We start from the raw sequence: 54,108 nt of genomic DNA, 5'->3' as shown, positions 1-54,108 counted from the left end.
CCAAGACCTCCAAGGCGCGCAACGTGCTGGAGGCCGAGCCCAAGACCCTGGGTCGGCTGATCGGCGCCGTGCAGAAGGCGACCCGAGCGGTGACCGAGGCCTTGAAGCCCGACGGCGTGGTGGTCACCCAGTTCAACGGCGCTCCGGCCGGCCAGACCGTGTTCCACCTGCACTTCCACGTCATTCCCCGCTACGACGGCGAAGCCTTGGGCCGGCACGGCGGCGGCATGGCCGACGCCGAGGACCTGAAGGCCCTGGCCGCGAAGATCAGCGCGGCGCTCTGAAGCTTCAGGTTGCCGGGCCCCGCGAACCTCGCCATACGGGGGCGGGGGCTGCATGAAACTTCATCCGATCACCTGGATTCTGCTTGGTTCGGCCAGCGTGCAGTTGGCCGTGCTGGCGCTTCACGTCCTTGGCATTGCCCAGGCGGCTGGCGAGGCGTCGCAACTGGCGACCTCGGCCGGCTACGAACCGGAGATCCTCCAGGCTTGGCTCGGCCGATCGCTGGGCGAGGTGTTGCAGCGCCTCGGCGCGATCGTGGTCAATGCCGGCCTGGCCGCCTGGGTCGAGTTCCTGGCCCGCACCCACCGAGATTTACGCGCGGCGAACGCGCTGGGAGACGCTTGATGCCCGACGCCCTGGACGCTCCCGCCGATCACGCCTCCGCGTTCTTTCGCCGCCTGCATCCGGTGACCCGCATCGTCGCGGCCGCCGGCGTCGTCAGCCTTTGCGGCGACCTGATGCAGTTGATCGGCATCGTCTCGGCGTTCCAGCAGGGAGCGGCCACCCAGCCGCTCGGCGGCGCCATCGCGTCGGCCCTGACCAGCTTCGGATACACCATCGGCTATGTCGGCGCGGCGGCGACGGTGGAGTACCTGTTCCGTATCTGGCGCGAAGTGAAGGCGATCCGCGAGCGCGGCTGAGTCGTCTGGAGGCGACGTTCCAACCGATTGCCGTCAGCCTATGCTCGGGCCCTTCAGTCGGGGGGGGGGGCGTAGGCGGCAGCCTCCCGCGTTCTGAGCGAACCGGCGGGCAATTCCAGCGCTCACGCCGCCATGGCCGGGAAGGCAAGGCCGATGGAGGCTCGACCGCGCAGACAGTCCAGGTCGCGGCGGCCGAACGCCACCCTTAAGGCTGCAGCTTGATCAGCGCGGTCGAGATCGACACCAGCACCGCCATGCCGCCCAGCAGCGCCCAGCCCTGGAGGCGGATCTTCTCGCTGAGGTCGGCGCGGATGCGGGCGTCGGTCAGGGCGAGTTCACTACGGACTGAGGCGATCTCGATCTTCAGATCGTTCTTCAGCTCGGCCTTCACGGCTTGCAGGTCGCTCTTGACCGCCGCCAGTTCCGAGCGCGTCGCCAGATCGCTGATATCTGGAAGCATGGTCGTCTGCTGCACCAGTTCCACGATCGCTTCGGCCGTGCGTTCGTCGACACCTGCCTCACTCAGGCGCCTGGATGCGCTCAGGGTGTCGAAGGTGATCGCAGTCATGCACTCACGTTGGCCGTTTGTTCCCGATTTGCCTGCCTCTTTCCCGTGAGGGAGTCGCGCGCCCGAACCTTTCTTGGCCCAGTGCTTTCCCCCAAAGGCCCAGCCTTGGCGGCCGTCGAAGGATAGAGAATGACCGATCCCCTGGCCCGGCGCGGGCTCTATCGTCTCGTCTACGCCAGCCGGGCGACCGATCCGGCGGCCATCGACGAGACCTTGCGGGCGGTGGTCGCAAAATCCATCCAGCACAATCGCCTCGACGACATCACCGGCTTCCTGGCGGCCGGGGAGGGACGGTTCCTGCAGGTGCTGGAAGGGCCGGGCCAGACGGTCGCCCAGGCCTATGAACGGATCGGCGCGGATCCACGCCACGACGAGATCGTGCTGATCGCCGACGGCCTGGCCGAGCGACGGCTGTTCAGCGACTGGAACATGGGCCAGCGGCGGCTGGCGGCCGAGGACGCCTCGGCCCTGTCCGAGGTGGGGCTCGAGCACTTCACGCCGGCAGGCCTGGACGAGGAGCGGGCGATCCGCCTGCTGTCGCTGCTGGGCGCGCGCCACCTGCGTTAGACAAGAAAAAAGGCCCGGATCACTCCGGGCCTTCTCCATTTTCAGCAGGCCTTGAGCCTTACTCGGCCAGGGCCGGTTCTTCGGCGTCGTCCGACTTGCCGGACTTGCCTTCCGAGGCGCTTTCGATCTCGAAGCCGATCTTGCCGTTCTCGAGCACCACCTTGACGTGGCCCCCGCGGGTCAGGCGGCCGAACAGGATGTCGTCGGCCAGCGGCTTCTTGATGTGCTCCTGGATGACCCGGGCCAGCGGACGGGCGCCATAGAGCTCGTCGAAGCCGTTCTTGGCCAGCCAGTCGGCCGCGTCGTCGGCCAGTTCGATCGTGATGTTGCGGTCGGCGAGTTGCGCCTCCAGCTGCATGACGAACTTCTGGACGACCTGGCGGATGATCTCCGGCGTCAGCGGCTTGAAGGCCACGACGGCGTCCAGGCGGTTGCGGAACTCCGGCGTGAACAGGCGCTTGAGCGCGGCGTCCTCTTCACCCTCGACCTTCGACCGGCCGAAGCCGATCGAGTTGCGCTGGGCGTCGGACGCGCCCGCATTGGTGGTCATGATCAGGACCACGTTGCGGAAGTCGACCTTCTTGCCGTTGCTGTCGGTCAGGGTGCCGTTGTCCATCACCTGCAGCAGGATGTTGTAGACATCCCCGTGCGCCTTCTCGATCTCGTCGAGCAGGACGACGGCGTGCGGGTGCTGGTCGACCGCGTCGGTCAGCTGACCGCCCTGGTCGAAGCCGACATAGCCGGGAGGGGCGCCGATCAGGCGGCTCACGGTATGGCGCTCCATGTATTCCGACATGTCGAAGCGCAGCATCTCGATGCCCAGGGTCTGGGCCAGCTGCTTGGCCGCCTCGGTCTTGCCCACGCCCGTCGGGCCGCTGAACAGATACGAGCCGATCGGCTTGTTCGGTTCGCGCAGGCCGGCGCGGGCCAGCTTCATGGCGGCCGACAGCTGGGTCAGGGCCTCTTCCTGGCCGAACACGGCGCGCTTCAGGTCGTTCTCGAGTTCCTTGAGGGCCTCGGTGTCCGACTTGCTGACCGACTTCGGCGGGATGCGGGCGATCTTGGCGACGACCGCCTCGATCTCCTTGACGCCGATGGTCTTCTTGCGGCGGCTTTCCGGCAGCAGCATCTGGCCCGCGCCCGCCTCGTCGATCACGTCGATCGCCTTGTCGGGCAGCTTGCGGTCGGTGATGTATTTGGCCGACAGCTCCACCGCGACCTTCAGGGCCTCGGCGGTGTATTTCAGCTTGTGGAAGTCCTCGTAGTAGGTCTTCAGGCCCTTGAGGATCTTGATGGTGTCTTCCACCGTCGGCTCGTTCACGTCGATCTTCTGGAAGCGGCGGACCAGGGCCCGGTCCTTCTCGAAGTGCTGGCGGAACTCCTTGTAGGTGGTCGAGCCCATGCAGCGCAGGCTGCCCGAGGCCAGGGCGGGCTTCAGCAGGTTGGAGGCGTCCATCGCCCCGCCGCTGGTCGCGCCGGCGCCGATGACGGTGTGGATCTCGTCGATGAACAGCACCGCGTTCGGGTGGTTCTCGAGTTCCTTGACCACCTGCTTGACGCGTTCCTCGAAGTCGCCGCGATAGCGGGTGCCGGCCAGCAGCGCGCCCATGTCGAGCGAATAGATGGTGGCTTCCGCCAGGACTTCGGGGACCTGGTGGGTGATGATCTTGCGCGCGAGGCCCTCGGCGATGGCGGTCTTGCCGACGCCCGGGTCGCCCACGAGCAGGGGGTTGTTCTTGGTCCGGCGGCACAGGATCTGGATCGCGCGTTCCACTTCGTTCGCGCGGCCGATCAGCGGGTCGACCTTGCCCTGGCGGGCCTTTTCATTGAGGTCGACGCAATAGGCCTCGAGGGCCTCGCCGCCGGTCTTGGTGTTGGGCTTTTCCTGATCTTCCTCGACCGCGGTCGCGCCCTTGGCGGCCTTGGGCTCCGAAGCGCCGGCCTTCTTGGCGATGCCGTGGGCGATGAAGTTCACCGCGTCGTACCGCGTCATGTCCTGCTCCTGCAGGAAGTAGGCGGCGTGGCTCTCGCGCTCGGAGAAGATGGCGACCAGGACGTTGGCGCCGGTCACTTCCTCGCGGCCGGACGACTGGACGTGGATAACGGCGCGCTGGATGACGCGCTGGAAGCCCGCCGTGGGCTTGGCGTCTTCCTCGTCGTCGACCACCAGCGAGGAGAGTTCGACGTCGAGATAGTTGACCAGGCTCTTCTTGAGGGCCGTCAGGTCTACGTCGCAGGCGCGCATGACGCCGGCGGCGTCGTCGTCGTCGGTCAGCGACAACAGCAGGTGTTCGAGGGTCGCGTACTCATGCTTTCGCTGATTGGCGTACGCGACGGCGCGATGCAGGGATTCTTCGAGAGGACGCGAAAAAGAGGGCAAGGGGAGGCTCCTCAATCCTTTTCCATGGTGCACTGCAGCGGGTGCTGATGTCTGCGGGCTGAGTCGATCACCTGGGCGACTTTGGTCTCGGCGACTTCGTAGGTGAAAACACCACAGACGCCGACGCCGTTCTGGTGAACGTGCAACATGATCCGTGTCGCGTCTTCGCGCGACTTGTTGAAGAACCGTTCGAGCACGTAAACGACGAACTCCATGGGGGTGTAGTCGTCGTTCAGGATCAGTACGCGATAAAGCGAGGGCTTCTGCGTCTTCGGCTTCACTTCCGTGACGACCGAAGAGCCCGCACCTGTATTTCCGCCTTGCTTTCGCTCGGCCATCGACCGCTTTCTCCCGGCGGGAAGCAAATCACCCGCCTTCATGAATTAGATATGGAAAAGCGGCGGCTTTGGAAGAGGCCGCCGCCCGACTGCGCCGCTTTAGCACAGGGGCGCCATCGAAATCGGCTTCACGTTTGGGAGAGCGGCGAAGGTGGCCAGTGCGTTCCCGCGGCGAGGCTGCGAAATGGTGTGCGGCCTGGTGTCGCGCAAGGGGGCGTGTCCGCTTCGCGGCCCCCTCAGTCGGCTTTGCCGACAGCTCCCCCACAGGGGGAGCATCTTGGCGCTCTAGATCCTCCCCCGTTGGGGGAGGTGGCCCGAAGGGCCGGAGGGGGCCTCGAAGCGGCTAGCCCGTCACCGTGTAGATCATGATCCCCGTGGCCACCGACAGGTTCAGGCTGTCGGCGCGGCCGCGCATGGGGATCTTGACGTTGACGTCGCAGGCGGCGGCCAGTTCGGGCGGCAGGCCCTGCTGCTCGTTGCCCATCAGGATCAGCGACGGCTTCACGTAGTCGGCGCTCTTGTGGTCGACGGTGGCGGTCAGCAGGGTGCCGACCACGCTGCCCGGCCATTCCTCGCGCCAGGCCAGGAACTCCTGCACGCTGGCCTTGGCGATCTTGACGGCGAAGACCGAGCCCATGGTCGCCCGTACGCCTTCGACCGAATAGGGATCGACGCAGTCGCCGACCAGGATCACCCCGCCGGCGCCGGCCGCGTCGGCCGTGCGGATGATGGTGCCCAGATTGCCCGGGTCGCGGACGGCCTGGAGGGCCACCCAGCAGTCGGCGCTCTGCGGCACGATGGCCGACAGCGGCGTGTAGACCTGCCGGAACACGCCGACCACGGCTTGAGGATTGTCGCGGCGTGACACCTTTTCCAGGATTTCGCGATTGACCTCGATCACCTCGCCGCCGGCCGCGGCGCAGGCCTTGGCGGCCTTCTGCAGCATCGGATGATCGGCAGCGTCGGGGCCGTACATCAGGATCTTGGGCGCGTGGCCGCAGTCGATCGCCTCGATGACGATCTTCAGGCCCTCGGCCAGGAACAGGCCGCTGTCCTCGCGCTCCTTGCGCATGTGCAGGGCGCGGACGGCCTTCACCGTGGCGTTGGTCAGGGAGGTGACGGTCTTGACGCTCATGTCTCAGGCCTCCGACGACCAGCGGGCGAAGAACGACAGGCCGATCTGGCGGTCGCCCTTGTCTTCCACGAGGGACAGCTCGCCCCAGTCGATGACGCCGGCCCGGCCGTCCAGCGCCTGGGCCAGCAGGCCCGACATGGCGGCCCCCGAAACGCGGGCGGCATAGGCGTTCATCAGCAGGAAGTCGGCGTCTTCGGCCAGCAGCGCCGCGCAGTCTGCGGCGAGCGCCGGCAGGTCCTCGAACAGGCGCCAGACCTCGCCGTCGGGGCCGCGGCCAAACTTCGGCGGGTCGAGAATGATCCCGTCATAGACGTTGCCGCGGCGCACCTCGCGGGCGACGAAGCGGCGGGCGTCCTCGACGATCCAGCGGATCGGCTTGTCGGCGAGGCCGGCGAAGGCGGCGTTCTCGCGCGCGAAGCCGACCGACTTCTTGGAGGCGTCGACGTGGGTGACGTGGGCCCCGGCGGCGGCGCAGACCAGGCTGGCCACGCCCGTATAGCCGAACAGGTTCAGGATCTTGGGCTGGCGGCCGCGGGCCTTGATGAAGGCGCGCACGCGCTCGTCCTGCCAGGCCCAGTTGGCGGCCTGCTCGGGGAAGAAGGCCAGGTGGCGGAACGGCGTGAACTGACCGTGGAATTTCGCCTCGCCCCAGGCCAGGTCGAACTTTTCGATCGGCTTGCCGCGAAAGCGCCAGCGGCCGGCCTCGTCTTCGTCGGACGGGTCGAACACGGCGTCGGCCTCGTCCCAGGCGCTGGCCGGCAGGCGCGGCTCCCAGAAGCACTGCGGCTCGGGGCGGACGACGGTGTAGCGGCCGTAGCGCTCCAGCTTCTTGCCGCGCCCGCTGTCGAGCAGGGCGTAGTCGGCCCAGCCGGTGGTGCGCATGACGAGGGGAGAGGCGGCGATGGTCGGGTGCATGGCCACGCCATACGCGCTCAGGCCAAGCGTCGTCCAGCCCGAGGCGCATGCGGGGTCTTGTCCCAGTGATGCGGCCGCCGCACGAACTGCCACAACGCATGGCATCCGGCCCAGCCTTGCAACAGCCAGATCAGCGGCAGGCCCAGCAGGTCCAGCGCCTTGGCCCTGCCGCCGGCGCGCCGCCGTCCGACCGCCGCGGCGATGGCCGAACCCATCCAGGCGTAACCGAAAAGCACCAGGCCCGGCTCGTCGAGCACGGCATGGCCGTCCGCCGCCAGGTCCAGCAGGATCATCAGCACGGCGCCGGCGAAGATCGGCGCGTGTAGGTGCGTGGAGACCAGCGACAGGAAGAGGGTCAGGAACAGCGCCAGGGCCACGCGGGGGCGCCGCGCGGCCGGGCCGCGCAGGTGCACGAGCAAAGTGGCCAGGTGCCCCTTGATCCAGCGCGCCCGTTGCGGCCGCCATACCTTCCAGGTGGTCGGGGCGGTTTCCAGCGTCGGGCGGTCGATGACGTCGAGCGTGTAGCCGGCCGCCGCGAGGCGAAAGCCGACGTCGGCGTCCTCGGTGACGTTGAAGGCGTCCCATCCGCCGATCGCCCGCAGGGGCGCGGTCCTGAAGTGATTGCTGGTGCCGCCCAGCGGGAAGGCCAGCCGCCAGCGCGCCAGGGCCGGCAGCAGCACCTCGAAGTGGGCGGCGTACTCCTGCTGGAATTGTCTTGGCAGCAGGCCGGATATGGCCGGGATCTCGATCCTGAGCGGCGCCTGCAGGCAGGCAAGATGCGCCGGACCCGCGGCGAAGCGGGCGGCGGCCTCGCGAAGTTGGCCCGGATCGGGAGCGTCCTCGGCGTCGTAGATGACCAGGATCTCGCCGCGGGCCCGCTCCAGGGCGTGGTTGCAGGCCCGCGGCTTGGTCTTTGGGCCGCCCGGCGGCGCGACCAGCACCTGGACGAAGGCCGGCAGGTCGAGGGCGTGAAAGGCTGCGATGGTCTCGGCGTCGTCGGCCTCAAGTACGATCAGGGCCTGCAGGCGATCGCGGGGGTAGTCCAGGCGATCGAGGCTGGCGACCAGTTCGGCCGCGACGGAGGCCTCCTTGTAGAGCGGCGCCAGCACCGTATAGGCGGGGAGGGCGTGGTCGGGCAGGGGCGGGGCCTTGACTGTCCGGCGGGGCGTGCAGGCGGCCGCCAGCCGCAGCGTGGCCAGCAGGGCGAAGAGGGCCAGGCCCGTCCATTTCAGGACGTCGAGCGTCTGGCTGGGCGCGAGCGCCAGGGCGACGGCCAGGCCCAGACCGATCGTGGCCGCTGCGACGCTTTGGACCGGGCTCAGCCGCCGATGCGCGCCGTCGGCGACGGGAAGCGGCGAGAGCTGTGGCGGATCGAGCAGGATCGCGTGATCCAGCCCATCGACGTGCAGCCGCCGTTCCTCACGCGCCATGTCGTCCCCCAGCTTAGCCTTACCGGCGGGAGCGACTCGATAAATTCAACCATAAAGTGTCAAATGGAAAAATGCGCGTTCTACGTAAAACAGTGTTCCGCTTGTCGGCTCTGGGTGATTCCCGTTTAGTGTCAGGCTGGGGAAGAGGGAGGAAGTACCGTATCGTGACCGTCGCGTTGAAGAAGCCGCCCAGGTCCGCCCGCAAGCCCAAGGGCGATGGCCACATGCGCCGGGGCGAGATCCTGGCCGCCGCCGAGAAGATCTTCATCGCCGAGGGCTACGCCGGCGCGACGATCCGCAAGATCGCCGACGCCGTGGGCGTGTCCTCGACCGCGCTCTACATGCACTTCCGCGACAAGGACCAGATCCTGCTCGAGATCGGCAAGGAAGCCATCGAGAAGCTGCTGTCGATCAACGTCGCCCTGTCGCAGGAGCCGATCGACGCGGTCGAGAAGGTCCGGCGGATGCTGGACGCCTACATGCGCTTCGCCTTCGAGAACCCCAACACCTACCAGCTGGTGTTCTGCGGCTCGAACGAGGTGATCTCGGTCGAGAAGCAGCAGGCGGTGTCGGATCTCGGCGACCGCTGTTTCGACGAGTTCAGTGGTCCGATCCGCGAGATCGCCGCCGCCGGCCGGCTGAAGACCGGCACCGCCGAAAGCGCCGCCCAGGTGTTGTGGGCCGCTTGCCACGGCATCGTCTCGCTGGTCATCACCAAGCCCAGCCGCAACTGGGCGCCGGCCGAGGAGCTGATGCAGGTCACGCTGGACGGGGTGATGCACGGGCTGATCGCCGACAGGTAGCAGCCCGCGCCGATGGGCGACAAACGGTCGCACCTGCCGAATTTCCCCGCAGCGCCAGGAGCTTAGCCGCTGCGTGAAAATACAACACTGTTCTATGGCGCGGCGGTGGTAGCGGGTTAACCCTTGGGCCCTAGAGCCCCGCCGCATGAGCAGACTTCATGTTGTGTGTGTGGGCCTTGCGGCCCTGGCCTGGGCGAACGGCGCGAATGCTGAGGAGGCGTCGCTGCTGGATGCGGTCAAGGCCGGCAAGCCGCTGCTTGAGATCCGCGCCCGCTACGAGCGCTACGACCAGACCAAGACCGCCACTCTGCGCAACAACGCCGAAGGCACGACGGTGCGCACGCGCTTTGGCTGGGAGACCGGCGCCTGGCATGACGTGAAGGGCCTGATCGAGTTCGACGACGTGCGCCGCATCGGCCCCGAGCACTTCGCCATCACCACGCCGGGCGTCTCCACGCCGCTGAACGGCGCCGACAAGGCCCGCTTCCCGGCGATCAACGACCCGAACGTCACCGAGGTGAACCGCGCCCAGCTGCAATGGATGCCGTCCAAGACCCTGCAACTGACCGCCGGCCGCCAGAAGATCCAGTTCGATGACCAGCGCTTCGTGGCCGCCGCCGCCTGGCGCCAGGACGAGCAGACCTATGACGGCCTGCGCGCCGACCTGTCGCTGAGCCGCTTCAAGGGGACCTATGTCTATGTCACCCGCGTCAACCGCGCCCTGGGCGAGCGGCGCGACTGGGACAGCGACAGCCACTTCGTCAACGCCAGCTGGACCTTCTCGGAGGCCCTGAAGGCCACGGGCTTCGTCTACGCCCTCGACTTCTCGGACTCGCCGCTCAACACCTCGATCACCAAGGGCGTGCGGGCCGTCGGCAAGGCCAAGGCCGGCGCCTACACCCTGAACTATTCGGGCGGCTTCGCTCGCCAGAGCGACTATCACCGCGCCACCGCCGACTACGAGCTCGACTATCTGGGCGGCGAGTTCGCAGCCACGCGCGGCATCTACACGGCCCAGATCGGCTACCACATGCTGGAAGGCGACGGCACGCGGGGCTTCGGCGCGCCGCTGGGCGCGGCCCACGGCTTCTATGGCTGGGCCGACGCCTGGTCGTCGCTGGGCGGCAACAAGAGCTTCTCCGACGGCCTCGACGACCTGAACTTCACGGTCACGCTGAAGCCGAAGATCAAGGTGCGCAACTTCGCCAGCCCCGAGCTCCTGGTCCGCTATCACGACTTCGACGACGACCGCACGGGCACCGACCTTGGTCACGAATGGAACGCCCAGCTGACGGCGACCATCGCCCCGAAGCTGTCGGCGCAGCTGAAGTACGCCGGCTTCGATCGGGTGGCGAGCGTGCCGACCGGTACCCCGGCGCCGCCCGCGTCGCGCAAGAAGGTGTGGTTCACCCTCGAATACAAGCTCTGAGATCGTCCGTAAGGAGAGGAGGGCGCCCGGTTTGCGGGCGCCGCCCAAGTCTTGGGCGCCGTGCTGCTGCGCAAAAATGGGCGCCGCACCTGCGAAACGACCGATAACGGCGGTTTGTCGATTGCCGTCCCCCGGCGGTCGATGCGTCCCTGACTACGACACGCGGGGCAACGACGTTCCGCGACGGGCCGCAAGGCCCTGACGCCGACGACGGGGTCGGCGACTGTTTTGGACAACGACGTCCGGAGGGGGCTCACGCCCTCGCCGGGCGTTTTTTTTTGGCCTTAAGGGGAAGAGGCATGAACACGAAGAGGGCCGGGCTCACGCTCGGCGCTGGGCTCGCGGCGCTGCTGTGGGCATCGGGAACGCACGCTCAGACGACAACGCAGACCGCGCCGGCGGCCGCTGAGCCGGAGGCCTTGGCCGAGCCGGCCGAACCGCCGCCGCCGCCCGCGCCGCCGCCGACCTTCAGCGACCAGATGCTGGCCGGCAAGCCGATCTTCGAGGTCCGGGCGCGCTACGAGACGGTCGACCAGGCCAATCTGCGCGAACGGGCCAACGCCTACACGGTGCGCACCCGGCTCGGCTGGGAGACCGGCGACTTCCACGGCCTCAAGGGCCTGATCGAGTTCGAGGACGTCCGCCAGATCGGCCCCGAGCACTACGCCGTCAACGTGCCCGGCGCGGCCACGCCGCCGCTGAACGGGGCCGACAAGGCCCGCTATCCGATCGTCAACGACCCCGACGTCACCGAGGTCAACCGCGCCCAGGTGACCTGGACGCCGAGCGCCGCGCTGCAGGTCACGGCCGGTCGCCAGCGCATCGTGCTCGACGACCAGCGCTTCGTCGGCGGCGTGGCGTGGCGCCAGGACGAGCAGACCTTCGACGGCGTTCGCGCCGACTTCGCGGCCGGCCGGGTGAAGGGGACCTACGCCTACCTCACCCACATCAATCGCATCCTGGGCGAACTTCGCGACTGGGACAGCGACAGCCATCTCCTGAACGTCACCTGGTCGCCGGCCGAGGCGCTGCGCCTGCAGGGCTTCGTCTACGCGCTGGATTTCGGCAATTCGCCGATCAACTCGTCGATCACCAAGGGCGCCAAGGCCTCGGGCAAGACCTGGGTGGGTCTCTACCAGGTGGCCTATGGCGGCACGTTCGCCCGCCAGAGCGACTGGCACGGCAATACGGCGAGCTACGACCTCGACTACTGGGCCGGCGAGGTGGCGGGGACCTTCGACATCTACACCGCCCGCCTGGCCTACGAGCAGCTGGAAGGCGACGGAACGCGGGGCTTCACCACGCCGCTGGGCACGGTCCACGCCTTCAACGGCTGGTCGGACTCGTGGGTCTCTCCGGGCGGCAACAAGAGCTTCGCCGACGGCCTGAAGGACCTGAACGTGGGCCTCAACGTCAAGCCGCGCTTCAGGAAGACCTACTTCTTCAACAGCGACCTGCTGGTCCGCTACCACGACTTCGACGACCAGCGCACCGGCGCCGACCTCGGCCACGAGTGGGAAGTCCAGCTGACCGCGGCGATCACGCCCAAGCTGAGCCTGCTGGTGAAGTACGCCGACTTCCAGCGCGAGACGACCGTGCCGGCCGGGACCCTGGCCCCGCCGGCCTCGCGGACCAAGGCCTGGTTCTCCCTCGAATACAAGCTGTGAGCCCGATCATGACCAAGACCGACAAGACCGCTCTCCAGCAGGGCGTTTCCCGCCGCGGCGCCCTGATCGGCGCCGCCGCCACCATGGCCGCCGTCAAGGCCGCGTTCCCGGCCGGGGCCCATGCGGCCGGCGCGGGCCCCGAGACCGCCAAGGCGCGCCTGGGCTTCATCGCCCTGACGGACTCATCGCCGCTGATCATCGCCAAGGAGCGCGGCTTCTTCGCCAAGCACGGCCTGCCCGACATCGAGGTGGTCAAGCAGGCCTCGTGGGCCGCCACGCGCGACAACCTGGTTCTGGGCTCGGGCGGGGGCGGCATCGACGGGGCGCACATCCTCTCGCCCATGCCGCTGCAGTTCACCCTCGGCGTCCAGACCGGCGGCAAGCCGCTGCCGATGTACGTGCTGGCCAGGCTCAACACCAACGGCCAGGCGATCTCGGTCGGCAACGACCTGAAGGCGGTGAAGGTGGGCCTGAGCGCCGCCGGGGCCAAGGCCAAGTTCGCCCAGCTGAAGGCTTCGGGAAACATCGCCAAGGTGGCCATGACCTTCCGCGGCGGCACCCACGACCTGTGGGTCCGCTACTGGCTGGCGGCCGCCGGCATCAATCCCGACGTCGACGTCTCGACCATCGTCATCCCGCCGCCGCAGATGGTGGCCAACCTCAAGGCCGGCACCCAGGACGCCTTCTGCGTGGGCGAGCCGTGGAACGGCCAGACCGTCAACCAGAAGATCGGCTACACCGCCACGACCACCAGCGAGCTCTGGATGAACCATCCGGAAAAGGCGCTGGGCATGCGGGCCGACTGGGTCGACCGCTATCCGCGCGCCGCCCAGGCCCTGACCGCCGCCGTGCTGGAGGCCCAGATGTGGTGCGACAAGCCGGCCAACAAGGCGGCCATGTGCTCGATCGTCTCGGGGCGGCAATACATCAACGTGCCGATGGGCGACATCCTGCCCCGCCAGCAGGGCGTCATCGACTACGGCGACGGCCGCAAGGTCTCAGGCTCGCCCCACGTCATGAAGTTCTGGGCCGACAACGCCAGCTTCCCCTTCAAGTCGCACGACCTGTGGTTCGTCACCGAGAACATCCGCTGGGGCGTGATCGGGCAGGGGGTCAACAAGCAGGCCCTCGTCAACAAGGTCAACCGCGCCGACATCTGGCGCGCCGCCGCCAAGTCCATCGGCCAGAGCGGCCCGGCCGGCGACAGCCGCGGCCCCGAGCGGTTCTTCGACGGCAAGGTGTTCGATCCGGCCAATCCGGGCGCGTACCTCGCCAGCCAGCCCATCAAGAAGCTCGTCTGAGGAAGGGATCCCGATGACCTATCCCAAGCCCGACTTCGCCGAGGCCGCGCCTTTCGCGGCCCCGATGAAGGCCCCGGTTGCGGTCGCCTCGCCGGCAACGGCGTCGGCGACGGCGGCCGCGCCGGTCGCTCCGAAGATCCCCGGAGCGGCCGGCATCGGTCGCAAGGCGGGGGCGCTCGCCGCCGCCGTCGTCCCGCCGGTCCTGACCCTACTGGTGGTGATGGCGCTGTGGCAGGGGCTTTGCGGCGACTCCTACGAGGGCCTGCCGTCGCCCTCGCGGATCTGGCTGGAGTCCAAGGAGCTGATCGTCGATCCGTTCTACGACCGGGGCGGGGTCGACAAGGGCCTGTTCTGGCACGTGCTGACCAGCCTGAAACGCGTGGCCTTCGGCTTCTCGATCTCGGCGGTGGTCGGCATCGGCCTGGGCGTGCTGATCGGCGCCAACCGCTGGGCCCACCGGGGGCTGGATCCGATCTTTCAGGTCCTGCGCACCGTGCCGCCGCTGGCCTGGCTGCCGATCTCGCTGGCGGCCTTCCACGAGGCCAATCCCTCGGCCCTGTTCGTGATCTTCGTCACCTCGATCTGGCCGATCATCATCAACACCGCCGTGGGCGTGCGAAACATCCCCGAGGACTATCGCAACGTCGCCCGGGTGCTGCGGCTGTCGCCAATCGAATACTTCTTCAAGATCCTGCTGCCCTCGACCACGCCCTACATCTTCACGGGGCTGCGCATCGGGGTGGGCATGAGCTGGCTGGCCATCGTCGCCTCCGAGATGCTGCTGGGCGGCGTCGGCGTCGGCTTCTTCATCTGGGATCAATACAACGCCTCGCGCATCTCCGACATCGTCGTGGCCCTGGCGTGGGTGGGCCTGACGGGCTTTGCCCTCGACCGTATCGTCGCCCTCCTGGGCCGCATCGTCTCGCGCGGCGGCGCGGTCAGCTAAGAAGGACAAGCATCATGGGCAAGGCCTATCTCTCCATCGAAAACCTGGGCGTCACCTTCGGGCACGGCGCCGGCGCCTCCGAAGTCCTGCGCGGCGTCGAGCTGCAGGTGGCCAAGGGCGAGTTCGTCTCGATCATCGGCCATTCGGGCTGCGGCAAGTCCACCCTGCTGAACGTGGTGGCGGGCCTCGTGCCGGCCACGACTGGCGCGGTGATCCTCGACCGCGAGGCCGTCAGCGCGCCGGGACCCGAACGGGCGGTGGTGTTCCAGAACCACTCGCTGCTGCCGTGGCTGTCGGTGCGCGAAAACGTGCAGCTGGCGGTCGACAAGGTGTTCGCCGGCCAGAAATCCGCCGCCGAGCGTCGCGACTGGACGCTGCACAACCTCGACCTTGTCAAGATGTCCCACGCCATCGACAAGCGGCCGTCCGAGATCTCCGGCGGCATGAAGCAGCGGGTCGGCATCGCCCGGGCGCTGGCCATGCAGCCCAAGGTGCTGCTGCTGGACGAGCCGTTCGGGGCGCTGGACGCCCTGACCCGCGCCCACCTGCAGGACAGCGTCATGGAGATCCAGGCCAGCCTCAACAACACCGTCCTGATGGTCACCCACGACGTCGACGAGGCGGTGCTGCTGTCGGACCGCATCGTGATGATGACCAACGGTCCGCGCGCAACGATCGGCGAGGTGCGCCCTGTCGACCTGGCCAGGCCGCGTGATCGCCTGGCCGTGGCCGAGGACGCCGTTTACGTCCACGCCCGCGCGGCGGTGATCGAGTTCCTTTACGCGCGGCGGGCGGCCTAGGGCCTATTGGCATTCACGGTTTGGGCGTGGTTTTCGTCTCGGATCTTGCGTGTCGATCGCCCCTTAGGCCGGCAACTGCTGGCGCAGGTCGGCCAGGGTGCCCTCGATGTGCTCGGCCAGCAGCGTCTCCACCCGCGTCGCGTCGCCGGCCTTCCAGGCGTCGAGGATGGCGCGGTGCTCGCGGCTGGCGCGCTCGTCGCGGCCGAAGGGCTCCAGGTGGATGCGCACATAGCGCTCCGACAGGATCTGCAGCCGCTCGACCAGTTGGCTGGTGATGTGGCCGCCGGGCCGGACCAGGGCCATGTGGAAAGCGCGGTTGCAGGTCACGGGGTCGCCCTGCGGCTTGCCCAGTTCGGCCTCCAGCGCCGCCAGCGCCGTCTCGGCCCGCAGGTGGTCGTCGGGAACCGCGTTCAGGGCGGCGTTGGCCGCCGCGCCGGGCTCCAGCTTCAGGCGCAGGGCGAAGACCTCGCTGGCCTCCTGCGTCGAGGCCTGGCGCACCACATAGCCCTTGTTGGGATAGGAGCTCAGCAGGCCGTCCTGCTCCAGCCGGCCCAGCGCCTCGCGCAGCGGGATCTTCGACACCCCGAGCTCGGCGGCGATGGTGTCCTGCCGCACCGCTGTTCCCGGCGGCATGTCGCCCGTGAGGATCCTGCGTCTTACGATCTCGTAGGTCTGATCGGACAGGGTGCGGACGACGATACTCATGCGCTGTGAACTGAGCCCCAATTCGGCGCCCCCGCGCCGAGACGGCCCGTATACCAGAATATGCCGGGCCTCGGATTAAACCTCGGACATATCGAGGCGCGAGGAAAGCCGGCTAGGATGTATCCGCGCGATCGATCCCGAGGCTGACGCATTCGGCGGCGACATCGGCCGTCCGGCAGCCGGCGAATCCGGCGATCCTGCGCGCTTCGACATCGACCGGCCGGCCGGGACAAGACGAGGAACACCGCATGACCCTGGGCGTGGGCGGATCGACCATGGCCGCCGAGCTGGCCGGCCTTTCGCTGCGGGCGGGCCGTCCGCCGGCCATCGGCGCGGCCGAGTATGCGGCGCGCCTGGAGAAGGCGAGGGGGCTGACACGGGCCCTGGGCGCCGACGCCTTGCTGATCGGGGCCGGCGCCTCGCTGCGCTACTTCACCGGCGTGCCGTGGGGCGCGACCGAGCGTCTCGTCGCCCTGCTGCTGCCGGTGTCTGGCGCGCCGGTGATGATCTGTCCGGGTTTCGAGCTGGGATCGCTGCAGGCCGACCTGAAGATCGAGGTCGAGATCCGCCTGTGGCAGGAGCACGAGAGCCCCGCCGCCCTGGTCGGCCGGTCGCTCGCGCAGTTGGGCGTCGACGTCCTGGCGCTCGATCCGGCCGCGCCGTTCTCGCTGTTCTCGGCCCTGCGCGACGCGTCGCCATCGCTGTCGGTGAAGGACGCCGGGGCGGTGGTCGACGGCTGCAGGGGCGTGAAGTCGCAGGCCGAACTGGCCCTGCTGCGCTACGCCAAGGCCATCACCCTGGACGTCCACCGCCGGGCCGGCGCGGTGCTGTCGCCGGGCGTCCGCGCCAGCGAGGTCAAGCGCTTCATCGACGAGGCCCATCGCGCGGCCAGCGGCGGCGGCTCGACCTTCTGCGCGGTGCAGTTCGGCGAGGCCACGGCCTATCCGCATGGCCTGCCGGGGGACCAGGAACTGGCCGAGGGCGACCTCGTGCTGATCGACACCGGCTGCCAGGTCGAGGGCTACCAGGCCGACATCACCCGCACCTACGTGTTCGGAACGCCGTCGGACGAGCACCGCCGGATCTGGGAGATCGAGCACGCGGCCCAAGCCGCCGCCTTCGACGCCGTGCGTCCGGGCCTGCCGTGCGAGACCATCGACGCCGTGGCCCGCCAGGTGCTCGAACGCCATGGCCTGGGCCCCGACTACGCCCTGCCGGGCCTGCCGCACCGCACCGGCCACGGCATCGGCCTGTCGATCCACGAAGGCCCGTACCTCGTGCGCGGCGACGCCACGCCTCTGGCGCCGGGCATGTGCTTTTCCAACGAGCCGATGATCGTGATCCCCGGCCGCTTCGGCGTGCGCCTTGAGGACCACATGCATGTGACAGAAACCGGCGCGGCCTGGTTCACCCCGCCGTCGCCCTCGATCGACGACCCGTTCGGGCTGAAGGGGTAGGGCAGAGATCCTCCCCCCGAAGGGGGAGGTGGCCCGAAGGGCCGGAGGGGGAAGTATCTGATGAGGTCAGTTCATCCGCCGATGCCGCAGTTTCTTCCCCCTCAGTCGCTCCGCGACAGCTCCCCCTTCAGGGGGAGCATCCTGCTATCTCAAACCTTCTCCGGATAGACCGGCGCGATATCCACCGGGATGTCCTTGAGCGTGGCGATGACGCCGCGGGCGTCGTCGTCGAGGTGGGCGTAGCGGTCGAAGAAGGCGACCATGCCGGCATAGTCGCCGTCGCCTTGCAGCTTGACGATGTCGGCCACCAGGTCGCGCATGCCGGCCGCCATCTTGGCGTCGTCGACGCGGAAACGCTTGAGGGCCGGATCATAGACGAAGGCGCCCTTGGCCTTGAGGTAGCCGTACTGCAGAGCCGCGCCCCGGCCGTGGGCCTCCTCGTCGCCCCAGCGGGCGGCGCGGAAGATGCCGGCCAGGTAGGTGGCGAACAGCTGCGGGCGCTCGGCGGCCGGGATCTCGCCCTTGTCCATCATGAACAGGATGTTCCAGGCGCCCATGACGTCGGCCTTGGCCTCCTCGGCGGTGCCGCCGATGTCCTTGAGTTCGGCCGAGACGGTGGTGGCGCGGCCGTCGACGACGATCGAGCCCGGGCCCAGGCTGTGCGACAGCTCGTGGAACAGGGTCTCCAGCGTCATGTATTTCTGGCTGACCAGGGCGGCCTGGTCGGCGACCAGAACGCGGTTGGCGATCGGCTGCAGGATGCCCTCGTACTTGGCGGCCAGAACGTTGGACAGGATCACCTTCTTGGCGCCCTTGGCCTCGCGCACCCGCTCGTCGTTGGGCAGGTTGAAGGCCACGGTCTGCGGGCCGTGCAGATTGTCGCCGCCGCCGCGGATCTGCTCGGCCACGGCGATGGGAGAGGCCCCGCCGCGCTTGAAGTTCTTGTAGTTGTCGGCCACCGGCAGGTTGGCCTCCATGTCGCGCAGGTAGGCCTTGTATTTGTCGAGGGCGCTGCTTTCGGTCGGGTTCTTGAGGGTGACGAAGGCCTCGAAGGCGGCCTTCTGGCCCATCAGCTCGTCGGTGTAGGTCTCGTACGGGCCGATCGCCACCTCGATGGGCGTGCCCTCCAGGTCCATCCAGGCCATCTCGGACTGGAAGTAGTCGTTGGTCCGGAACGACTGGGCGCGAAGGGTCAGGAATTTCTTGAGGCTGGCGTTGGTGGTGATCCTGGCGGCCTCGTCCAGCAGGGCGGCGGCCTTGGTCAGCTCGGGCTTGTAGGCGACCGAGAACGGCACGGCGACCAGCTTGTCGCCCTCGCGGCGGACCACCGTGTAGGTGTCCATCAGCGTAGCCTTCTGGTCGGGATGGGCGGCCAGGTAGGCTTCCAGCTGCGCCTTGGTCAGGCCGGCCGGATAGAAGCCGTGGCCGGGGCCGTCCGGCCCGCCCTGGGCGACCATCTGCTTGGCGTAGATCGCCGTCATCTGGTCGGCGGCCTGGATCAGCAGGTTCACCACCTTGCGCTCCTCGGGGCTGAGGAAGGCGGTGTCCGTCTTCATGCGGATGGTCGCGTAGTTCTCCGGCGGCGCGGCCTGGGCGTTGGCGGCCATGGGGGCGGCCAAGGGAGCAGAAAGTGCGGCGGCCGAGACGCCGAGCGCCAGGGCGAGGGGAAGAAGCACGCGCATGTAGAAGGCCTTGCGGATGAAGCGAGGCCTTCGCTTACACCCGCCATGGGGCGAAGACGAGGCGCAGCTAGAAGCGCCGCCTTTTCAGCGAGGCGAACGCGTCCAGCATCACGGCGGCCAGGTGGCTTTGGTTGCGGGCGAAGGTCGGATCCTCGGCCTGACCCGACAGCTGCATGCCGTCGGGACGGGTGACGCTCCAGGTGTAGCGGCCGGCGGCGATGTCGAGCTCGACCTGGCAGTCGGAGGCGGGCGGGGCGGCGGTCAGCATGGAAAATCTCCTGGCCGGGAAGGCGTGATCGACACCCTACGGACGGCGTGCGGCGCCCTGATGGACCCCATGTGGAGATTTCGTGCAGACGGTCAGGCCGTCGGCAGCGACAGGGTGAAGCGCGCCCCGTCCGGGTCGGCGACATAGGCCACCTCGCCGCCGTGGGCGCGGGCCAGGGAACGGGCGATCGAGAGGCCAAGGCCGGTTCCGCCTTCGGCCCGGCGGGTGGTGAAGAACGGTTCGAACAGTCGCGCGGCGTCCGCTTTGGGCACGCCCGGTCCGTCGTCGGCGACCACCAGCACGACGGCCTCGCCACGGTCGTGACCGCTGATCGCCACCTTGCCGGCGCCGGCCTGGCGGCTGTTCTCGACCAGCACGGTCAGCACCGTCTCGATCATCGCCAGCGGGGCGGCGACGGGCGGCAGGTCGGCGGGCAGGTCGCTGGCGACCGCGAAGGCGGGCGTCGACAGGGCCGCCGCGACGGTCTTGGCGGCGGCGGCGGGCGCGGCGACGACCCCGGCCTCGGGCGCGGCCATATCGGCGCGGGCCAGCTCCAGCAGCCGCCCGACCAGGGTCGAGAGCCGGGCGTTGTCGGCGGCGATGTTGGCCAGGAACCGTTCGCGCTCGGCCTGGCTCATGGTGGGATAGTGGTCCTGCAGAAGCTCGATGGCGCCGCGCACTCCGGCCAGCGGCGTCTTGAACTCGTGGCTCAGTGCGGCGGCGAAGTCGCGCAGATAGCGCGAGCGCTTGTCGATCGCCTCGGACATGGCCCGGAAGTCGTCGTACAGGGCCTGGATCTCGACGGCGGCCGTGCGCGGCGTCTCGGGCGGCTCGCCCCGGCCGGTGGCCATGGCCCGGGTGGCCGCGCTCAGCTGTTCGATCGGCCGGGTCACCCCGCGCGAGACCAGGCCCGCCAGGCCGAACAGCACCACCAGAATGACGCCGGCGCCCAGCAGCAGCTTGCCGCGGTCCTCGTGCAGCCCCTTGAACAGCCCGCGCGGCGAACGCGACAGCAGCAGCACGCCCACCGTCCTGCCGCCGACCTCGACGGGACGGGCATGGTGCAGGCGCACGGCCGAGGCCCGGCTGAACAGTTCCCAGATCGAGCGCTGGCGGTACTGGCCGTTGCGGCGAAGCACGGTTTCGGGCCGACCCGCGAGGGCTTCGCGCACCTCGGGCAGGGCCGACAGGTCGCCGCCCGCGCCCAGCCCCCGCACCACGCGCCCTTGCGCGTCGGTCAGGACGATGGCGGCCAGGGTGCTGCGGGTGGTGTCGGCGAAGATGTGGTCCAGGCGGCCGGCGGCGAGGACCGCGTCCGCCTGCGGGGGCGTCGCGCTCGGCGTGGGGGAAGGCCGCTCGGGCAGGATCCGCGCGGCCGACAGGTCGATGCTCGGCCGCTCGGGGCGGTAGTAGTAGGGATCTTCAGGATCGGGGCGTGGCGCGGGGGCGGGCGGGGGCGCGCCGGGCCACAGCGCCGCGGCCGTAGCCGCCAGGGCCGCGCCCTGGGCGGCCAGCTCGGCCTCGGTCTGGCGCACCAGGGTGTTCTCGTAGCTGCGCAGGAACACGCCGCCGATCGCCGGCATGCAGGCGGCGAACAGCAGCACCGCCAGCAGGATGCTGCGCAGCCGCAGCGCCGGCCAGCGCCGCTTGACCGCATCCTTCCAGGCGCCCAGCGTGGCGATCACGCCCCGGCGCTCTCGCTCGTGCCCTGGCACGGACCCAGGCGATATCCGACCCCGGGACGGGTCTCGATCAGGTCGACGCCGCCCAGCTTGGCGAACTTGGCCCGCAGGTTGCGCACGTGGCTGTCGATGGTGCGGTCGGTCAGGGCGAAGCCGGGGCCGCGCAGCCGGTCGATGATGGCGTCGCGGCTGAACACCCGGCGCGGGGCGCTGGCGAGGGTCCACAGAATGCCGAACTCGGTGACGGTCAGCGTCGCCTCGTCGCCGGCCCAGGCCGCCCGCCAGGCGTCGGCCTCAAGGCTTAGGCGGCCGTGGCTGACCAGCTTGGGCTCCTCGGTCGGCGCGGCGGCGCTGGCGCGGCGCAGGATCGCGCTGACCCTGGCCGTGACCTCGCGCGGGCTGAACGGCTTGACCACGTAGTCGTCGGCGCCCAGCTCGATGCCCAGCACCCGGTCGATCTCGTCGTCGCGCGACGACAGCAAGAGCACCGGAAGTTGGCCCTCGGCGCGGATCCTGCGGCAGACGTCCAGGCCGTTCAGGCGCGGCATGTTGATGTCCAGCACCACCAGGGCCGGCTTGTGGGCGGCGATCGCATCCAGCGCCGCCTCGCCGTCGGCGGCCTCGACCGTGGCGTAGCCGGCCTTGCCCAGGGCGAAGGCCAGCAGCTCGCGGATGTGCGGCTCGTCGTCGACGATCAGGATCGGCTGAGTCATGGCGCTGATGTTCCGCGTGCGACGTCGGAGGTCAACGGCGGCAATAGGCGTTGTGCGTGCAGAGCCTGCGGCCCGCGTCGTGCAGATCCGGTGCAGGCGTAAAAAAGGGCGGCGCGAGATCGCGCCGCCCGAAAGTCGGAGGGGAATTCAGAGAGAGAAAAAACGGTCGGTCGCGGTCAGGCGGCCTTTTCGCCTTCGATCACGGCGGTGTCGCTGCCGCCGGCGTTGATCGGGATGCTGCGGGGCTTGAGGGCTTCGGGCAGCTCGCGCTTGAGCGCGATGGTCAGCAGGCCGTCGGCCAGGGCCGCGTCGGTCACCACCACGTAGTCGGCCAGCTGGAAGCGGCGGTCGAAATTGCGCTCGGCGAGGCCGCGATGCAGGTAGCGCTTGGTCTCGTCATTGGCCGCCTTGCGGCCCGAGACGGTCAGCAGGCCTTCCTTGGCCTCGATCGACAGCTCTTCCGGCTTGAAGCCGGCGACGGCGATCTCGATGCGGTAGGAATTCTCGTCGGTGCGCTCGATGTTGTAGGGCGGATAGCCGGAAGCGGCTTCGGTCTTGGCGGCGGCGTCGAGTTGCGCGGCCAGGCGGTCGAAGCCGACGAGCGAGCGGTACAGGGGCGACAGGTCGATAGTACGCATAAGTGTAGAACCTTCTCTTCAAGCAAGGTTGCAGTCAGTATTCGAACCTTCGACGACCCGATTTCGGCCTCGTCTGTGATCCGGAGGGCCCGGCTGTCCAGCGCCTTCGGTTGAATAGTTGGGAGGTCGTTTTTCGACTTCAAGGGGTGCGGCGTTTTTGAATGCAGCCGTCGTCGGTCATGGCCTGGGCAAGCCAGGCGGGCGAGGGGGCGGACGGGCCGGAATCGCTTGATCGACCGCCACCCAAGGTTAAGGTCCGTCACCTCGACGACGACGGAGACACACCCATGCCCGCCCGCCGCCACCTGCTGATCCTGGCCGCCGCCGCGGCCCTCGTTCCCGCCACCGGCGCCCTGGCCGCCGACGCCGCGCTGAAGGCGGCCGTGGCCTCGCCGGACCGCACGCCGGCCAGCGTCGCCCGCGACGGCGCCCGCCATCCCTACGAGAGCCTGGCGTTCTGGGGGCTCAAGCCCGGCCAGACCGTCATCGAGGTCTCGCCCGGCGGCGGCTACTGGACCGAGATCCTCGCGCCCTACGCCAAGGCCACCAAGGGAACCTATGTCGCCGGCGTGGCCGACCTGGCCAATCCCAAGCTGTCGGAAGGCGCCCGCAAGGGCCGCGCGGCCTTCGAGGCCCGCTTCGCCGACGAAGCCAAGTACGGCAAGGTCAAGTTCGTCGACTTCGGACCCGTCGCCGCGCCGCTGGGCGCGCCGGGCTCGGCCGACGTGGTGCTGACCGCCCGCAACGTCCACAACTGGACCGGCCGCCCGGGCGAGGTCGACAAGATCTTCGCCGACTTCTTCGCCGTGCTGAAGCCGGGCGGCGTGCTGGCCATCGAGGAGCACCGCGCCGAGCCGGCCGACGAGAAGAGTCCCGGCGCGGGCGGCTACATGGCCACCTCGACTGTCGTGGCCATCGCCGAGAAGGCCGGCTTCAAGCTCGACGCCAAGTCCGAGGTCAACGCCAACCCCAAGGACACCAAGGACCACCCCTTCGGCGTCTGGACCCTGCCGCCCACCCGCCAGTCGGCGCCGTCGGGCCAGCCGGCAGATCCCAACTTCGACCGCGCCAAGTATGACGCCATCGGCGAGAGCGACCGCATGACCCTGCGCTTCAAGAAGCCGGCGTGAGGTCGCTTCGGGGGGAGCGCCGCGGGCGTCTTTTGGTCAAGGTCGCGGTCTAGGCTGGGATCCATGCGTACAGGGGGATCTATGGACCCAGCGTTTTCGTGGTCGCGTCGCGGCCTGCTGCTCGCCGCCGGCGCGGCTGGCGCGAGTGGGCTGGTCGGTTGCGGCCGCAAGAAGGACGAGCCCGCCGCCAAGGCCGAGGCGCCCAAGCCTGCCGCCGCCAAGGGCGGGGCTGCGACCCTGGCCGGCGCCGTGGCCGGCGACTGGCGCACCAGCGCCGACAAGGCCCGCGACGCCTGGCGTCATCCGGTGCAAAGCCTTGAGTTCTGGGAGATCCGGCCCGGCCAGACCGTGGTCGAGTTCTGGCCCGGCGCGGGCTGGTACTCCGACATCCTGGCGCCGTTCCTGGCCTCGACCGGCGGCAAGCTCTACGAGGCGGTGCTGGAGGCCGATCCGGCCGACCCGGCCGCCGCCGAGATCGTCGCCGCCTACCGCCGCAAGCTGGAGGCCAAGCCGAAGCTCTACGGCAAGGTCGACATCACCACCTTCGGCCGCGGCAGCGGCCCCGTGGCGCCGGCTGGAACCGCCGATCGCGTGCTGTTCCTGCGCAACCTGCACAACTGGATGGCCGGCGGCATCGCCGAGAAGGCCTTCAAGGACGCCCTGGCGGCGCTGAAGCCCGGCGGCATCCTCGGCGTCGAGGAGCACCGGGGCGAGCCCGGCCGGGTGCAGGACGTGCTGGCCGCCGACGGCTATGTGCAGCAGGCCTATGTCGAGCAGTTGGCCAAGGAGGCCGGCTTCGTCCTGGCGGGATCCAGCGAGATCAACGCCAATCCCAAGGACACCAAGGATCACCCGTTCGGGGTCTGGACGCTGCCGCCGACCCGCCTGTCGGCGCCGCGCGGCGAACCCGCCGAGCCCGACTTCGATCACGCCAAGTACGACGCCATAGGGGAGAGCGACCGCATGACCCTCAAGTTCGTGAAGCCGAAATGAGCGCCCGCATCGCAAGGCGCGCGCTGGTCGCCGCGGCCCTGGCCCTGGTCGCCGGTTCGGCGGCCATTGCACAGGGCTCCAAGACCGCCCCGGCCGACAAGGTGTTCGCCTATCTGGAGAACTTCCTGAAGGTGCCTGCGCAGGAACGCGCGCGCACTCGGGTCGCCTATGCGCTCAGCCGTGACGGCAAGCCCGCCGCCGGCCTGAAGGCGACCCTGATCGAGACGAGCGGCGCGCGTACGCCGCTGCCGATCGGCGCCGACGGCCGTTTCGAACGCCTGCCGACGCTGGCCCAGCTTCAGGGCGGGGCCAAGATCGAGTTCGAGGCGCCCGCCGACGCCAAGTTCGGCTCGACCCTGGTCATCGAGCCGGTCCTGAAGCCCGCCGCCGAGTACGAGGTCATCGAGCTGAAGACCGTGCTCGACTCGACCAACGGCGTCATCGGCAAGGCTGCCGGACCGATGGCCATGCTGGCGCCGAAGATGACGGGCTTCGGCTTTCCCGGCGCGACCGGCGGCGTCGTGGTCGGGGCCGACGGCAAGTCGCAATCCCTGCCGCTGTCGGGCAAGACGCCGATCCTGCGCCTTGCCGACTTCAAGGGCGCGACCCGCGTCAAGTTGTCTGGAGCCCCTTCGCGCGTAGGCTTCATCCAGAGCAAAAAATAGCGTGGAGAGCGTCTGAACGGTGTTTACTTGCGGCCCGGCTCCGGCCAGGGTGCCCACCAAGTTTTCACGCGCAGAACGCTCAAGCGCAGAAAAGAGGGAGACAGCGTTTATGGCCACGTTGCAGGAAATCACCGACAAGATCAAAACCGCCGTTGGCGACGACAGCGGCCTGGGCAAGAGCCTGAAGTTCGACCTGAAGGGCGAAGGCGTCATCCTCATCGACGGTGGTTCGGTGTCGAACGACGACGGCCCGGCCGACCTGACCATGACCCTGTCGAAGGAAGACTTCCTGGCCATCGGCGCCGGCTCGCTCGACCCGACCATGGCCGTCATGACCGGCAAGCTGAAGCTGTCGGACATGGGCGCGGCGATGGCGCTGCAGTCCAAGATGGCGGCGCTGTTCTCGAAGCTCCGCTAAGCCATGGGGGAACCTGCGCCGCTGGTCTCGATACCCGAGGCGCCGGTTCCCGACCACGGCCAGGCCGAATGGTTTTCCGGCGCGGATGGGGCGACCCTCCGCGCCGCTCTGTTTTCGCCTGCAGGAAAAGCGCGCGGCTCGGTGGTCGTCAGCCCGGGCCGCAGCGAACCGATCGAGAAATACTACGAGGTCGTCTCCGACCTCCTGGCGCGGGGCTTCGTCGTCCTGGTGCACGACTGGCGAGGGCAGGGGCTTTCGCACCGCATGCTACCTGACCGCCTGAAGGGCCACGCGGCCGGCTTCCACGACTTCGTCGGCGACTACCAGGCGCTGCTGGCGGCCTTCGATACGCGCCTGCCCAAGCCCTGGATCGCCCTGGGACATTCGATGGGCGGCTGCCTGACCAGCCTCGTCCTGGCCCATGGCGAGACCCGTTTCTCCGCCTGCGTGCTGTCGGCGCCGATGCTGGGCCTGAACACCGGCGGCAAGCCCGCCGCCATGGCCCGCGCCCTGGCCTGGCTGGCCGCGCGGACACCGTTGCGCGGCGGCTACGTGCTGGGCGATGTCGGCGACCCGTTCAAGCATGTCTTCCCGCAGGACGCCCTGACCCACGACGCGGCCCGCTACGCCCGCCACCAGGCCCAGATCCGCGCCTGTCCCGACATCGCGCTGGGCGGCATCACCTGGGGCTGGACCGATTTCGCCTTTTCCGCCTGCGAGTGGCTGGTGCGCAGCAGGGGCGTCGAGGCGATCACCATTCCGGTGACCATCGTCGGGGCGGGCGTCGACACCCGCGTCCTGACCTCTGCCCAGAAGGCTGTCGCCGCCCGCATCCCCAAGGGCCGCTATGTCGAGATCGAGGACGCCTTCCACGAGATCCTGATCGAGACCGACGATCGCCGCGCACGTTTCTGGGCGGCTTTTGATGAGACGGTCTCGAGCCTCTAGATCCTCCCCCTCTGGGGGAGGTGGCCCGGAGGGCCGGAGGGGGACGTTTTCAGCTTTCGAGGCGGCAGCGGGCTCATCAGCCACACCCCCCTCCGTCGGCTTCGCCGACACCTCCCCCAGAGGGGGAGGATCTTTGGCTCTTATTTCGCAGACCGCTTCAGCGCCACCAGCGCCTCGTCGAGCACGCGCTGGTCGCCGGCGATGGCCATCTGGCCGCCGTGCTGGCCGATCGGCGCGCCGCGCCAGTCGGTGACGACGCCGCCGGCGCCTTCGATCAGGGGGATGGCGGCCTCGACGTCCCAGCTCTTGAGGCCAGCCTCGATGACCATGTCCATCGTGCCGCCCGCGACCATGGCGTAGGCGTAGGCGTCGCAGCCCAGGCGGGCCAGCTTGGCGGCCGCGCGCACCTGGCGCCAGGCGCCCAGTTCGGCGCCGTCGAAACAGGCTTCCGGATCGGTGGTGGCGATGATGGCGTCGGTCAGAAGGGCGCAGGGGCGCACGCGCAGGGCCTTTTCGCCGCCGCGCGACAGCAGGCGCGAACCCAGGGCGGCCGAGCCGACATAGAGCTCGCCGATATAGGGCTGGCCGATCGAGCCCAGGACGGGACGGCCCTGGTGGCGCAGGCCGATCAGGGTGGTCCACAGCGGCAGGCCCGAGATGAAGGCGCGGGTGCCGTCGACGGGATCCAGCACCCAGACGAACTCGGCGTCAGGGCGATCCTCGCCGTACTCCTCGCCGATCACGCCGTGCTCGGGAAAGCGTTCGGCGATCAGCTTGCGGATGGCCGCCTCGGCGCCGCGGTCGGCCTCGGTGACAGGGTCGAACGCCGCGTGGGTGTCGCGTGGCAGGTTCTTGCCGGCCGCCTTGTCCTCCAGCCCGTGGTCGGACCGGAACAGCGGCAGAATGGCCCCCGCGGAGGCGCTGTTGAGCTCGACGATGAAGGCGTCGAGGGCGGCGAGGCGATCGGCGGAGAGCGTCATGGGGGCAGGCTTTAGCCCGCCTTGGCCCACGACGCTACTCCACGAAAGCAGCTCAGGCTTCGAGCTGCTCGACGCCGTTCAGCGACTTGGCCAGGTCCAGCAGCCGGCGGCGCGGACGCTCGCCCAGCAGGTAGTAGGCCCGGATCAGGTCGATCGTCTCCTTGCGGGCGAACATCTCGCCGCCCTCGGAGTCGTTGCTGGCCGTCGGCGCGGTGTCGCGGGCGACCGCCGACAGGCCGTCGTAGAAGTAGCCGACCGGCACTTCCAGCGCCTCGGACAGCTGCCACAGGCGAGCGGCCGAGATGCGGTTGGCGCCGCATTCGTACTTCTGGATCTGCTGGAAGCGCACGCCGACGGCGCCGGCCAGTTGCTGCTGGGTCAGGCCGAGCAGCCGGCGACGGCGGCGAAGGCGCTTGCCCAGGTGAGTGTCGATGTCGTTGCCCATGATGTGGACCCTTGACCCCCGATGGCTTTCCCCCGTCCCGAAACGGAACGGTCTGCCTTGACAGCCGCAAGTCGCGCGCCAAGCGAAGCTCGCTCGCCCGATGAGATCTGGAGGCTCCGGCGCCACAGTTCCGCCGCCGGCCAAGTCGAGCTAGTAAGGGCCGATGTCCGACGCTCGTGTTTCCCCCACCCAAGACTTCCTCTGGCGCCTCGAGGCGTTCGGCTACGACCTGTTCATGGGCCTGTTCCGCCTCTTGGGCGTGGACGGAGCCTCGGCTTTGGGCGGGTGGTTCGGGCGCACCTTCGGGCCGCTGAGCGGGGCCCACAAGGTGGCCGACCGCAATCTTCGCCTGGCTTTCCCGGAAAAGGACGCCGCCTGGCGCGCCGACATGCTGCGCAGGCAGTGGGACGGCCTGGGCCGCACGTTCGGCGAGTTCCCGCTGATGGACAAGCTCCTGTCCTCGCCCGGCCGGGTGGAGGTCGTGAATGCCGAGCGCCTGGCCCAGATCGCCCGCGACATGGAGCCGGTGGTGTTCGTTTCGGGCCACCTGTCGAACTGGGAAGTGATGCCGGCGGCGATCGTCTTTTCCGGCGTCACCTGCCAGATGACCTATCGCGCGGCCAACAACCCCTACATCGATGAGCGCATCAAGAAGAGCCGCTTCCGCTACGGCGTGCGGCTGTTCGCGCCCAAGGGCGGCGACGGCGCGCGCGAACTGCTCGACGCCATGAAGCGCGGCGAGTCGGTGGCGCTGATGAACGACCAGAAGTTCAACGGCGGCGTGGCGGCCCCGTTCTTCGGCCACGACTCGCGCACCGCGCCGGGGCCAACGCGCCTGGCCATCCGCTTCGGCACGGTGCTGCAGCCGATGTCGGTGCAGCGCACCAAGGGCGCGCATTTCCGCGCCGTGGTCCATGATCCGATCGTCCCGCCCAGCACCGGCGATCGCAGCGCCGACATCGAGGCCGGCGTGCGCATGGTCAACGCCTTCATGGAAGACCGCATCCGCGAGCGCCCGGAGGAGTGGTTCTGGGTCCACCGCCGCTGGCCCAACGAGGTCTATGCGGCGCTGCTGGCGGGCGAGATCAGCACGAACTGAGGCGCGCCCTGCGTCTTCCTCGCCCTTCGACGAGCTCAGGGTGAGGAAGAGGGCGGGCGTGACAGTCGAAACCTCATCCTGAGCCTGTCGAAGGACGAGGTTTCGCGCCCCTAAAGCTCGATCGCGCCCTTGTCGGTGCCGCGACGGAACGGGCCGCCATAGTGCGGGTCCTGGCGGCGGCGGCGGCAGGGGCCGAAATAGTCGCCGCTGCGGATGAACGGCCGCGGCTTGAAGATCACCATGTCGATGCGGTCGAGCAGCGAGCGGGCCGTGACCGGCTTGACGACGATCTCGGTGACGCCGGCGTCGCGGGCCTCGAACACCCGGTGCCGTTCGGCGAAGCCCGTCAGCATGATGATCGGCAGGAACGGGTCGGGGCTGTCGGGCGAATTGCGCACCAGCTGGGTGAACTGCACCCCGTCCAGCGGCGACATCTTGAAGTCGACGATGGCGATGTCGATCTGGCGATCCTTCAGGATCTGCAGGCCCTCGGCGCCGTCGATCGCCTCATGCACATGGCGCACGCCGACCCCTTTCAGGATCGTGCTGACGATCGCCCGCATGTGGTGGTTATCGTCCACCAGGAGGAAACGGAGCTTGTCGAGCACCGCGGACATGCGGGATTACGCCTCATACGCGAGTTTCAAAAGCGGGGCTGGGGATAACCATAACCGAGCGGGCCTGTCGATAGGGGGTGTCCCGAAATGGTCAAGTTTGATCGCGTCACTGTCGCATTCCTGCGTCAACGACCCACAGGCTGGGATCGAGATTGCGGTCGCGCCACTTGAGGCGCCAGCACAGGTGCGGGCCCGTGGCGCGGCCCTCCTTGCCGACCGCGCCGATGACCTGGCCCTGGGCCAGGCGCTGGCCGGCGGCCACGTCGACGCGCGAGAGGTGCAGGTAGGCGCTGACCAGGCCCTGGCCGTGGTCGATGAGCACGAGGCCGCCCTCGAAGTGCAGGCCGGTCTCGGCGAAGGCGACGACGCCGGCGGCGGGGGCGATCACTGGCGTTCCCACCGGCGCGGCCAGGTCGACGCCGTAGTGCGGGCGCTTGGGTTCGCCGTTGAGGATCCGCTGGCCGCCGAACCGCGACGAGCGCCGCGTCGCCTTCACCGGCCAGATGAAGCCCGTGCGGAAGAAGTCGCCGTCGACGCGGCTGGAAAAGCCCGCGGCCTTGCGCGCGCCCTCGGCGGCGATGCGGGCCAGGAGGACTGGGTCTTCCGGAGAGACCTGCGACGGCGGCAGGCCGTCGATGCGCTGGATGTCGAAGGTTCCCGGCGCGATCGCCACGCGGTGGCTGGCCGAGCCGTCCGGCGTCTGGACGGTGATCTCGACGCTGGGCGGCGCGTCGCGGTCGAAGCCGACCACGAACCAGCCGTCGGTCGAGGCCTGGGTGGTGGGGACGCCGTCGACCAGCACCTCGGCGCGTGGCGCAGTGCGGCCCAGCGCATAGCCGCCCTGTTCGAGGCGGCCGTTGAGGACCAGCCCCGGCGCCGCGGCGGCGGCGGGGAAGGCGAGGGGAGCGACGCCGCCGACGAAGGCGGCGAGAAGCGCCCGTCTATTCGGAGGCCAGGGATTCAGGCCTTGGTCTCCTGCCAGCGCTTCAGCGCTTCCTTCGGCGTGGCGTAGGCTTCCTGCAGCTCGGGGCTCCAGTAGCGCAGGGCCTCCAGCGGGATCTTCGCGCCGGTGACGGCGCAGACCACGTACTGGCCGGGCTGGAGCACGGCGAAGTCGCCGTCGCCATAGTGCAGGACGGCCAGGCCGGATTTTCCGAGGTCGCGATCGTAAGCGTTCATGGGGACTCTTCTACGCCAATCGGTGCGTCTAGAACAGGTCGCCCTGTGAGGACGGGGGCGAGGGCGGCGGCGCGGGTTTCGGGCGCGGCGCGGGCTTTGGCGCAGCCGCCGCGATCGGCGCGGGCGGGGGAGGCGGCGGCGTGGCGCCTTCGCCGTCGATCACCGCGTCGCGCTCGCCGTGCTTGAACTTCAGGTTCACGCGCTCGCCGGCGGCCAGGTCGGCGGCCGAGCGGGCCAGGGTCCCGTCCATTTTGCGCACGAGGGCGAAGCCCAGCTCCAGCGGACGTTCCGGGTTCAGCGACTGGCGCAGCTTGTCCAGGCCCGCCAGGCGGTCGGCCTCGCGGTCCAGGCGGCGCCTGGCCACGGCGTTGAGGCGATCCCACAGGGCCGGCAGGCGGGCGTGCTGGGCGGCGCGCTCGGGCGCGCGGCGCGCGGCCAGGTCCAGGCGGCGGGAGAGGTCGGACAGGCGCTCGCCCTTGGCCTGGCGCTGGCGGGCCAGGGCCTCGGGCGACAGGCGGGCGGTGATCTTCAAGAGGTCCTGGGCGTGGACCGAGGTGTTGCGTTCCAGGGCCGCGTCCAGGCGGCCGGCGGCGATGTCGAACCGCTGCTGGGCCAGGGCCAGCAGGTCGTTGGGCCGGGGCAGGCCGCGTGCGGCCGCCTGAAGCCGCGTGCGACGCTCCTCGACCACCCGGCCCGCGCAGCGCGACAGGCGGCGGTCGTAGTCGGAGACCAGGCCCCGCAGTTCGGCAAGCACCGGCGTCGCCATCTCGGCGGCCGCCGTCGGGGTGGGCGCGCGGCGGTCGGAGACGAAGTCGATCAGGGTGGTGTCGGTCTCGTGGCCGACGGCCGAGATCAGCGGGATCGTCCCTTCGGCCACCGTGCGGGCCAGGGCCTCATCGTTGAAGGCCCACAGGTCCTCGACCGAGCCGCCGCCGCGGGCGACGATCAGGATGTCGGGGCGCGGGACCGGGCCGCCGGGCTGCAGGGCGTTGAAGCCGCGGATGGCGCCGGCCACCTGACCGGCTGCAGCGTCGCCCTGCACCACGACCGGCCAGACGATGACGCGGCAAGGCCAGCGGTCGCGGATGCGGTGCAGGATGTCTCGGATCACCGCGCCCGTGGGGCTGGTGATGACCCCGACCACGGCCGGCATCGAGGGCAGGGGCCGCTTGCGCTCGGGCGCGAACAGGCCCTCGCCGGCGAGCTTGGCCTTCAGGCGTTCAAGCTGCGCAAGAAGCGCGCCGACACCGGCCGCTTCCATGCTGTCGATGACGATCTGGTAGCGCGAGCCGGCCGGATAGGTGGTGATCTTGCCGGTGACGATGACCTCGAGCCCGTGCTCGGGCCGCACGCCCAGGCCGCGGACATTGCCCTTCCAGACCACGCCGTCGATGGCGGCCTTGTCGTCCTTGATGGTCAGGTAGACGTGGCCGTTGGAGTGGTGGGTGACCTTCGACAGCTCGCCGCGCAGCCGCACGAAGCCGTAGCGGTCTTCCAGCGTGCGCTTCAGCGCGAAGGCCAGTTCCGAGACGGAGTAGGCGGGCGCGTTGGAATCGGGGGCGAGGTCGGTCATCGCTGCCAACATAAAGCCCTCCCCGCGGAACGGGGAGGGCTGCATGGCGAGAGCGCCTTTTCGACGCCTCTCTTCTTATCGGTGGCTGGCGCTAGATGTAGCGGCGCAGCGAACGGGCGAGCTCGGTGGCGCCGCCCTTCTTCTTGGTCGACTGCTGCGGCTGGTAGGCCACCCGGGCGTGCTCGACGCAGTAGGGGCCTTCCGAGGAGCGGCGGCCGCAGAAGGTGAAGCTGTCCGACGACGGGTCGCCGATCGGCCACTTGCACATGTGGGCGCCGAGGGTCAGCACGGTGGCCGAGCCGGGGGCTTCGTTGCGCAGGATCGGAACCGACGGCTGCTGGTGGGCCGAGACCGGAACCGGGGCCGGGGCGACCGGCTCGGCGGCGACCACGCGGCGCGGCGCGGCCGGGATCGTCGAGGCGGCGGCCGGACGGGCCGGGCGCGGCGCCTTGAAGGCCGGACGGGCCGGTTGCGACGGCGCGGCGCGACCCGACAGGCCCAGGCGATGGACCTTGCCGATCACGGCGTTGCGGGTGACCCCGCCCAGTTGTTTGGCGATCTGGCTGGCCGAGAGGCCGTCCAGCCAAAGCTTCTTCAGGGTGGTGACCCGTTCGTCAGTCCAGCTCATGGCCCATCTCCGCCTAAAATCCGGGCCATGACGAGAAACCCCACCTCGCCATCGCCCTACATCTGGTGTACAGACCGCCCCGCCGGCGGCTGACCTACCAGATAGTGTAAAGAATGCGTTAAAGCGCACAATAGGCGCCATGTGGTCTGTCCACAGAAACTATATATTGATTCTCGGAGCGGGACGCTTGCGTCCGACCCTCGCCGGGCGCACATGGCAAAGGAATTTCCAGGATCGGGCCAATGAGAGACATGGCAGACAGCGTCGTTCCGCCGCAGCCGCGCGACTATCACGGCTGGAACTGGAGCGGGTTCCTCACCCTCTATCAGCGCGAGATCCGCCGCTTCTGGAAGGTGGGCATGCAGACCGTGGCCGCCCCGGTGGTGACCACGCTGCTCTACATGCTGGTGTTCGTGGTCGCGGTCGGGTCTGACCGTCCTGCGGTCGAGGGCGTGACCTTCGGCCATTTCGTGGCGCCGGGCCTGATCATGATGGCCGTGCTCAACAACGCCTTCGCCAATTCGTCCTCGTCGCTGATCCAGGCCAAGATGATGGGCCTGACGTCGGACTTCCTGACGCCGCCCCTGACCCCGCTGGAGCAGGTGGCCGCCTTCGGCCTGGGGGCTGCGACCCGGGGCGTGGTGGTCGGCGCGGTGACCGCCGCCGTCATCGGCGTGCTGCCGGGCGCGGGGCTGCAGGTCTCGCACCTGTGGGCGATCATCTACTTCGCGGTCGGGGCGGCGATCATCCTGGGCCTGGCCGGCGTGCTGGCGGGCCTGTGGTCGGAGAAGTTCGACCAGCTGGCGGCGGTGACCAACTTCGCCATCATGCCGATGACCTTCCTGTCGGGCACCTTCTACCTCGTGGACAAGCTGCCCGAGCCGTTCCGCACGGCCAGCCACTTCAACCCGTTCTTTTACCTGATCGACGGCTTCCGCTACGGCTTCATCGGCCACGCCGACGGCAGCATCGCCATCGGCGTCGTGGTCACGGCCGTGCTGGCCACGGGTCTGTTCCTGTGGTGCTGGGCGCTGTTCCGCAGCGGATACCGGCTGAAGAGCTGAGAGTTGTAGGGCGTCTACCGCCCCACGCCCTTGACCAGCACCTCGACGTCCTTGGTCGGGCCGTCGTTGATGACGGCGATGTGGGTGTCGTTGATGAAGCGCAGCTGGCCGTCCACCTCCACGCGGGCCGACACCGAGTAGCGGTGGTTCGGCAGGATCTGGGCCGGGTCGTAGGCCAGCTTGAAGGCCACCGGCGGGGCGCGCGTGCCGTCGATCACGTCCTCGGCCAGCACCTTGGCGGGCGCGTCGGCCAGGCTGACATCCTGCAGGCGCACGATCGTCTTCGTGTTGGGCGGCAGCATGATGCGCTCGCGCCAGACCACGGTTCCGGTGACGGCGGCGGGGCCGGCGGCCAGGTCCGCGGTTTGCGGCGTCGAGGCGCAGCCGGGCAGGGCGGCCAGGGCCAGCAGGGCGAGGGAAACGGCGGCCTTCATCGTGAATCCTCCATGCATCTCCCCCATGCCCAGGCTTAGGTCGGATCGTCCCTGGATGGCAAGTTAGCGGTCCCGCGCCGCCAGGGTGTGTCCGCCACGCCCCGCAGGGCGAAAATTCATAGTGATTTCATTGACAGGGCAGGGCTTCGCGTCGACAACGTCGGGCCTTCCAGTCCCCGCGCGAAAGCCCGGGGGCTTCTTGCCTTTTTGGGAGGCCGAATTGAGCACTGCGTCGTCGTCCAATTCCTCGCAACACCACATCATGGGCGTCTACAACCGCGCCCCGCTGGCGTTCGAACGAGGCCGAGGCGCGCGCCTGTTCTCGACGACCGGGCAAGAGTACCTGGACTGCGTGGCGGGCATCGCCACCTGCGGCCTGGGCCACGCCCACCCGGTGCTGGTCGACGCCCTGAAGACCCAGGGCGAAAAGCTCTGGCACGTCTCCAACATCTACACGATCCCCGAGCAGGAAGTGCTGGCCGACAAGCTGTGCGCGGCCACCTTCGCCGACGTGGTGTTCTTCACCAACTCGGGCACCGAGGCGATCGAGTGCGCCCTGAAGGCCGCCCGCCGCTATCACGCGGTCGCCGGCAATCCGGAGCGCATCGACATCATCGGCTTCGACGGCTCGTTCCACGGCCGTTCGTACGCGGCGGTCAACGCCTCGGGCAACGCCGGCTATCTCGACGGCTTCGGCCCGCGCCTGCCGGGCTTCGTCCAGCTGCCGTTCGGCGACCTGGAAGCCCTGAAGGCGGCCATCGGCCCGACCACGGCGGGCGTCATCATCGAGCCGGTGCAGGGCGAAGGCGGGGCGCGCGCCCTGACCGAGGCCCAGCTGGTCGAGCTGCGCCAGATCACCCGCGAGGCCGGCGTCCTGCTGATCTTCGACGAAGTGCAGAGCGGCATGGGCCGGACCGGCAAGCTGTTCGCCCACGAGTGGGCGGAAGGCGCCGAGCCCGACATCATGTGCGTGGCCAAGGCCCTGGGCGGCGGCTTCCCCGTCGGCGCGTGCCTTGCCACCCACGAGGGCGCCAAGGGCATGACCCCGGGAACCCACGGCTCGACCTACGGCGGCAACCCGCTGGCCATGGCGGTCGGCACGGCGGCCTTCGACGCGATCAACACGCCCGAGCTGCTCGACAACGTGAAGACCGTCGCCGGCTACTTCACCCAGCAGCTGAACGGCCTGAAGGACCGCTTCCCGGACGTCGTGCTCGACATCCGCGGCAAGGGCCTGCTGATCGGCATCAAGCTGGCCTCGAACAATCGCGAGTTCATGGCGCTCGCCCGCGACCAGCATCTGCTGGTGGCCGGCGGCGGCGACAACTGCGTGCGCCTGCTGCCGCCGCTGAACCTGACGATCGGCGAGGCCCAGGAAGCCGTGGCCAAGCTCGAAAAGACCTGCGAGGTCGTCCGCGCCCAAGCGGCGGCCTGATCGCAATCTGGACCGACGTCCTCGCCCTTCGACAAGCTCAGGGTGAGGACGTCTACTGAAGCTCATTCGCCCTCATCCTGAGCCCGTCGAAGGACGAGGGCGGCATTTCGGAAAGGTGGCCTGAGATGACCGCCCCCCGTCACTTCATCGACCTCTGGAAGCTCGACGGCGCCACGCTGCGCCTGATCCTCGAGGACGCCAAGGCCCGCAAGACCGCCCGCAAGGGCTGGCCGCAGGGCCGTATCGACGCCGACGCGCCCGCCAAGGACCGCGTGCTGTCGATGATCTTCCAGAAGAACTCGACCCGCACCCGCTTCTCGTTTGACGCGGCCATGCGCCAGCTGGGCGGCGACGCGATCATTTCCACGGCCTCGGATATGCAGCTGGGTCGCGGCGAGACCATCGAGGACACCGCCAAGGTGCTGTCGCGCATGGTCGACGCGGTGATGATCCGCGCCAACGTCCATGCCGACGTCGAGCGCTTCGCGCAGGTCTCGACGGTGCCGGTGATCAACGGCCTGACCGACAAGAGCCACCCCTGCCAGATCATGGCCGACCTGCTGACGATCGAAGAGCATCGCGGCGACGTGGGCGGCAAGACCATCGCCTGGGTGGGCGACGGCAACAACGTCTGCTCCAGCTTCATCCACGCCGCCCCGCTGCTGGGCTTCAAGCTGAAGATCGCCTGCCCGGCGGTCTATCACGCCGACCTGCACGACCTGGCCCGCGCCGCCGGCCTGAACGGCGACGTGACCATGAGCGAGGACCCCAAGGAAGCCGTGCGCGGCGCCGACGTGGTCGTGGCCGACACCTGGGTCTCGATGGGCGACACCGACCACGACGAGCGTCTGAAGGCCTTCGAGCCCTACCAGGTCGACGACGCCCTGATGGATCTGGCCAAGCCCGACGGCGTGTTCCTGCACTGCCTGCCCGCGCACCGCGGCGAGGAAGTCACCGACGCCGTCCTCGACGGCCCGCGCTCGCTGGTCTGGGACGAGGCCGAGAACCGCATCCACGCCCAGAAGTCGGTCCTGGCCTGGTGCTTCGGGGCGATCGGCTGACCATGGCCCGCATCGAGCTCGACAAGGACGTCCGCGAGGCCGCCCTGCGCAAGCTGACGCTCTACATGCGCGACGAGCTCGATCGCCCGGTCAGCGGCCTGGAGGCGGGCTTCCTGCTCGACTTCATCGGCGAGACCCTGGGCCCGGCGTTCTTCAACCAGGGCGTCCGCGATGCGCAGACCCTGATCCTGCAGAAGCTGGACGACGTGGTCTACGAGATCGAGAAGCCGATCGGTTGATCCGCTGACGCGGACCCCCTCAGTCGCTCCGCGACAGCTCCCCCAAAGGGGGAGCATCTTCGTCAATCAGATCCTCCCCCTTTGGGGGAGGTGGCCCGAAGGGCCGGAGGGGGCTAGCGCCGCTTGCCCCGCCGCACGCCCTTGGGCAGTCCGCCGCGCGGCTTGACCGCCGCCTGCCGCCGCGCGCCCAGGCGCGGGCGCGGCAGCTTCGGATCCGCCGGCAGCGGGTCGGTCAGCATCTCGAACAGCAGGCCGCCGGTCACCGGCGTGGCCTCGCGCAGGCGCACCTCGACCGACAGGCCCAGGGGCCAACGCTTGCCGGTGCGCTCGCCGACCAGCGAGTGCAGCTTCTCGTCGTGGACGAAGAACTCGTCGCCGAGGTTGGAGATCGGCACCAGGCCGTCGGCCCCCGTTTCGTCCAGCTTGATGAACAGGCCAAAGCGGGTGACGCCGGTGATGCGGCCGCTGAAGGTCGCGCCCACCCGGTCGGCCAGGAACGAGGCGATGTAGCGGTCGGTGGCGTCGCGCTCGGCGGCCATGGCGCGGCGCTCGGCGTGGGTGATGACCTCGGCGGTGTCCTTGATCCGCGCGATGTCCTGGTCGGTCAGACCATCGTCGCCAAGGCCCAGCGCCCGGATCAGGCCGCGGTGCACGATCAGGTCGGCATAGCGCCGGATCGGGCTGGTGAAGTGGGCGTACTTGGCCAGGTTCAGGCCGAAGTGGCCGATGTTGTCGCTGGAATAGTGGGCCTGCATCTGGGTGCGCAGGACCACCTCGTTGATGATCGCCGCGTGCGGGCTCTCGCGCGTGTCTTCCAGCAGCTGGTTGAACCGCTTGGTCTGCGGGGCCTCGCCCTTGTTCCAGCGGATCTCCAGGGTCTGGAGGAATTCGGCGAGGTTCTGCACCTTCTCCAGGCTGGGCGTGTCGTGCACGCGGTAGATCAGCGGCGAGCGCTTGGCTTCCAGGCTCTCGGCGGCCGAGACGTTGGCCTGGATCATCATCTCCTCGATCAGCTTGTGGGCCTCGAGGCTGGCGCGTCGGGTGATCGAGGCGATCTCGCCGTCCTTGGTGATGACGATGCGGCGTTCGTCGCTTTCGATGGCCAGGGGCGAGCGCTGCTCGCGGCCCTTGCCCATCAGGCGGAAGGCCTCCCACAGCGGCGTCAGGATGCCGTCCAGCAGGGGCGGGGCCTTGTCCGGGTCCTGGCCGGCCGGCGGCGGCGCGCCATCGATGGCGGCCTGGGCCTGCTCGTACGACAGCTTGGCGGCCGAGCGCATCAGGCCGCGCACGAAGCGATGGCTCTTCTTGTGGCCCGACTTGTCGAACACCATCCGCACGGCCAGCGTCGCGCGGTTCTCGCCTTCACGTAAGGAACACAGGCCGTTCGACAGGGTCTCGGGCAGCATCGGCTCCACCCGGTCGGGGAAATAGACGCTGTTGCCCTTGTCGCGGGCGTCGCGGTCCAGGGCCGAGCCGGGGCGCACATAGGCCGCCACGTCGGCGATGGCCACCCAGACCACCCAGCCGCCCTTGTTGCCCTCGCTGTCGTCGGGATGGGCGTAGACGGCGTCGTCGTGGTCGCGGGCGTCCACCGGATCGATGGTCACGAACGGCAGCTCGCGCAGGTCCTCGCGGCCCTCCAGCGTCGGCTCCTTGGCCGCCTTGGCCTCTGCTTCCGCCTCGTCGGAGAATCCGGTCGGGATGCCGTGGCTGTGGATCGCGATCAGCGAGGCGGCGCGGGGGTCTTCCTCGTTGCCGACCGTCTCCAGCACGCGGCACGGCTTGGGCCCGTAGCGGCCGGCGTGGCCGCTCTGCTGGACGACCACCAGGTCGCCGTCCTTCAGGTCGCCGACGCCCGGCTGGGAGACGTCGAGGACGAAGCTTTCCTTGGACTTGCGGTCGACCGGCTCGACGCGGATCTCGCGGCGCTGCTTGCGCACCACGCCCAGCACCTTGTGGGCGCTCTGGCCCAGGCGCTTGATAAGTCGGGCCTCGTACTCGCCGCTTTCCAGCTTTTCGAAGCGCACCAGCAGGCGGTCGCCCAGTCCGGGCGCGCCGGCGGCGGCCTCGTTGCGATCGGGGGCCAGGCGCACCAGGGCTACGTCTTCGTCGGCCTTGGTCAGCTTGACGAAGAGGTCGCCGTCGGCGTCGCGCTCGATCACGTCGGCCACGCCGACCGGGGGCAGTGCGCCGGCCTCGGCGAAGCCGCGGCGGCCGCGCTTGCCCAGCTGACCCTGGGCTTCCATCTCGCGGATCATCTCGCGCAGGGCGCGGCGATCGGCGCCCTTCAGACCGAAGTGGCGGGCGATGTCGGCCTTGGCGGCCTCGCCGGCGTCGCGCAGGAACGCCAGCAGCGTCTCCTTGTCGGGCAGGCCGGCGGGCGGACGAGCCTTCGAAGCCATCTTCGGGCGCGAGGTCTTGGGAGAAGCGGTCTTGGGGAGGCGAGGTTTGGCCATTGCTCCCCTCTAAGCCGTTTCAGGGCCGAGGGGAACGGGGCGGACCTTAGTAGAGGTCTTCGATCCGCTGCGGCGTCTGCTGGGCGGGCGGAACCTCGGGCTTCTTTTCGGCCGGAGGCGGCGTCACCGGCGCGACCGGCGCCTGGACCACCGGCGGCGTTTCGGGGGCGACCTCCTCGGGGGCTTCCTCGGCCGGCTTGACCGGCGGGGGAGGGGGCGGCGGGGCGACCTCGACCGGGGCCGGGGTCGCATCCTTGACCGGCACGCCCGACACCTCGGCCAGCGGCGCGGTCGAGACCGCGTCCGCCGGCTTGCCGGTGTCCAGGGCGCCGCGCAGGCCCAGCACGAAGCCCACGACGCTGATCGCCGACAGCAGGACCACCACCAGCGGCAGCGGCATGGGACGTTCGAGCGTGGTCATCGCGCTAGTCTACTCCCCCCGGTCGCCCGCCGTCACGCCTCGGTCTTGGCCTTGGCCGGCGCCTTCTTGGCGGCCGGCTTCTTGGCCGCCGTGGTCTTGGCGGCGGCCTTCTTCGGCTTGGCCTCGGCGGCTTCGCCTTCCGCTTTCGCGGCTTTTGCCTTGGCCGGAGCCTTCTTCGGCGCGGCGGCCTTCTTGGCCGGCTTCTTGCCGCCGCCCTTGGCGACGCGCTCGGCCAGCAGGGTCACCGCTTCGGCCAGGGTCAGGGCCGCGGGATCCGCGCCCTTGGGCACGTTGGCGTTGGTGTCGCCGTGTTTGATGTACGGACCAAAGCGGCCCGACAGCACGCGCACCGGCTTGCCGTCCTCGGGGTGATTGCCCAGCTCCGCCAGCGCCGCGGCGGCCGCGCGCTGCGGACGCCCGCCGCCGGCCCGCTTGTCGGCCAGGATGGCGACGGCGCGGTTGAGGCCGACGTCGAACACCTCGTCGGCGTTTTCCAGGTTGGCGTAGGTGCCGTCGTGCAGCACGAACGGTCCGAAGCGCCCCAGGCCCGCCGTGATCGGCTTGCCGTCGTCGGGGTGCATGCCGACCTCGCGGGGCAGGGACAGCAGGCGCAGGGCCTTCTCCAGGTCCAGCGCGGCCGGGGTCCAGCCCTTGGGCAGGGACGAGCGCTTGGGCTTCTCGCCCTCGGCCGCCACCTCTTCCACATAGGGGCCAAAGCGGCCATTCTTCAGCCACACGGCGCGGCCGGTGGCGGGGTTGATCCCCAGTTCCTTGTCGGCGCTCTCGGCCTCGCCGTCGCCCTCGGCCACGCCCAGCTGGCGGGTGTAGCGGCACTCCGGATAGTTCGAGCAGCCGATGAAGGCGCCGAACTTGCCGGTCTTCAGCGACAGCATGCCAGAGCCGCAGGTCGGGCACAGGCGCGGGTTCGTACCATCGCCTTTGTCGGGGAAGATGTGCGGGCCCAGCGCGTCGTTCAGCGCGTCGAGCACGTTGGTGGTGCGCAGTTCGGCGATCTCGCCGACGGCGGCGTGGAAGTCCTTCCAGAACTCGCGCAGGAATTCCTTCCAGTCGAGCTTGCCGTCGGAAACGAGGTCGAGGCGCTCTTCCAGGGCCGCGGTGAAGTCGTACTCGACGTAGCGGCGGAAGAACTGCTCGAGGAAGGCGGTGACCAGGCGGCCCTTGTCTTCGGGGATGAAGCGCTGCTTCTCCATCCGCACGTACTCGCGGTCGCGCAGCACGCCCAGCACCGAGGCGTAGGTCGACGGCCGGCCGATGCCCAGCTCTTCCATCTTCTTGACGAGGCTGGCTTCCGAATAGCGCGGCGGCGGTTCGGTGAAGTGCTGGTCGGCCCGGGCCTCGATGACCTTGGCGGCGGCGCCCTCGACGATGGCCGGCAGGCGGGCGCTGTCTTCGCCCTCCTCGTCGTCACGGCCTTCCTCGTAGACGGCCAGATAGCCGGGGAACAGCACCACTTGGCCGGTGGCGCGCAGGCCGGTGCGGCCGTCGTGGCTTTCCAGGTCGACGGTGGTGCGCTCGATGCGGGCGCTTTCCATCTGCGAGGCGATGGTGCGCTTCCAGATCAGCTCGTACAGGCGGCCCAGGTCCGGATCCAGGCGCAGCGAGCCGGGGTTGCGGCGCATGCTGGTCGGGCGGATGGCTTCGTGGGCCTCCTGGGCGTTCTTGGCCTTCGACTTGTAGATGCGCGGGGCGTCCGGCACGTAGTCCTTGCCGTAGACGGCGCCGATCACCTCGCGGGCGTCGGCGATGCCTTCCGGCGCGATCGAGACGCCGTCGGTACGCATGTAGGTGATGAGACCCACGGTCTCGCCGCCGATGTCGATGCCTTCGTACAGCTTCTGGGCGGCCTGCATGGTGCGCTGGGCGCTGAAGCCCAGCTTGCGGGCGGCTTCCTGCTGCAGGGTCGAGGTGGTGAAGGGCGGGGCGGGCGAGCGCTTGCCGGGTTTCTTCTCGACGGCCTCGACCTTGAAGGTCGCGGACTGCACGGCGGCCTTGGCGGCCAGGGCCGAGGTTTCGTTGCCGAGGTCGAACTTGGTGAGCTTCTTGCCGTCGTGCTTGACCAGGCGCGCCAGGAACGGATCGCTGCCGGCCGAGACGTCGGCGTCGACGGTCCAGTATTCCTGGGTCTTGAAGCGCTCGATCTCGATCTCGCGGTCGACGACCAGGCGCAGGGCCACCGACTGCACGCGGCCGGCCGAGCGCGAACCGGGCAGCTTGCGCCACAGCACGGGCGACAGGGTGAAGCCCACCAGATAGTCGAGGGCGCGGCGGGCCAGGTAGGCCTCGACCAGCTCCATGTCGAGGTCGCGCGGCGCGCGCATGGCCTCGGTCACGGCGGCCTTGGTGATGGCGTTGAAGGTGACGCGCTGGATCTGCTTGTCCTTCAGCGCCTTCTTCTTGTTCAGCACCTCGAGCACGTGCCAGCTGATCGCTTCCCCTTCGCGATCCGGGTCGGTGGCGAGGATCAGGCGGTCGGCCCCCTTCAGCGCATCGACGATGTCGGAGATGCGTTTGGACGACTTGGCGTCGACCTCCCAGCTCATGGCGAAGTCGTTGTCGGGCTCCACCGATCCGTCCTTCGACGGCAGGTCGCGGATATGCCCGTAGGAGGCCAGAACCGTGTAGTCGGACCCGAGGTACTTGTTGATGGTCTTGGCCTTGGCCGGGCTCTCGACGACGACGACGTTCATTACGACTCTGGGCTAGGGGAGGTGGATCGCCTTCCGGGCGAACCAGGGGGCGAGCGCCGGAAAGTGGGGGCGAGCCTATGACAATGTCAACGGCGGCTGTGCGAACCTTCGCAATTGCCGAGCATTCGCCTGTCGACCTCTCTCTTTAGAGAGAGTGGTGTCGAACGTCAGGCCGTTCCGGATTTGCGTGGGCGGCCGCCCTTGGCGCCATTGGCCCGCGCCGCCGTGCTCTTGGCGGCCGATGTGGCCCGTCCGGCGATCCTGGCCATGTGCGCCTTGGTTCCGAAAATCCCGGCGGCCAGCCCCGGGATCGACAGGTCGACGTCCAGGCCCTGCCAATGCAGCCCGTATCCGCCAGGGCTGACGAGGACCATTGCGAGTTCCTCTTCGGTGGCGGTTTCGAGGCCCTGGCCGAGGCGCGCGGGAAAGGCGAATGCAGCGCCGCTGGTCAGTTCGACCTCGATGCGGCCGCTCACGCGATCATATCGCGCCGATCGTGCCCGGGGCTCGGTCTTGGTTTGCTTTTCGCCAAGGGCCAGTGCGGCGTCCATCTCGACATCGGTAAGATCAGCCATGGATATCCCTCCATCGCGCCAGCAGGGCGTCACGGTGTTCGACGACGATCGCCATGGCGCGGCGAATCTCCGCACGCGTCATGGCTTGGGCTCTGACGAGTTCGGGTGCGTCGCCATGTCCGACCAGATCGATTTTGGCCTCGCCGTCTCCGAACACGTGGACGTGCGCCGGCTCATGATCGTTGGTGAAGATCACCACCCGCAGCCCCTGCGTTCGAAGGACGGTTATCATTTTAACCCAACTCGATGGGTTTTTGAAGCCGCTGCTGAGGCCTCAGGTGGAGCGAAGGCGCATAGCGCCGGCGCCTCGGCCGCCTGGGACGTCAGCGCCAGCTGTTGATAGCGTTCGGTCTGGGTTCCTTGTGGAAGATAGGTGACCACCCGGGTCGGACCGTCGCCCTCGCGCACGACCAGTTTGTAGGGCGTGGCGGCGTCGCCACCGCGGCCCTCGCGGCGCTCGACGATGACCATGCCGTTGCGCAGTCCGGCGCGATAGGCGCCGCTGTCCTCGCGCAGATCGGCGACGGTCATGGTTCCCTTGTCGTCGGTTTGGGGCTCGAAGCCGCGATCGAAGATCGGAGCGCTTACATCGGTCACCGTGGCGCAGGGCAGGAAGGCGTCGGCGGGCAGGCGGATCGGCTGGCCCCGGTCGATGTGGGCCTCGATGTCGGCCGTGACGTCCAGCCCGTGAACCTTGGCGGTTTCGACGAAGGCGCGGACCATCGTGGCCTTGGGGTCGCGGTCGCGCGCCCGGGCCTGGTCACGCAGCACGGCGTCCAGGCTTGATCCGGCTCGCCGCAACTGCATGTCCCAGATCGCCGCCAGCAGGGCGCCGCGCTGATAGGCCAGCTTGTCGGCGTACGGGTCGGTCCAGAACTTGCCGGCCGCCTCGTCGCCAGGCATGGCGATGGCGGGCGACGTCGCGTAGTCCCGAAGGGTTTCGTTCCAGGCGGCGACGAAGGCCTGGGGCGTGAACTGGCGCTCGCGCGCCATCAGCCGGCGGGCGTAGAAGTCGGTGAAGCCCTCGCTGAACCAATAGCCGCGCGGGCCCAACGTCTTGCCCAGGCGGCCGGGATTCCAGGCATGGAAGATTTCGTGGGCCAGCAGCACCCGCATGTCGTCCAGGGTCATGTTCGCCGTCGCGGTCATGGCGAAGGCCTGATGCTTGCCCGTGCCGTGGAACGACGCGCCGCTTTGGGGAGCGAGGCTCTGGGCGGTGACCAGGAACGGCCGCTTCTGGTCGTCGCCGAAGAAGCCGCGTTCGGCCCGCAGGATCGCTTCCAGGGCGCCGCTCAGCTCAGCATCGGTGAAGGCGTAGGCCCCGCGGATGGCCAACCGCACCGGGCCGGCGCGGATGATGCGCAGGTCGCGGCCGCCGATCAGCACGCTCTGGCGCGCGTCCTCGGCCCAACCGGCGTCCTCAAGATTGCTGGCCAGCTTGAAGTCCTTGGGCCAGCCCTTTCCCCACCTGAAGGAGGTCGCGCCGTCCTCGCGTCCGTCCACCGTGATCAGCGCGCTCACCCCGTCGACATAGAACCACGAGGGCCGGATCCAGGGCTCGCTGGGATAGCTGTCGGACTGGGCGGGTTCGCCCTTCAGGGTGTTGTTGACCCTGTAGCGCAGCACCAGCCTGCGCCCGGGCCTGGACCGCACGATCCGCGCCTTGGGCGTGTCCCCGGCGACGGAATCCGCGCCCTCGACCGTCAGGTCGGACAGGTTGCGCCAGACGCCGCTGCGGCCCATCCAGTTGTCGGGCAGGGACAGCTTGGTCTCGCCGTCGGCGTCGGCCTTGAAGGCGGCGGTGATCTCCAGCGCCGTCAGGTCGCCGTCCTTCATCACCGGCGAGACGACATAAGCGACGGGATCCGGGGCGACGGGCTCGGGCTTGGGGGCGGCCCATGCGGGCGCGGCCAGCAAGGCCAGGATCAGCGCCGTCGCGACGCTCAGGGTCTTGGAAGTCAACGCAACGCCCCCTCAGACGCCGGCAACCAGGCCTCCGGGCAGCAGTTCGGCCCGATCGGCCAGGGCAAGCTCCACCAGAGCGGCCATTACCGCCGAAGTCGGCGCTTTTACGGCCCGGACCAGTTCATCGCGCGAGACCGGCGTCGGCGACAGCAGCGCCGCCACGCGCTCGCGCAGGGCGTCGTGGTCCAGGTCGTCGGCGGCCTCGTCCGGGTCCCAGGCCCGGTCGCGCTCGCGCATCGACGGCGAGGCGGATAGCGAGCGCAGCACGTCCTCGACGCCCTCGCACAGGATCGCGCCCTGGCGGATCAGGTCGTTGGGGCCCTTGGCGCGCGGATCGAGCGGCGAGCCGGGCACGGCGAACACGTCGCGGCCCTGTTCGGCGGCGAGGCGTGCGGTGATCAGCGAGCCCGACTTGAGCTCGGCCTCGACCACCACCACGCCCAGCGACAGGCCCGAGATGATGCGGTTGCGACGGGGGAAGTCCTTGGCCTGGGCGCGGCGCAGGGGCGCGCTTTCGGAAACGACGCAGCCGTGCTCGGCGATGCGGGCGTGCAAGGACGCGTGCTCGGGCGGATAGATGTCGGCGATGCCGCCGCCCAGCACCGCGATGGTGCCGGTCGACAGCGAGCCCTCGTGCGCCGCGCCGTCGACGCCGCGGGCCAGGCCCGAGACCACCACGTGGCCGTGCTGGCCCAGTTCCGCCGCCAGTTGCCGGGCGAAGCGCTGGCCGGCGGCCGAGGCGATGCGGGCGCCGACGATGGCGACGCTGGGCTGGGGCAGCAGCTCGTAGTGACCCAGGGCCCAGATCACCGGCGGCGGCGGATCCAGCGTGGCCAGGCGATGGGGAAAGTCGGGTTCGCAGGCGCAGATCAGGCGGGCGCCCAGCTTCGCGCCATCGTCCAGCTCGCGCAGGATTTCGTCGGTCGGGGGCGGCCTCAGCGGGGCCGCGCGGCCTGCCCGGCGGGCCAGGTCGGGCAGGGCGATCAGCGCTCGCTCGGGCGAGCCGAAGCGCTGGAGAAGGTGCTCGAAGGCGACGGGGCCGACCGTCTCGGTGCGCGCCAGGCGAAGCCAGGCCAGGCGTTCCTGATCCGAGAGGCCCCGGGTCATCAGGCTTCGGGAGGCGGCGCTTCCGCCGTCTTCTTCTTGCCGATCTTCGGCTCTTCGCCCTTCAGCAGGCGGGCGATGTTGTCCTTGTGGCGGATGTAGATCAGCACGGCCATGAACAGGCACAGGGCCATGATCGGGTAAGGGCGGTCAGTGGCCAGGGCGAAGGGCGCGGCGAGGGCGGCGGCGGTCAGGGCGGCCAGAGAGCTGATGCGGAAAAGGGCGGCCATGGCCAGCCAGGTCGCCGCGGCGAGCAGGCCCACGGGCCAGGCCGCCGCCAGCAGCACGCCGTAGAAGGTGGCCACGCCCTTGCCGCCGTTGAACTTCAGCCAGACCGGGAAGATGTGGCCGGCGAAGGCCGCGCCGCCGGCCAGGGCGACCACCAGCGGATTGCCGTGGCTCAGCAGGTGGGCCAGGCCCACGGCCGCCGCGCCCTTGCCGCCGTCGCCCAGCAGGGTGATGGCCGCCAGGTCCTTGCGGCCCGAACGCAGCACATTGGTCGCGCCGATGTTGCCCGAACCGATCTTGCGGATGTCGCCGGCCCCGCCCAGGCGCGTGGCGATCAGGCCGAACGGGATCGAGCCCAGCAGATAGCCCCCGATCACGGCGATCGCGAGGGTCAGATAGGCGACGGGGGCGAGGCTTTCCAAGAAATGCTACCTTTGCGCGAGCGAAACATGGCCAAGCTTGGCTGGTGAGGCAAGCCTGTTTTCGCTTCTTATAACCGCTTCGCGCGCCGGTTCATGCTTCCGTTTCCGTCAGCCTTTCCGCCGGCTGCGCCTTGGGCGCGGCCGGCGAAGAAAGCGCTAGGGCTCGATATACATGCCGACGAGGTCGAAGCGGGCGGCGACCGTCGAGCACGAGACGTTGTCGGCGGTGAACCGCAGGATCACTTCGCGGCCCTGGGCCTGGGCCGTCAGCGCCATCGACAGCATGGCGTCGCGGTTGGGATCGGTGGGGGTCAGCACGCCGGCGACGCCGGTCTTCAGGAAGAAGTAGAGGTGCCCGCCATCGCCGGAGAAGATGCGCTCCACCTTGGACTGGCACTGGGTGACAGCCGACGCTGTGGCTGGGATGGCCAGAGCCAGGATGCTCGCGGTAAGGGCCGCGATCGTCCGACTGATCATGTCGTGTTCCTTGTTGATTGCGCCCGAAAGGCTTCAGGCCTTTCGACTTGGTCGCTTGGCGAGTTGCTCGGCGCTCAAAACCCTGGCGCGATTCGCTTGGTCAAGCTTGGCTTCGGCGGCGAACGCCTCTGGGCCTTCGTCGTCGATCGCTTCGCGCAGCCCGTGCTTTCGTTTTCGGAAGTTCGGCTTGGGCGCCGTGGCGGGCGTGTTCTAATGGACGGGCCATGAAGGATCCGCGCTACGCCCGTCTGATTCCCATTCTCGTCGCTGCCGTGCTCGGCGTCGGCGGGGCGCTCGCCCTGGCGCATTTCGTCGGCAAGCCGGCGTCCGGCGACAAGCCCGCGCCGGCGCCCGCGGCCAAGGTCGCGCCCGCGAAGCCGGAAAAGCCCGTCGAACCGGTCGCGTCCACGACCTTCCTGCTGTCGATCCAGGGGATAGCGCTCGGGCCGGACGACTATGTCGACGCCTTCGGGCTGAAGCTCTCCGGGGCCAAGGTGCTCAAGGTCTGCAAGACGCCGGTGGGATGGTCGCTGACCGCCGCGCGCGGCGGCGCGGGCCTGGACGGCCAGGCCTCGGTCGGCGCAGCCTTCCTCGACCGCGACCACATCGGCGACCTGCGGGGCCTGGCCCTGGTCGAGGTCGCGACCGGCGACGCCTCGACCGTCGGCGTGTCGGGCACGGCCCAGGTCGGCGTCTATGGCGACATGGGGGAGGCCCGACAGATCAAGCTTGGCCCCGCCCGCGTCGCCCTGGTCCCGGCAGACGCCTGTCCCGCCTGACGGGCGTCCGGCCCTCGATCGCGATCAGCTATCCAGATAGACGCCGACAATGTCGTAACGCGCGCCCTGGCAGCTCACGCCGTCGGCTTCGTAGCGGACGATGAAGTTGCGGCTGGTGGTCATGGCGGTCATCGCCATGGCCAGCATACTCTCGCGATTGGGGTTGCTCGAGGCGATTACCGCCGAGCCCGAGACGCTGTCGGCGGTCAGGTAGTTGATCCAGAGATTGCCGTCGGAGCCGGCCCAGATCTGCACCACCTTGGCCGTGCAATGGGTAACGGCCGAGGCGCTCTGGGGCGCGGCGACGACGGCGGCGGCGATCATCGCCGCCGGAAGCAGGGTCTTCATCTCGAACTCTCTTGCAGGAAATCGCGGGGCGAAGGCGATCGTGCAGAGCACGCCTCGACGAAAACGCTTTTCGGCGCAGCCCCAGGTTACGCCCACAACCTAAGGGGGCTGCGCGTGATTCAACCAGAGGGTTTCCTGGCCTCAGCCCTCGGCACGGTGGACGATCCGGCCGTCGACGATCGTCATCAGCACCTGGCCCTGCAGCCTGCGGCCGTCGAACGGCGAGTTCTTCGACTTGGAGAGCAGCTTGGCGGCGTCGACGATGATCGGGGCGTCCAGGTCGCACAGCACCAGGTCGGCCGGAGCCCCCGGCGCGATGCGGCCGGTCTGCAGGCCCAGCAGGGACGCCGGGGCCAGGGTCACCGCGCGGATCAGGTCGATCAGGGCCAAGCGCTCGTCGTGATAGAGGCCCAGCAGCGCCGGCAGCAGGGTCTCCAGGCCCACAGCGCCGGGCGCGGCCTGGTCGAACGGCAGGCGCTTGTCCTCGGCCGGGGCCGGGGCATGGGCCGAGACGACGATGTCGATCAGGCCGTCGGCGAGAGCCTCGATCAGGGCCTGGCGATCGTCCTCGCCGCGCAGGGGCGGGGTCAGCTTGGCGAAGCTGCGATAGTCGCCGATGTCCAGCTCGTTGAAGCACAGGTGGTTGATCGACACGCTGGCGTGGATCCGAAGGCCCTTCTTCTTGGCGCGGCCCAGGGTCTCCAGCGCCTGGGCGCTGGTCAGCTGGTCGACCAGCAGGCGTCCGCCCGTGGCTTCCAGAAGCGCGACGTCGCGCTCCAGCAAGATCCGTTCGGCCATCGGCGAGATCGACGGCAGGCCCATCCGAGCGGCGAACTCGCCGCCGGTCGCCGCCCCGCCCTTGGCCAGCCACGGGTCGAGCGGGCGGTGGGCCAGGATGGTGTCGAAGCCCTTGGCGTAGGAGAGCAGGCGCTGGAACACCTTGCTGTCGGCGATCGGCTTGTCGGCGTCGGTGACGTAGACGCAGCCGGCCTCGCGCATCAGGCCGATCTCGGCCATCTCCTCGCCGCGCAGGCCCTTGGTGGCCGCGCCGGCGCACAGGATGCGGGCGGTGTCGATGTCGCGGGCGCGGCGCAGCAGGAAGTCGACCGTGCTGGGATCGTCGACCGCCGGATCGGTGTCGGGCTGGACGACGAAGCTGGTCACCCCGCCGGCCGCGGCCGCGCGCGCGGCGCTGGCCAGGGTTTCCTTGGTCTCCGCGCCCGGCTCGCCGGTCTTGACCCGCAGGTCGATCAGGCCCGGCGCCAGCATGGCGCCGCCGCAGTCGACGACGCGCACGCCCTTGGACAGCTTGCCGAACTCGCGGCCCTTGGCCACGTCGGCGATGACGCCTTCGGAGACGATGACGCCGCCGGGGCCGTCATAGCCGCTTTCCGGGTCCACGAGACGGGCGTTGACGAAGGCGAGCGGCTGGGGCGCGGTCATCGGCCTTCCTCCTCGAGACGGTGGGCGAGGGCGGCGAGCACGGCCATGCGGGCGGCGACACCCATCTCGACCTGGTCCTGGATCAGGCTGACGACCGGATCGTCGGCGACGTCGCTGTCGATCTCGACACCGCGGTTCATCGGGCCAGGGTGCATGACCTTGGCCCCCGGCGCGGCGCGCGACAGCTTCTCGCGGTCCAGGCCATAGAAGCGGAAGTATTCGCGGGTCGAGGGCACGAAACCGCCCTGCATCCGCTCCAATTGCAGGCGCAGCATCATCACCACGTCGACGCCGGCCAGGCCCGACTTCATGTCGTGGTGCACGGTCACGCCCCAGCGCTCGGCCTGGGCCGGCATCAGGGTGGGCGGACCCACTAGGCGCACGCTGGCGCCCAGGATCTGCAGCAGGGCGACGTTCGAGCGCGCCACGCGGCTGTGCAGCACGTCGCCGCAGATGGCCACCGTCAGGCCCGAGACGCGGCCGAAGGCGCGGCGGATCGACAGGGCGTCGAGCAGGGCCTGGGTCGGGTGCTCGTGCTGGCCGTCGCCGGCGTTGACGACGCTGCCGCTGACCTTCTGGCTGAGCAGGCTGGCGGCCCCCGACGAGGCGTGGCGCACCACCAGCAGGTCGGGCCGCATGGCGTTCAGCGTCACGGCCGTGTCGATCAGGGTCTCGCCCTTGGCCACCGACGAGGTCTTGGGGTTCATGTTGACGACGTCGGCGCCCAGCCGCTTGCCGGCCAGCTCGAACGAGCTCTGGGTGCGGGTGCTGTTCTCGAAGAACAGGTTCATCAGCGTCCGTCCCTTGAGCAGGTCGAGGGACTTGGACGTCTGCCGGTTCAGCGCCACGAAGGCGTCGGCCAGGTCCAGGAGATCGGCCGCCTGGGGCGCGTTGAGATCGCCCGCCGAAAGGAAGTGCCGCTTGGGGAACGAGAAGAGGCGCTTGCGGATCGTTTCGATCGCCGCGCTCGGATCATGGGCTGAAGCCGTCATGAGCCCGCGTCATAGGCGGCTTTGGGCGGGAAGGGAAGGACCCCCTCAGTCGCTTCGCGACAGCTCCCCCAGAGGGGGAGCATCTCAGCGCTCAGATCCTCCCCCTCTGGGGGAGGTGGCCCGGAGGGCCGGAGGGGGGTTACTCCCCCCGGATCCCCCGCATCCGCTCCAGCGCGCCCTGCAGGATCCAGCCGGCGGCCATCTTGTCGACGACCTCGCCGCGGCGCTTGCGGTTGACGTCGTGCTCGTCGATCAGCACGCGGGTCACGGCCGCCGTCGACAGGCGTTCGTCCCAGAAGGTGATGGTGAGGTCCGGGCGCAGGCGCAGCAGGTTGCGGGCCAGGGCGCGGTTGGACTGGCAGCGCACGCCCTCGGTGCCGTCCATGTTCACCGGCAGGCCGATGACGATGCCGGCCACCTTGCGGTAGTCGATGATGTCGAACAGGGCCGCGGCGTCCTGGGTGAACTTGGTCTTGTGGATCACGGTCAGCGGGCTGGCGACGGTCAGGGTCACGTCGGACACGGCCACGCCGATGGTCTTCTCGCCGGGGTCCAGGCCGATGACCGGCTTGTAGTCGGGAATGGCGGCGGCGAATTGTTCGATGTCGAGAACGGGCATGGCCGGCTTCTAGCGCTTCGCGGGCTCTCAGGCGAGGAAAAGCCCGCCGCGCGAGCCGTCGGGCTTGTCAAAGACGAGGCTAGGCGGGTAACCCACCCCTCTACCGTCGGAAATTTCCGACTGACGTCACTACTGCTTGGAGAAGGCCCCATGGCCATCGACGCCGCGACCGTCCGCAAGGTCGCCCGGCTCGCCCGCATCGCCGAACCCGAAGAGCGCATCGAAGCTCTGACGCAGGAGCTCAACGGGATCATGACGTGGATCGAGCAGCTGGCCGAGGTCGACACCGACGGCGCCGAGCCGCTGACCAGCGTCGTGGCCGCCGGCCTGCCGCTGCGCGACGACGTCGTCACCATGGGCGGCGAGCCGCAGGTGGTGACCGGCAATGCGCCCAAGACCGTCTCCAACTTCTTCGTCGTGCCCAAGGTGGTCGAATAATGAGCGCGCTTACCAAGCTCACCCTCAAGGGCGCCATCGACGGCCTGGCCGCCAAGGACTTCACCTCGGTCGAACTGACCCGCGCCCACATCGACGCCATCGAAGGCGCGCGCGGCCTCAACGCCTACATCCTGGAGACCCCGGAGCAGGCGCTGGAGATGGCCGCCGCTTCGGACGCCCGCCGCGCCAAGGGCGAGGCCGGTCCGCTGGACGGCGCGCCGCTGGGCGTGAAGGACCTCTTCTGCACCAAGGGTGTGCGCACCACGGCCTGCTCGAAGATCCTCGAGAACTTCGTCCCGGCCTATGAGTCGACCGTGACGTCGAACCTGTGGCGCGACGGCGCGGTGATGCTGGGCAAGCTGAACCTCGACCAGTTCGCCATGGGCTCGTCGAACGAGACCTCCTACTTCGGCCCGGTCACTAACCCCTGGCGCGCCAAGGACAGCAACAAGGCCCTGACCCCAGGCGGCAGCTCGGGCGGCAGCGCCGCGGCCGTCGCCGCCGACCTGTGCCTGGGCGCCACCGCCACCGACACCGGCGGCTCGATCCGTCAGCCGGCCGCCTTCACCGGCACCGTCGGCATCAAGCCGACCTACGGCCGTTGCTCGCGCTGGGGCGTCGTCGCCTTCGCCAGCTCCCTGGACCAGGCCGGCCCGATCGCCAAGACCGTCGAGGACGCGGCCCTGCTGCTGAACTCGATGTCGGGCCACGACGAGAAAGACTCCACCAGCCTCGACATCGCCACGCCGGACTTCACCCAGTTCGTCGGCAAGTCGGTCAAGGGCCTGCGGATCGGCGTGCCGAAGGAATACCGCGTCGACGGCATGCCGGCCGAGATCCAGAAGCTGTGGGACGACGGCGTCGCCTGGCTGAAGGAAGCCGGCTGCGAGATCGTCGAGATCAGCCTGCCGCACACCAAGTACGCCCTGCCGGCCTACTACATCGTCGCGCCGGCCGAGGCCTCGTCGAACCTCGCCCGCTATGACGGCATGCGCTACGGCCTGCGCGAAGACGGCGCCAACCTCGCCGAGATCTACGAGAACACGCGGGCTTCGGGCTTCGGCGACGAGGTCAAGCGCCGCATCCTGATCGGCACCTACGTGCTGTCGGCCGGCTACTACGACGCCTACTACCTGAAGGCGCTCAAGGTTCGCCGCCGCATCGCCGAGGACTTCGACAACGCCTGGACCAAGGTCGACGCCATCCTCACCCCGACCGCGCCCTCGGCGGCGTTCGGCCTGGGCGAGAACTCCAGCGACCCGATCGCCATGTATCTGAACGACGTCTTCACGGTGACCACCAACCTGGCGGGCCTGCCGGGCCTGTCCCTGCCGGCCGGCCTCGACGCCAACGGCCTGCCGCTGGGTCTGCAGATCATCGGCAAGCCGCTGGACGAAGGCACGGTGTTCTCGGTGGCCGGCGCCATCGAGAAGGCCGCGGGCTTCACGGCCAAGGCCGACAAGTGGTGGTGATGTGAATGCGTGAAACCTCTCCTTCGACAGGCTCAGGATGAGGTTTCATTGCAGGCGTCGAACTTGATCCTCACCCTGAGCTTGTCGAAGGGCGGGGATCACGCGCGAGAAAAAGGGCGGCTCCAGCGATGGAGCCGCCCTTCGTCTTTTCAGGCCCTTACTGGGGCGTATTGGGCGTCACCGGAACCACCGGAACCGGAGCAGGCGCCGGGGTGGGGGCGGGCACGGCCAGCGGAGCCGGTTCGGCGACGATCGCGGCCGGGGCGGCGGGCGCCGGAGCCGGCGTCGGGGCCGGAACAGTGGCGCTGACGTTGCTCGACGCCTCTTCGGCCGAGGGCGCGCTTTCGACCGCGGCGGGGCGGGCGGCGCGACGGGCGGCCGGGCGCGGTTCGGCGCGGGCCACCTC

57 protein-coding genes and 2 pseudogenes (1 of these 59 only partly in view) are annotated in these 54,108 nt (G+C 69.3%); 24 read left to right on the top strand and 35 right to left on the bottom strand.

The window, feature by feature from the left end:
• The 3 genes in view from ACODR1_RS18700 to ACODR1_RS18690 are tightly spaced (at most 52 nt apart) and all read left to right on the top strand, a layout consistent with a single transcriptional unit that may run on beyond the window.
• Positions 1–284 carry the 3' portion of an HIT family protein gene (locus tag ACODR1_RS18700; RefSeq protein ID WP_488881800.1) on the top strand. 148 nt of this gene lie to the left of the window's left edge, so the window shows 284 of its 432 coding nt (coding positions 149–432); its start codon lies off the left edge, out of view; it ends in the stop codon at positions 282–284.
• A 52-nt stretch (positions 285–336) separates the two neighbouring features.
• Positions 337–627, top strand: a complete 291-nt coding sequence (locus ACODR1_RS18695) for a hypothetical protein (protein ID WP_488881799.1) — start codon at positions 337–339, stop codon at positions 625–627.
• Positions 627–923, top strand: a complete 297-nt coding sequence (locus tag ACODR1_RS18690) for a hypothetical protein (protein ID WP_488881798.1) — start codon at positions 627–629, stop codon at positions 921–923. Before ACODR1_RS18695 ends, ACODR1_RS18690 begins: the two co-directional genes overlap by 1 nt.
• 205 nt (positions 924–1,128) lie before the next feature.
• Here the strand turns inward: ACODR1_RS18690 and ACODR1_RS18685 are convergent, their stop codons facing one another.
• Positions 1,129–1,491, bottom strand: coding sequence for a CCDC90 family protein (locus tag ACODR1_RS18685; protein WP_488881797.1), 363 nt, complete (start codon positions 1,489–1,491; stop codon positions 1,129–1,131).
• Positions 1,492–1,620: 129 nt separating this feature from the next.
• Between ACODR1_RS18685 and ACODR1_RS18680 the strand changes: the two genes are divergently transcribed.
• Positions 1,621–2,058, top strand: a complete 438-nt coding sequence (locus tag ACODR1_RS18680) for a BLUF domain-containing protein (RefSeq protein WP_488881796.1) — start codon at positions 1,621–1,623, stop codon at positions 2,056–2,058.
• Between the two features lie 58 nt (positions 2,059–2,116).
• On the opposite strand, the gene clpA is transcribed toward ACODR1_RS18680, so the two are convergent.
• The 5 genes from clpA to ACODR1_RS18655 all read right to left on the bottom strand — a co-directional run bounded on the left by clpA (position 2,117) and on the right by ACODR1_RS18655 (position 8,256).
• Positions 2,117–4,438, bottom strand: coding sequence for an ATP-dependent Clp protease ATP-binding subunit ClpA (clpA, locus tag ACODR1_RS18675; protein ID WP_488881795.1), 2,322 nt, complete (start codon positions 4,436–4,438; stop codon positions 2,117–2,119).
• A gap of 11 nt (positions 4,439–4,449) precedes the next feature.
• Entirely contained in the window at positions 4,450–4,776 is a 327-nt protein-coding gene (gene clpS, locus ACODR1_RS18670) for an ATP-dependent Clp protease adapter ClpS (RefSeq protein ID WP_058347605.1), read from the bottom strand.
• A 343-nt stretch (positions 4,777–5,119) separates the two neighbouring features.
• Positions 5,120–5,911 (bottom strand): TrmH family RNA methyltransferase, encoded by a 792-nt coding sequence (locus ACODR1_RS18665; RefSeq protein ID WP_116488899.1) that lies wholly within the window; start codon positions 5,909–5,911, stop codon positions 5,120–5,122.
• A 3-nt stretch (positions 5,912–5,914) separates the two neighbouring features.
• Positions 5,915–6,826, bottom strand: coding sequence for an RsmD family RNA methyltransferase (locus tag ACODR1_RS18660; RefSeq protein WP_488881794.1), 912 nt, complete (start codon positions 6,824–6,826; stop codon positions 5,915–5,917).
• 17 nt (positions 6,827–6,843) lie between these two features.
• Complete coding sequence (locus ACODR1_RS18655; protein WP_488881793.1) at positions 6,844–8,256, bottom strand: glycosyltransferase; 1,413 nt, start codon at positions 8,254–8,256, stop codon at positions 6,844–6,846.
• 164 nt (positions 8,257–8,420) lie between these two features.
• On the opposite strand from ACODR1_RS18655, the gene ACODR1_RS18650 reads away from it, so the two are divergent.
• The 6 genes from ACODR1_RS18650 to ACODR1_RS18625 all read left to right on the top strand — a co-directional run bounded on the left by ACODR1_RS18650 (position 8,421) and on the right by ACODR1_RS18625 (position 15,202).
• Positions 8,421–9,059 (top strand): TetR/AcrR family transcriptional regulator, encoded by a 639-nt coding sequence (locus ACODR1_RS18650; protein WP_488881792.1) that lies wholly within the window; start codon positions 8,421–8,423, stop codon positions 9,057–9,059.
• A 145-nt stretch (positions 9,060–9,204) separates the two neighbouring features.
• Positions 9,205–10,488: an alginate export family protein gene (locus tag ACODR1_RS18645; RefSeq protein WP_488881791.1), complete on the top strand. Its 1,284-nt coding sequence runs from the start codon at positions 9,205–9,207 to the stop codon at positions 10,486–10,488.
• A 419-nt stretch (positions 10,489–10,907) separates the two neighbouring features.
• Entirely contained in the window at positions 10,908–12,155 is a 1,248-nt protein-coding gene (locus ACODR1_RS18640) for an alginate export family protein (protein ID WP_488881790.1), read from the top strand.
• 8 nt (positions 12,156–12,163) lie between these two features.
• Positions 12,164–13,456 (top strand): CmpA/NrtA family ABC transporter substrate-binding protein, encoded by a 1,293-nt coding sequence (locus tag ACODR1_RS18635; RefSeq protein ID WP_488881789.1) that lies wholly within the window; start codon positions 12,164–12,166, stop codon positions 13,454–13,456.
• Positions 13,457–13,469: 13 nt separating this feature from the next.
• Positions 13,470–14,402, top strand: a complete 933-nt coding sequence (ntrB, locus tag ACODR1_RS18630; RefSeq protein WP_488881788.1) for a nitrate ABC transporter permease — start codon at positions 13,470–13,472, stop codon at positions 14,400–14,402.
• 14 nt (positions 14,403–14,416) lie between these two features.
• Entirely contained in the window at positions 14,417–15,202 is a 786-nt protein-coding gene (locus tag ACODR1_RS18625) for an ABC transporter ATP-binding protein (RefSeq protein ID WP_488881787.1), read from the top strand.
• Positions 15,203–15,265: 63 nt separating this feature from the next.
• Here ACODR1_RS18625 and ACODR1_RS18620 read toward each other — a convergent pair whose 3' ends face one another.
• On the bottom strand, positions 15,266–15,907 hold the full coding sequence (locus tag ACODR1_RS18620) for a GntR family transcriptional regulator (protein WP_488881786.1): 642 nt from the start codon (positions 15,905–15,907) through the stop codon (positions 15,266–15,268).
• Between the two features lie 248 nt (positions 15,908–16,155).
• On the opposite strand from ACODR1_RS18620, the gene ACODR1_RS18615 reads away from it, so the two are divergent.
• Positions 16,156–17,364: a M24 family metallopeptidase gene (locus ACODR1_RS18615; protein WP_488881785.1), complete on the top strand. Its 1,209-nt coding sequence runs from the start codon at positions 16,156–16,158 to the stop codon at positions 17,362–17,364.
• Positions 17,365–17,513: 149 nt separating this feature from the next.
• On the opposite strand, the gene ACODR1_RS18610 is transcribed toward ACODR1_RS18615, so the two are convergent.
• From ACODR1_RS18610 to ACODR1_RS18590, 5 genes are all read right to left on the bottom strand, one after another.
• Positions 17,514–19,046, bottom strand: a complete 1,533-nt coding sequence (locus ACODR1_RS18610) for a dipeptidyl-peptidase 3 family protein (RefSeq protein ID WP_488881784.1) — start codon at positions 19,044–19,046, stop codon at positions 17,514–17,516.
• Between the two features lie 67 nt (positions 19,047–19,113).
• Complete coding sequence (locus ACODR1_RS18605; RefSeq protein WP_116567660.1) at positions 19,114–19,314, bottom strand: hypothetical protein; 201 nt, start codon at positions 19,312–19,314, stop codon at positions 19,114–19,116.
• Positions 19,315–19,406: 92 nt separating this feature from the next.
• On the bottom strand, positions 19,407–20,999 hold the full coding sequence (locus ACODR1_RS18600) for a sensor histidine kinase (protein WP_488881783.1): 1,593 nt from the start codon (positions 20,997–20,999) through the stop codon (positions 19,407–19,409).
• Positions 20,996–21,709, bottom strand: a complete 714-nt coding sequence (locus ACODR1_RS18595) for a response regulator transcription factor (RefSeq protein WP_488881782.1) — start codon at positions 21,707–21,709, stop codon at positions 20,996–20,998. Before ACODR1_RS18595 ends, ACODR1_RS18600 begins: the two co-directional genes overlap by 4 nt.
• Before the next feature lie 176 nt (positions 21,710–21,885).
• Positions 21,886–22,347, bottom strand: coding sequence for an Hsp20 family protein (locus ACODR1_RS18590; RefSeq protein WP_488881781.1), 462 nt, complete (start codon positions 22,345–22,347; stop codon positions 21,886–21,888).
• A gap of 287 nt (positions 22,348–22,634) precedes the next feature.
• Between ACODR1_RS18590 and ACODR1_RS18585 the strand changes: the two genes are divergently transcribed.
• The 5 genes from ACODR1_RS18585 to ACODR1_RS18565 all read left to right on the top strand — a co-directional run bounded on the left by ACODR1_RS18585 (position 22,635) and on the right by ACODR1_RS18565 (position 26,501).
• Entirely contained in the window at positions 22,635–23,477 is an 843-nt protein-coding gene (locus ACODR1_RS18585) for a class I SAM-dependent methyltransferase (protein WP_488881780.1), read from the top strand.
• Positions 23,478–23,558: 81 nt separating this feature from the next.
• The gene (locus ACODR1_RS18580; RefSeq protein WP_488881779.1) at positions 23,559–24,470 is read left to right on the top strand and encodes a class I SAM-dependent methyltransferase; all 912 of its coding nucleotides are present in this window, start codon (positions 23,559–23,561) and stop codon (positions 24,468–24,470) included.
• Entirely contained in the window at positions 24,467–25,135 is a 669-nt protein-coding gene (locus tag ACODR1_RS18575; protein ID WP_488881778.1) for a hypothetical protein, read from the top strand. Before ACODR1_RS18580 ends, ACODR1_RS18575 begins: the two co-directional genes overlap by 4 nt.
• 109 nt (positions 25,136–25,244) lie before the next feature.
• The gene (locus ACODR1_RS18570) at positions 25,245–25,553 is read left to right on the top strand and encodes an SCP2 sterol-binding domain-containing protein (RefSeq protein ID WP_101715565.1); all 309 of its coding nucleotides are present in this window, start codon (positions 25,245–25,247) and stop codon (positions 25,551–25,553) included.
• Positions 25,554–25,556: 3 nt separating this feature from the next.
• A complete protein-coding gene (locus ACODR1_RS18565) occupies positions 25,557–26,501 on the top strand; it encodes an alpha/beta fold hydrolase (RefSeq protein WP_488881777.1) in 945 nt (314 codons plus the stop codon).
• A gap of 140 nt (positions 26,502–26,641) precedes the next feature.
• On the opposite strand, the gene hisN is transcribed toward ACODR1_RS18565, so the two are convergent.
• Positions 26,642–27,481 (bottom strand): histidinol-phosphatase, encoded by an 840-nt coding sequence (gene hisN / locus ACODR1_RS18560; protein WP_488881776.1) that lies wholly within the window; start codon positions 27,479–27,481, stop codon positions 26,642–26,644.
• 52 nt (positions 27,482–27,533) lie between these two features.
• Positions 27,534–27,926 (bottom strand): helix-turn-helix domain-containing protein, encoded by a 393-nt coding sequence (locus tag ACODR1_RS18555; protein ID WP_101719651.1) that lies wholly within the window; start codon positions 27,924–27,926, stop codon positions 27,534–27,536.
• A 163-nt stretch (positions 27,927–28,089) separates the two neighbouring features.
• On the opposite strand from ACODR1_RS18555, the gene ACODR1_RS18550 reads away from it, so the two are divergent.
• Positions 28,090–29,025 carry a lysophospholipid acyltransferase family protein gene (locus tag ACODR1_RS18550; protein ID WP_488881775.1) on the top strand — a complete coding sequence of 312 codons (936 nt, stop codon included), beginning with the start codon at positions 28,090–28,092 and terminating at the stop codon, positions 29,023–29,025.
• A 13-nt stretch (positions 29,026–29,038) separates the two neighbouring features.
• On the opposite strand, the pseudogene ACODR1_RS18545 reads toward ACODR1_RS18550, so the two are convergent.
• The 6 genes and pseudogenes from ACODR1_RS18545 to gcrA all read right to left on the bottom strand — a co-directional run.
• Positions 29,039–29,214, bottom strand: a pseudogene (locus tag ACODR1_RS18545) (hypothetical protein); the annotation flags it as partial.
• Positions 29,136–29,642, bottom strand: coding sequence for a response regulator (locus ACODR1_RS18540; protein WP_101719653.1), 507 nt, complete (start codon positions 29,640–29,642; stop codon positions 29,136–29,138). The pseudogene ACODR1_RS18545 and the gene ACODR1_RS18540, both read right to left, overlap by 79 nt.
• Before the next feature lie 106 nt (positions 29,643–29,748).
• Entirely contained in the window at positions 29,749–30,444 is a 696-nt protein-coding gene (locus tag ACODR1_RS18535; protein WP_488881774.1) for a M23 family metallopeptidase, read from the bottom strand.
• A gap of 158 nt (positions 30,445–30,602) precedes the next feature.
• The gene (locus ACODR1_RS18530; protein WP_058347630.1) at positions 30,603–30,821 is read right to left on the bottom strand and encodes a DUF2093 domain-containing protein; all 219 of its coding nucleotides are present in this window, start codon (positions 30,819–30,821) and stop codon (positions 30,603–30,605) included.
• A gap of 28 nt (positions 30,822–30,849) precedes the next feature.
• Entirely contained in the window at positions 30,850–32,394 is a 1,545-nt protein-coding gene (xseA, locus tag ACODR1_RS18525; protein WP_488881816.1) for an exodeoxyribonuclease VII large subunit, read from the bottom strand.
• Between the two features lie 91 nt (positions 32,395–32,485).
• On the bottom strand, positions 32,486–33,022 hold the full coding sequence (gcrA, locus tag ACODR1_RS18520) for a cell cycle sigma 70 cofactor GcrA (RefSeq protein ID WP_488881773.1): 537 nt from the start codon (positions 33,020–33,022) through the stop codon (positions 32,486–32,488).
• A gap of 242 nt (positions 33,023–33,264) precedes the next feature.
• On the opposite strand from gcrA, the gene ACODR1_RS18515 reads away from it, so the two are divergent.
• Complete coding sequence (locus ACODR1_RS18515) at positions 33,265–34,086, top strand: ABC transporter permease (protein ID WP_101719657.1); 822 nt, start codon at positions 33,265–33,267, stop codon at positions 34,084–34,086.
• 14 nt (positions 34,087–34,100) lie between these two features.
• Here ACODR1_RS18515 and ACODR1_RS18510 read toward each other — a convergent pair whose 3' ends face one another.
• Positions 34,101–34,520: a YbaY family lipoprotein gene (locus tag ACODR1_RS18510; RefSeq protein ID WP_488881772.1), complete on the bottom strand. Its 420-nt coding sequence runs from the start codon at positions 34,518–34,520 to the stop codon at positions 34,101–34,103.
• A gap of 220 nt (positions 34,521–34,740) precedes the next feature.
• On the opposite strand from ACODR1_RS18510, the gene ACODR1_RS18505 reads away from it, so the two are divergent.
• The 3 genes from ACODR1_RS18505 (at position 34,741) to ACODR1_RS18495 (ending at position 37,255) form a co-directional block, all read left to right on the top strand.
• On the top strand, positions 34,741–35,955 hold the full coding sequence (locus ACODR1_RS18505; protein ID WP_488881771.1) for an aspartate aminotransferase family protein: 1,215 nt from the start codon (positions 34,741–34,743) through the stop codon (positions 35,953–35,955).
• A gap of 125 nt (positions 35,956–36,080) precedes the next feature.
• Positions 36,081–37,016: an ornithine carbamoyltransferase gene (argF, locus tag ACODR1_RS18500; RefSeq protein WP_101719660.1), complete on the top strand. Its 936-nt coding sequence runs from the start codon at positions 36,081–36,083 to the stop codon at positions 37,014–37,016.
• 2 nt (positions 37,017–37,018) lie between these two features.
• Positions 37,019–37,255: a DUF2164 domain-containing protein gene (locus ACODR1_RS18495; RefSeq protein WP_488881770.1), complete on the top strand. Its 237-nt coding sequence runs from the start codon at positions 37,019–37,021 to the stop codon at positions 37,253–37,255.
• 113 nt (positions 37,256–37,368) lie between these two features.
• Here ACODR1_RS18495 and rnr read toward each other — a convergent pair whose 3' ends face one another.
• From rnr to ACODR1_RS18450, 9 genes are all read right to left on the bottom strand, one after another.
• The gene (gene rnr, locus ACODR1_RS18490; protein ID WP_488881815.1) at positions 37,369–39,657 is read right to left on the bottom strand and encodes a ribonuclease R; all 2,289 of its coding nucleotides are present in this window, start codon (positions 39,655–39,657) and stop codon (positions 37,369–37,371) included.
• 100 nt (positions 39,658–39,757) lie between these two features.
• Complete coding sequence (locus ACODR1_RS18485; RefSeq protein ID WP_488881769.1) at positions 39,758–40,132, bottom strand: hypothetical protein; 375 nt, start codon at positions 40,130–40,132, stop codon at positions 39,758–39,760.
• Positions 40,133–40,164: 32 nt separating this feature from the next.
• Complete coding sequence (gene topA, locus ACODR1_RS18480; RefSeq protein ID WP_488881768.1) at positions 40,165–42,840, bottom strand: type I DNA topoisomerase; 2,676 nt, start codon at positions 42,838–42,840, stop codon at positions 40,165–40,167.
• 167 nt (positions 42,841–43,007) lie between these two features.
• Positions 43,008–43,415 (bottom strand): DUF2442 domain-containing protein, encoded by a 408-nt coding sequence (locus ACODR1_RS18475; RefSeq protein ID WP_488881767.1) that lies wholly within the window; start codon positions 43,413–43,415, stop codon positions 43,008–43,010.
• On the bottom strand, positions 43,408–43,614 hold the full coding sequence (locus tag ACODR1_RS18470; RefSeq protein ID WP_488881766.1) for a DUF4160 domain-containing protein: 207 nt from the start codon (positions 43,612–43,614) through the stop codon (positions 43,408–43,410). Before ACODR1_RS18470 ends, ACODR1_RS18475 begins: the two co-directional genes overlap by 8 nt.
• 29 nt (positions 43,615–43,643) lie before the next feature.
• Positions 43,644–45,377 (bottom strand): M61 family metallopeptidase, encoded by a 1,734-nt coding sequence (locus ACODR1_RS18465; protein WP_488881765.1) that lies wholly within the window; start codon positions 45,375–45,377, stop codon positions 43,644–43,646.
• 12 nt (positions 45,378–45,389) lie between these two features.
• Positions 45,390–46,487 (bottom strand): DNA-processing protein DprA, encoded by a 1,098-nt coding sequence (gene dprA, locus ACODR1_RS18460; RefSeq protein ID WP_488881764.1) that lies wholly within the window; start codon positions 46,485–46,487, stop codon positions 45,390–45,392.
• Positions 46,487–47,134: a glycerol-3-phosphate 1-O-acyltransferase PlsY gene (plsY, locus tag ACODR1_RS18455; RefSeq protein ID WP_488881763.1), complete on the bottom strand. Its 648-nt coding sequence runs from the start codon at positions 47,132–47,134 to the stop codon at positions 46,487–46,489. The genes dprA and plsY overlap by 1 nt, the downstream gene beginning before the upstream one ends.
• Before the next feature lie 156 nt (positions 47,135–47,290).
• Positions 47,291–47,611, bottom strand: coding sequence for a hypothetical protein (locus ACODR1_RS18450; protein WP_488881762.1), 321 nt, complete (start codon positions 47,609–47,611; stop codon positions 47,291–47,293).
• Positions 47,612–47,835: 224 nt separating this feature from the next.
• On the opposite strand from ACODR1_RS18450, the gene ACODR1_RS18445 reads away from it, so the two are divergent.
• Positions 47,836–48,390, top strand: coding sequence for a hypothetical protein (locus tag ACODR1_RS18445; protein ID WP_488881761.1), 555 nt, complete (start codon positions 47,836–47,838; stop codon positions 48,388–48,390).
• A gap of 24 nt (positions 48,391–48,414) precedes the next feature.
• Here ACODR1_RS18445 and ACODR1_RS18440 read toward each other — a convergent pair whose 3' ends face one another.
• The 4 genes from ACODR1_RS18440 to ruvX form a co-directional block, all read right to left on the bottom strand.
• Positions 48,415–48,738, bottom strand: coding sequence for a hypothetical protein (locus ACODR1_RS18440; RefSeq protein WP_488881760.1), 324 nt, complete (start codon positions 48,736–48,738; stop codon positions 48,415–48,417).
• Between the two features lie 141 nt (positions 48,739–48,879).
• Entirely contained in the window at positions 48,880–50,181 is a 1,302-nt protein-coding gene (pyrC, locus tag ACODR1_RS18435; RefSeq protein ID WP_488881759.1) for a dihydroorotase, read from the bottom strand.
• On the bottom strand, positions 50,178–51,173 hold the full coding sequence (locus tag ACODR1_RS18430) for an aspartate carbamoyltransferase catalytic subunit (RefSeq protein WP_488881758.1): 996 nt from the start codon (positions 51,171–51,173) through the stop codon (positions 50,178–50,180). The genes pyrC and ACODR1_RS18430 overlap by 4 nt, the downstream gene beginning before the upstream one ends.
• A 139-nt stretch (positions 51,174–51,312) precedes the next feature.
• Positions 51,313–51,792 (bottom strand): Holliday junction resolvase RuvX, encoded by a 480-nt coding sequence (gene ruvX / locus ACODR1_RS18425; RefSeq protein WP_488881757.1) that lies wholly within the window; start codon positions 51,790–51,792, stop codon positions 51,313–51,315.
• A 150-nt stretch (positions 51,793–51,942) separates the two neighbouring features.
• On the opposite strand from ruvX, the gene gatC reads away from it, so the two are divergent.
• Together gatC and gatA are read left to right on the top strand one after the other, a co-directional pair.
• Positions 51,943–52,230, top strand: a complete 288-nt coding sequence (gatC, locus tag ACODR1_RS18420; protein WP_488881756.1) for an Asp-tRNA(Asn)/Glu-tRNA(Gln) amidotransferase subunit GatC — start codon at positions 51,943–51,945, stop codon at positions 52,228–52,230.
• Complete coding sequence (gene gatA / locus ACODR1_RS18415) at positions 52,230–53,702, top strand: Asp-tRNA(Asn)/Glu-tRNA(Gln) amidotransferase subunit GatA (RefSeq protein ID WP_488881755.1); 1,473 nt, start codon at positions 52,230–52,232, stop codon at positions 53,700–53,702. The genes gatC and gatA overlap by 1 nt, the downstream gene beginning before the upstream one ends.
• Before the next feature lie 157 nt (positions 53,703–53,859).
• Here the strand turns inward: gatA and ACODR1_RS18410 are convergent.
• Positions 53,860–54,108 (bottom strand): annotated as a pseudogene (locus ACODR1_RS18410) (hypothetical protein); the annotation flags it as partial.

Source organism: Caulobacter sp. FG7 (genome assembly GCF_057808875.1).
This window is presented reverse-complemented; position numbering and strand designations above follow the sequence as displayed.

Coding starts and splice junctions, on each gene's coding strand:
- ACODR1_RS18695 (WP_488881799.1), top strand. CDS start 337: ATGAAACTTCATCCGATCACCTGGATTCTGCTTGGTTCGGCCAGCGTG.
- ACODR1_RS18485 (WP_488881769.1), bottom strand. CDS start 40,132: ATGACCACGCTCGAACGTCCCATGCCGCTGCCGCTGGTGGTGGTCCTG.
- ACODR1_RS18615 (WP_488881785.1), top strand. CDS start 16,156: ATGACCCTGGGCGTGGGCGGATCGACCATGGCCGCCGAGCTGGCCGGC.
- ACODR1_RS18625 (WP_488881787.1), top strand. CDS start 14,417: ATGGGCAAGGCCTATCTCTCCATCGAAAACCTGGGCGTCACCTTCGGG.
- ACODR1_RS18550 (WP_488881775.1), top strand. CDS start 28,090: ATGTCCGACGCTCGTGTTTCCCCCACCCAAGACTTCCTCTGGCGCCTC.
- ACODR1_RS18555 (WP_101719651.1), bottom strand. CDS start 27,926: ATGGGCAACGACATCGACACTCACCTGGGCAAGCGCCTTCGCCGCCGT.
- ruvX (WP_488881757.1), bottom strand. CDS start 51,792: ATGCCCGTTCTCGACATCGAACAATTCGCCGCCGCCATTCCCGACTAC.
- ACODR1_RS18450 (WP_488881762.1), bottom strand. CDS start 47,611: ATGATCAGTCGGACGATCGCGGCCCTTACCGCGAGCATCCTGGCTCTG.
- ACODR1_RS18680 (WP_488881796.1), top strand. CDS start 1,621: ATGACCGATCCCCTGGCCCGGCGCGGGCTCTATCGTCTCGTCTACGCC.
- ACODR1_RS18495 (WP_488881770.1), top strand. CDS start 37,019: ATGGCCCGCATCGAGCTCGACAAGGACGTCCGCGAGGCCGCCCTGCGC.
- topA (WP_488881768.1), bottom strand. CDS start 42,840: ATGAACGTCGTCGTCGTCGAGAGCCCGGCCAAGGCCAAGACCATCAAC.
- clpS (WP_058347605.1), bottom strand. CDS start 4,776: ATGGCCGAGCGAAAGCAAGGCGGAAATACAGGTGCGGGCTCTTCGGTC.
- ACODR1_RS18475 (WP_488881767.1), bottom strand. CDS start 43,415: ATGGCTGATCTTACCGATGTCGAGATGGACGCCGCACTGGCCCTTGGC.
- gatC (WP_488881756.1), top strand. CDS start 51,943: ATGGCCATCGACGCCGCGACCGTCCGCAAGGTCGCCCGGCTCGCCCGC.
- ACODR1_RS18445 (WP_488881761.1), top strand. CDS start 47,836: ATGAAGGATCCGCGCTACGCCCGTCTGATTCCCATTCTCGTCGCTGCC.
- ACODR1_RS18655 (WP_488881793.1), bottom strand. CDS start 8,256: ATGGCGCGTGAGGAACGGCGGCTGCACGTCGATGGGCTGGATCACGCG.
- ACODR1_RS18685 (WP_488881797.1), bottom strand. CDS start 1,491: ATGACTGCGATCACCTTCGACACCCTGAGCGCATCCAGGCGCCTGAGT.
- ACODR1_RS18530 (WP_058347630.1), bottom strand. CDS start 30,821: ATGAACGCTTACGATCGCGACCTCGGAAAATCCGGCCTGGCCGTCCTG.
- gatA (WP_488881755.1), top strand. CDS start 52,230: ATGAGCGCGCTTACCAAGCTCACCCTCAAGGGCGCCATCGACGGCCTG.
- ACODR1_RS18580 (WP_488881779.1), top strand. CDS start 23,559: ATGGACCCAGCGTTTTCGTGGTCGCGTCGCGGCCTGCTGCTCGCCGCC.
- ACODR1_RS18590 (WP_488881781.1), bottom strand. CDS start 22,347: ATGCGTACTATCGACCTGTCGCCCCTGTACCGCTCGCTCGTCGGCTTC.
- hisN (WP_488881776.1), bottom strand. CDS start 27,481: ATGACGCTCTCCGCCGATCGCCTCGCCGCCCTCGACGCCTTCATCGTC.
- gcrA (WP_488881773.1), bottom strand. CDS start 33,022: ATGAGCTGGACTGACGAACGGGTCACCACCCTGAAGAAGCTTTGGCTG.
- ACODR1_RS18440 (WP_488881760.1), bottom strand. CDS start 48,738: ATGAAGACCCTGCTTCCGGCGGCGATGATCGCCGCCGCCGTCGTCGCC.
- dprA (WP_488881764.1), bottom strand. CDS start 46,487: ATGACCCGGGGCCTCTCGGATCAGGAACGCCTGGCCTGGCTTCGCCTG.
- argF (WP_101719660.1), top strand. CDS start 36,081: ATGACCGCCCCCCGTCACTTCATCGACCTCTGGAAGCTCGACGGCGCC.
- ACODR1_RS18570 (WP_101715565.1), top strand. CDS start 25,245: ATGGCCACGTTGCAGGAAATCACCGACAAGATCAAAACCGCCGTTGGC.
- rnr (WP_488881815.1), bottom strand. CDS start 39,657: ATGGCTTCGAAGGCTCGTCCGCCCGCCGGCCTGCCCGACAAGGAGACG.
- ACODR1_RS18610 (WP_488881784.1), bottom strand. CDS start 19,046: ATGCGCGTGCTTCTTCCCCTCGCCCTGGCGCTCGGCGTCTCGGCCGCC.
- ACODR1_RS18595 (WP_488881782.1), bottom strand. CDS start 21,709: ATGACTCAGCCGATCCTGATCGTCGACGACGAGCCGCACATCCGCGAG.
- ACODR1_RS18645 (WP_488881791.1), top strand. CDS start 9,205: ATGAGCAGACTTCATGTTGTGTGTGTGGGCCTTGCGGCCCTGGCCTGG.
- ACODR1_RS18575 (WP_488881778.1), top strand. CDS start 24,467: ATGAGCGCCCGCATCGCAAGGCGCGCGCTGGTCGCCGCGGCCCTGGCC.
- ACODR1_RS18585 (WP_488881780.1), top strand. CDS start 22,635: ATGCCCGCCCGCCGCCACCTGCTGATCCTGGCCGCCGCCGCGGCCCTC.
- ACODR1_RS18620 (WP_488881786.1), bottom strand. CDS start 15,907: ATGAGTATCGTCGTCCGCACCCTGTCCGATCAGACCTACGAGATCGTA.
- ACODR1_RS18430 (WP_488881758.1), bottom strand. CDS start 51,173: ATGACGGCTTCAGCCCATGATCCGAGCGCGGCGATCGAAACGATCCGC.
- ACODR1_RS18565 (WP_488881777.1), top strand. CDS start 25,557: ATGGGGGAACCTGCGCCGCTGGTCTCGATACCCGAGGCGCCGGTTCCC.
- ACODR1_RS18540 (WP_101719653.1), bottom strand. CDS start 29,642: ATGTCCGCGGTGCTCGACAAGCTCCGTTTCCTCCTGGTGGACGATAAC.
- ACODR1_RS18690 (WP_488881798.1), top strand. CDS start 627: ATGCCCGACGCCCTGGACGCTCCCGCCGATCACGCCTCCGCGTTCTTT.
- ACODR1_RS18665 (WP_116488899.1), bottom strand. CDS start 5,911: ATGAGCGTCAAGACCGTCACCTCCCTGACCAACGCCACGGTGAAGGCC.
- ACODR1_RS18605 (WP_116567660.1), bottom strand. CDS start 19,314: ATGCTGACCGCCGCCCCGCCCGCCTCCGACTGCCAGGTCGAGCTCGAC.
- xseA (WP_488881816.1), bottom strand. CDS start 32,394: ATGACCGACCTCGCCCCCGATTCCAACGCGCCCGCCTACTCCGTCTCG.
- ACODR1_RS18635 (WP_488881789.1), top strand. CDS start 12,164: ATGACCAAGACCGACAAGACCGCTCTCCAGCAGGGCGTTTCCCGCCGC.
- ACODR1_RS18510 (WP_488881772.1), bottom strand. CDS start 34,520: ATGAAGGCCGCCGTTTCCCTCGCCCTGCTGGCCCTGGCCGCCCTGCCC.
- pyrC (WP_488881759.1), bottom strand. CDS start 50,181: ATGACCGCGCCCCAGCCGCTCGCCTTCGTCAACGCCCGTCTCGTGGAC.
- ACODR1_RS18660 (WP_488881794.1), bottom strand. CDS start 6,826: ATGCACCCGACCATCGCCGCCTCTCCCCTCGTCATGCGCACCACCGGC.
- ntrB (WP_488881788.1), top strand. CDS start 13,470: ATGACCTATCCCAAGCCCGACTTCGCCGAGGCCGCGCCTTTCGCGGCC.
- ACODR1_RS18515 (WP_101719657.1), top strand. CDS start 33,265: ATGAGAGACATGGCAGACAGCGTCGTTCCGCCGCAGCCGCGCGACTAT.